The organism is Halalkalicoccus sp. CG83 (assembly GCF_037081715.1).
Classification (GTDB): Archaea; Halobacteriota; Halobacteria; order Halobacteriales; family Halalkalicoccaceae; genus Halalkalicoccus; species Halalkalicoccus ordinarius.
In genome coordinates this window covers 1824805-1877440 of record NZ_JAZDDH010000001.1, presented here as the reverse complement: position 1 = coordinate 1877440, position 52636 = coordinate 1824805, and the positions used below count along the sequence as shown (strand labels likewise).

The window sequence follows — 52636 nt, the reverse complement described above, 5'->3', positions numbered from 1 at the left end:
GGGATCGATCCGTTCGAGAGTCCGAACGCAACGTCGAAGCGTGCGGCCGTCGTCGGCCGTGTATGGAGACGACGCGACACTTCGTCGCCACCGTTTACGTCGTCAACGACGGCGCGACGCTGCTGCACGAACACCGAAAGCTGGGACTCTGGCTCCCACCGGGCGGCCACGTAGAGCGCGACGAGCTCCCCCACGAGGCCGCCCGACGGGAGGCTCGCGAGGAGACCGGCCTCGAGGTCGCGCTCTACGAGAGCCACGACGACGTGCACTCGCCGACGGTTCGCTCGCTCCCCGAGCCGGCACACCTCCTGCTCGAGGACATCGACCGTCTCGAGGATCGCGTCGCCCACCAGCACGTCGACTTCGTCTACTACGGCCGCGTGGACGATCGGGACCTCGACCCGGGCGACGGCGAACGGGCCGCCGAGGCCTGGGAGTGGGTCACCCCCGAGGAACTCGAGGAGGATCGATTCGACTCCGACGTGCGGCGACTGGGCCGCGAGGCGATCTCCCTGCTCGGCTAGCTCACTCGAGGAGCGACTCGACGTACCGCGTGACGTGGTCGTCCATCCGGCGTTTGTAGCCCGCCCGTCGGGCGAGACGGTCGAGCTCGCGGGCGATCAGGCTGCCGTACTGGAGTGCCTTCTTCTCGCGGGTCGCGACGGCGTCGGGGACGAACTCGCGGGCGGCCCGCCGGAGGATCCGCTTTCGCTCCTCGCCGGTCGCGAGCATGGGGCCGTCGAGGCGGAGCGCCTCGCGGACGACGCGGTCGTCGAGCAGCGGCGCGACGGGCTCGACGCCGGCTGCGCGGATCGCGAGCACGTCGCGTTCGAGCCCGTCGGGAAGCGAGCCGATCGACTCGCGGACCGCCCCGCGGACGGTGTCGGCCTCGACGCGGTGATCGAGGCGGGCGACCTTCTCGTAGCCCCCGAACAGCTCGTCGGCGCCCTGGCCGACGGCGAGGCGGTCGTAGTCGTCCCCGGCGGCGCGTTCGGCGACGAGGTACAACGAGAGCCCGATCCCGACGTCCATCGCGTTCGTCCGCCCGGTCGCGCGGGCCACGGCGGGGACCGCTCGCTCGACGTCAGCGTGGGTACACTCGACGACGTGGAGCTCCCGGCCCATCATCCGGGCGCTCTCGCGGGCGGCCGCGAGGTCGTGGCTCCCCTCGAAGCCGACGGCGTACAGCGGTGCGTCCAGGGCGCTCGCGACGATCGACGAATCGACGCCGCCGGAGAAGGCAACGGCGAGACCGTCGTCGGCGACGGCCGCGAGGCTCGCATCGAGGGCGTCGACCACCGCCGCCGTCGCCTGGCTCTCGTCGTCGAACGCCGGCGGGTCCGGGAGCGACCACTCCCGTCGGGTGCCGTCCGCGTCGCGGAGGTGGCCAGCCGGGAAGGAGACGGGATCGGCGAGTTCGGTCGGCGAGAACGCCCACTCCGACGAACCGCGCTCGACGAACAGCGGGTAGCGCCCGAGGACGTCGCGGACGAGCCGACCGTCGTGAAGCCGGCCGGCGAACCCTCGAGTGCCGGGAAGCGGTTCGCGGTGCTCGATCGCCCGTTCGACGACTGCGGCGTCGGCTCCCTGAATCATCCGAAGAGGGCGTCCAGTCGGCTTCGAACGCGGCGTTTCACGCCGCCGCCGGCCTGCCGGAAGCTGATCCGCCAGGGGGTGCGCACGCCCTCGACGCTCGTCCGGCCCTCCCGGATCCCCGCGAGGATCGCCTCGGCGCTTCGTTCGCCGCGGGTGTCGACCTTCGTTACGGCCTGTCCGACCATCTCGCCGATGTGGGCGTCGCTGCCCGCCGTCATCGGCAGGCCCCGCGAGCGGGCAAACGCCTTCGCCTTCCGGTTCGCTCGGCCCGTGAGCAGCCGCGAGTTGTACACCTCGATCGCGTCGGCACGGGCGAGCTCGTCGCGGGAGACCTTCGCGCCCACGCCGCTGCGGGAGGACTGGAAGGGGTGGGGGACGACCGCGATTCCGCCCCGTTCGCGGATCGCCGCGAGCGTCTCCACGTAGGAGAGCCCCGGCGGAACTCGCTCGTCGATGCCGATGCCGAGTACGTGGCCCGCCTCGCTCGTGATCTCGACGCCGGGGATCCCTACGAGCCCGTACTCGGGGGCGAGTTCGACCGCGCGGAGCGAGGCGTCGATCACGTCGTGGTCGGTGATCGCGAGCGCGTCGAGCCCGACCGCGCTCGCCTGCTCGAGCAGGAGCTCGACGGGGTCGCGGCCGTCGTGCGAGAGGTTCGAATGGGTGTGGAGCTCGACCGAAAGCACGCCCGTCCGTTCTCGGAGGGGGGGCAAAAGCGCCTCGGATCGACCGTCCCGGGACCGGTGGACCCGCGCTGGCGTGTCGTTCCGGGGCCGAACTACGTGGGATCGATGGTGTTCACGGGTCGGCTCTCGTCGGCGTCACTCCGATCGCGGGGTTCGTGGCGTTCGATCCTCCACGCCGGGCGTCGGCGGAACCGTCCGCTTGTGGGCCGATTCGGCGTGGCGGTTCGCCGTCTCCTCGGCGAGTTCGAGGTCGACGCCGAGATCGTCCGCGACGACCTCCGGGGACCGGCCCCGATCCACGAGCCCGACCAGGATCCGATCGAGCAGGTCGTACGACGCACCCAGGTCGTCGGCGTCGGTCTGTCCGGCCCAGAACCCTGCAGTGGGCTCCTTCGCGATGATTCGCTGGGGGAGACCCACCCGCGGCGCGAGCGCGCGGACCTCCGTCTTGTAGAGGTCGCCCAGCGGGTAGAGGTCCGCCCCGCCGTCGCCGTATTTGGTGAAGTAGCCGAGCAGCAGCTCCGAGCGGTTGGCGGTCCCGAGGACGAGCGACGACTCGGCGTTCGCCGCGTAGTACGCACAGCTCATCCGCAGCCGTGCGATCGCGTTCCCGGTCGTGGTCCGGTCCTCCACGACACCGAGCTCCGACTCGATCGCCTCCTCGAACCGATCGAGCAGCGGCTTGAGCTGGACTTCCTCGTACCTGATCCCCAGGCCGGTGGCGATCGTCCGGGCGTCGATCGTTCCGACCGACTCGGTCTTCAGACAGGGCAACCCCAGCGCGAGGACCCGACTTCGGGGAAGCGCCTCCGCGGCGACCGCCGCGGTCACCGTCGAGTCGATCCCCCCGCTCATCGGGACGACGACGCCGGTCGCGCCCGACTCCTCGACTCGCTGGCGGACGAACGAGACGACCTCCGCACGGACCCTCGCCACCGCCGCCGGCGTGGTCAGCAGCAGCCCCTCCTCGGGACGTACTCGTGATCCGTCGTCCGTCGCCTCGCTACCGTACTCGCGGTGTTCGACTCTACCGTTCATTTTTCACGAATAGATTAGAACATATGAATCGCTATAAGCTTAGTCCTTAGTCTTATAATGAGTCTTAGTCACTATATCGGAACGAACTCACGAAATATCGTTCGAAGGCATCCGGGGACGACGGCACGATCGTGCACATGGAAAGTCCCATTACGTCCCCATTTCAACAGGCATCTGAATGAGCCTCTCCGATTCGGATCGCGATATCGTCACGGGCGAGCTGGGCCGCGAGCCCACGCCCGCGGAGGCTGTCCTCTTCGAGAACCTCTGGAGCGAACACTGCGCGTATCGTTCCTCACGGCCGCTCCTGGGGGCGTTCGAGAGCGAGGGCGAGCAGGTCGTGATCGGCCCGGGTGACGACGCCGCGGTCGTCGCCCTCGACGACGAGACCTACGTCACGCTCGGCATCGAGAGCCACAACCACCCCTCCTACGTCGATCCCTACGACGGCGCGGCAACGGGGATCGGAGGGATCGTGCGCGACACCCTCTCGATGGGCGCCTACCCCATCGCACTGACCGACTCGCTCTACTTCGGCGGGTTCGATCGCGAGCACTCGAAGTACCTCCTCGAGGGAGTCGTCGAGGGGATCTCCGACTACGGCAACGCGATCGGCGTTCCCACCGTCGGGGGAAGCCTCGCCTTCCACCCGGGCTACGAGGGAAATCCGCTGGTGAACGTCGCCTGCGTCGGCCTCGTCTCGGAGGACCGGCTCGTTACCGCCGAGGCCCAAGAGCCGGGCAACACGCTGGTGCTCGTCGGCAACGCCACTGGAAGGGATGGCCTCGGCGGCGCCTCGTTCGCGAGCGAGGACCTCGCGGAGGACGCCGAGACCGAGGACCGCCCCGCCGTCCAGGTGGGCGACCCCTACGCCGAGAAGCTGCTGATCGAGGCCAACGAGGCGTTGATCGACGAGGGGCTGATCGAGTCCGCCCGCGACCTGGGCGCGGCGGGACTCGGCGGCGCCTCGAGCGAACTGGTCGCGAAGGGCGGCCTGGGCGCCGAGATCGATCTCGAGCGCGTCCACCAGCGCGAGCCGAACATGAACGCGATCGAGATCCTGCTCGCCGAGTCCCAGGAGCGCATGTGCTACGAGGTCCGCCCGGAGAACGTCGACCGCGTCGCGGAGATCGCCGATCGGTTCGAGCTCGGCTGTTCGGTCATCGGCGAGGTCACCGAGGGGAGCTACACCTGTCGGTTCGAGGGCGAGCGCGTCGTCGACGTCTCGCCGACGCTCCTCGCCGACGGCGCACCGATGAACGACCTCGCGTACGAGGAGCCCGAACCGCCGGAGCGTGACCTGCCCGACGTCGATCCCGAGGAGGCGTTTCGGGAGATCGTCGGAAGCCCGAATACGGCGAGCAAGGAGTGGGTCTACCGCCAGTACGACCACGAGGTCGGCGCCAGAACCGCGGTGAGACCGGGCGACGACGCCGCGGTGCTCGCGATCCGCGAGGCGAGCGCCGAGAGCGGGGGCGACCTGGGACTCGCGATCTCGGCGGGCGCCGACCCCAACTGGACCGACGTCGCCCCTTACGAGGGCGCGCGGGCGATCGCCCTCGAGAACGCGACCAACCTCGCGGCCAAGGGCGCGACGCCGCTCGCGTCGGTCGACTGTCTCAACGGCGGCAACCCCGAGAAACCCGACGTCTACGGCGGTTTTCGCGGGATCGTCGAGGGACTCGCGGAGACGTGTGCCGCGCTCGACGTTCCCGTGGTCGGCGGCAACGTCTCGCTGTACAACGACTCGGTCGCGGGACCGATCCCACCGACGCCGACGCTCGCGATGGTCGGCGTTCGAGAGGGATACACCGCGCCGCCCGCCGCGTTCACGGGCGAGGGAAGCGTGCTCGTCGTCGGCGATCGAACGCTCGACGGCGAAAGCGAGCCCCGTCTCGGCGGCTCGGAGTACCTCGCGCGCTTCGGGGGGAGCGATCGGTTCCCGGCCGTTCCGGACGACCCCGGCGCGTTCGTCTCGGCGCTCGCCGACGCCGCGAACCACGAGAGCACCCGCGCGGTCCACGACGTCAGCCACGGCGGGCTCGCCGTGACGCTCGCCGAGATGATCTCTCAAGGGACCGGCGCGGCCGTCTCGATGCCCGAGGCGCCACCCGCGACCCTCTTCTCCGAGGGGACCGGCCGGGCGGTGCTCGAGACGACCGATCCCGATGCGGTTCGGGAGCGGTTCGACGGCGTCGCACCCGTACTCGATATCGGTGAATCGACCGCTGACGGCACGCTCTCGATCGAGATCGGCGACGATCGCCTCGCCTCCGACGCGAGCGAGATCGCCGATCTGCGAAGCGTCCTCGAACGCGAACTCGACTGAGGGGGCTACGCGGTCGCGTTCGCGATAAAAAAGGGATGCCCGGTCGCCGGCGTTCTTCGACGCCGATCAGCCCTCGATCTCGATCGAGCGACCGCGCTGGGTCGCGCCCCTCGCGATCGGGAGCGTCACCTCGAGCACGCCGTTACGGTAGGTCGCGTCGATCTCCCCGTCCTCGATCTGCTTGGGTAGGCGGAACGTGCGGTGGTAGGTTCGCTTTCGGTCGCGCGCTTCGTCGACGTGCTCGGCGGCGACGCGCAATCGGCCGTCGTCCCACGTCAGGTCGATCTCCTCCCGATCGAAGCCGGGCATCTCGATCGAGAGGACGAACGCCTCGTCTTCCTCGTAGAGCTCTACGTCGTCCGAACTGCCGAACAGCCGTGATGGAAGGCTCGCTGACTGGCTCCACGTGTTCGCAGGGTTCGTGGGCAGTGCCATCGCCATCACCCGGTCGGTACTATTGCGCTCGAAAAACAAAAATCTCCCGGTGAGTTGCTCTATAATCCTGCGATCGAAACAAATACGGGTATGAGTGGATCGTCCGGTCGTTCTCAGAGCTTGCTCAGTTCACGTGCCTCCTCGGCGGACTCGCGCACCGACTCCATCGTCGCCTTCGAACCCGTCGCACTCACGGCGGCGTTGACCGCCCCCTCGACCAGCGGGGCGTCCGCGATGACCGCCTCGCTCGCGCTCTCCTCGATCGCCATCTCGGCGCTCATCACCGCGCTGCCCAGGTCGACGAGCACGACGACGCCCGCCCCGTCGTCCGCGGTCTCGATCGCCTCCATCACCCGCTCGACGCTCGTGCCGACCTCGCCGTCGTCGGTCCCGCCCGCGGGGACGATCGGTGCGTCGCTCGCCATCTCCGCGGCGACCTCGCACACCCCCTCGGCGAGGCGTTCGCTGTGCGAGACGACCACGAGCCCGATCATTCGCCGGCCCCGCTCTCGTCGACGCCGTCCTCGGGTTCGTCGCTCTCGCTCTCCTCGTCGGTCCCTGGGGTGCGGGCGCTCGCGTCGAGGTCGCCCTCGAGGTACTCGACTGCGACGTCGCGGATCTCCTCGAGAAGGTAGAGCGTGCTCGTCGCCCCCGGGTCGGGGTGTCCGACGGAGCGCCACCCCAGATACGACGCCCGGCCCTTGCTCGCGCGGATGGGCGTCGTGAACGCCACGCCGCGCTCGGCGGCATCGACGGCCCGCGCGAGCGCCGTCAGGGGATCGAGGTCGTCCACTTCGATCGCGCGCTTGTACGTGTGGACCGCCGGCGTGAGCGCGTCGACCATCGTCTTATCGCCCACGCTCGCCCCGCCGCGGTCCTTCACCTTCTCGAGGTACGCCTCCGCGAACGCGACCGAGGACTCGGCGGTGATCCCCTCCGCGAACTCGCTGCTTGCGTGAGCGAGCGACCCGCCGTAGAGTGGGCCCGACGCGCCGCCGACCTTCGAGACCAGCGCCATCCCGACGCCCTTGACGAACGCGTCGGGATCGGCGTCCCGCTCTACCTGTTCGAGGGCGGCCTGAAATCCTCTGTGGAGGTTCGCCCCGTGATCGGCGTCGCCGATCGCGGAGTCCAGGTCCGTGAGGTGGCCCTTCTCCCGTTCGATCCGATCGGCGACCGCCTCGAGCGTCGCCGAGAGCGCCTCGCGCTGGGTCTCCCGATCCACGCTACCTCTCACCCCGTTCTCGAACCGTCAGCGCGGGGGTGTCCGCGGGCGCCGCGAGCAGCTCTCGAAGTTCGTCATCGAGTTCGAGCACCGTGATCGAGCAGCCGGCCATGTCGAGCGAGGTCATGTAGTCGCCCACCCAGGCATCGTGGACCGCGAACCCGCGCTCGTCGAGCAGCTCCTGGAGTCGGCGGTTGACGACGTAGAGCTCCATCTGCGGGGTCGCACCCATCCCGTTGACGATCGTGACGAGCTCGCTTCCCTCCGCGAGCTCCAGGTCCTCGAGCACTCGCTCGGTCAGGTGCTCCGCTACGCTATCGGCGTCCATGACCTCCGTCCGCTCGACGCCGGGCTCGCCGTGGATCCCGATGCCGAGTTCGATCTCGTCGTCAGGGAGGTCGAACGTCGGCTCGCCCTTCTCGGGCGTGGTACAGGAGGTCAGCGCCATCCCCATCGTTCCGACCCGCTCTACGGTCTTCTCGGCGAGGCGTTTCACCTCCGCGAGGTCGTCGCCGCGGGCGGCGGCCGCGCCGGCGACCTTGTGGACGAGGATCGTCCCGCAGACGCCCCGGCGGCCCGAGGTATAAAGGGAGTCCTCGACGGCGACGTCGTCGTCGACGACGACGTGCTCGATCTCCGCGTCGCCCTCCATCTCCGCGAGCTCGATCGCGGTCTCGAAGTTCATCACGTCGCCCTCGTAGTTCTTCACGACACAGAGGACGCCCGCGCCGCCCTCGCAGGCGTCGATCATTCCCTGGAGCTGGTCGGCGGTGGGCGAGGTGAACACCTCACCCGCCGCCGCGCCGTCCAACATCCCCTCGCCGAGGTAGCCCGCGTGGGTCGGCTCGTGGCCGCTGCCGCCGCCCGAGACGATCCCCACCTTTCCCTCCATCGGCGCGTCGGCGCGAACGAGCACGTTCGTCCCCTCGAGCCGGCGTACGTAGTCGGGATGGGCCGCGACCATCCCCTCGAGCATCTCGTCGACGACCGCCTCCGGTTCGTTGATCAGCTTCTTCATGGTCACCCGTACCATACACCGATCACCGCATAAACGTTAGCTGAGCGAGACGCTGGTTCCGCGGTCGGCCTCCTCCGCACGGTCGACGAGGTGGTCGGCGGTCGCGGCGTCCAGCACGGCGGAGCCGACGCTACAGAGCACGACGATCCCGTCGCCGCGCTCGAACTCCCCCTCGAAGACGGCCGAGAGGGGGACGAGGTCGTCGGCGTCGAGGCCGCTCTCGCGCAGGTCGCCCGTATGAATCGCCTCCTCGGGGACGTCCGCGAGAACCGCCTCGGCCCGGTCGATCGTCTCGGCGTCGAGTTCGCGCATCTCCGGAGCGTAGGCACCGACCGCGACCACCAGCGCGCCGGACGCGAGCGCGCTCCCCGGGAAGACGGGTTCCTCGCTCGTGGTCGCCGTCAGAACGACGTCCGCACCGGCGACGGCCTCCTCCGGCGAATCGACCGCCTCCGCGGCGATCCCCCGATCCGCGAGGTCCGCCGCGCATCGGCGCTTGGAGTCGCTCGGCGAGTAGATCCGAACGGCATCGAGATCGCTCCCGGCAGCGATCGCGCGGACGCCCCAGCGTGCCTGTGTGCCCGCACCGATCACGCCGAGCGTGAGCGGGTCGTCCGCGAGGTCGCGGGCGGCGAGCCCGCCGATACAGCCCGTTCGCGCGCCCGTGACGCGCGTCCCGTCCAGATACGCCTCCGGGAGCCCCGTTCGGGCGTCGGTGACGGCGATCTGGGCGTTCACCGTCGCCAGTCCCCGCTCGGGGTTCCCGGGGTGGACGCTCGCGAGCTTCGTCGCGTAGCGCTCGGCCCCGTGAACGTAGGCGGGCATCGTCAGCCCGGTACCGAACGACTCGTCGGGATCGTCCCCTAACCCCGTACCGACGGGAAAGTGGGGGCGTTCGGGACGTTCGACCTCGTCGCGGCCCTGTTTGACGAAGGCGCCCTCGATCACCGGGAGCAGTTCGGAGAGATCGAGCAGCGCGTCGACGTCCGTATCGGAGAGGACTCGAACCATACTCTACCAGGGTCGCCCGGTGGCAAATCGTTAACCACACCGGTTCCGTGGTGCCACCATGCACGCGGTCGTGATCGGCGGCGGGATCATCGGACTCGCGAGCGCGTACGCACTTGTCGAACGCGACGTCCGCGTCACCGTCTGTGAGAAGGGGTCGCTCGGCGGCGGGAGCACCGGTCGGTCGGCGGGCGGCATCCGCGCGCAGTTCTCGACGCCCGTCAACGTCGACCTCTCGCTCGCGAGTCTCGAGGTCTGGGACGCCTTCGAGGAGCGATTCGGCGTCGACATCGCCCACAGGCGAGTGGGCTATCTCCTCCTCGCTCGCGAGGAACGAACGGCAAAACGACTGCGAGAGGACGTCGCCATGCAGAACGACCGGGGCGTTCCGAGCGAGTTCCTCGCGCCGGCGGAGGCGGCCGAGCGCTGTGACGGCCTCCGGACCGACCGGTTCGTCGGCGCGAGCTACTCGCCGACGGACGGCTTCGCCGACCCGAGCCTCGCGCTCCAGGGCTACGCGACGGCGACCCGGGAGGCCGGCGCCGAGGTCCGGACGAACACCGCCGTGACGGGGATCCGGCGCAAGGGCGATCGGGTAAGGGGCGTCGAAATCGAGGCCGAGGGCGGGGACGAGACGATCGACGCCGACTACGTCGTCAACGCCGCCGGGTCCTGGGCGCAGCGGGTCGCGCGTATGGCCGGCATGGAGCTACCGGTCGCGCCGAGACGCCGCCAGATGGCGGTCGTCGATCCCGAACTCTCGGTTCCGGAGTCGGATCCGTTCACGATCGACCTCGACACGGGCTCGTACTTCCGGCCGGAGCGCGAGGGGGTCGCGCTGGTCGGCGGGCACTGGGGCGAGGATCCCGACGCGGATCCCGATCGCTATCAGGAGGGAATGGACCTCGAACAGGCCGCGAACGCCACGGAACGCGCCGGCGAGTGGACCACGTATTTCGGCCCCGAGACGCGACTCCGTCGGGGGTGGGCCGGGCTCTACGCGGTGACGCCGGACAACCACCCGATCCTCGAGGAGACGGTTCCCGGCTTCGTCAACGCCGTCGGCTTCTCGGGCCACGGGTTCATGCACGCACCTGCCACTGGGGAACTGATCGCAGAACTCGTCTGTGACGGCGAGGCGTCGCTGGTCGATATCGAACCCCTGCGGAGCGATCGGTTCGGGAGCGAGGTGACGACCGAACGGAACGTCGTCTGAGCCGCCGGGAGTAGGACCAAGATCAAGACGGTCGGCCGCCTACGCGCTGACGATGGAAAGGACGTTCCGGCGTTCGAGTTCGAACGAGTCGAGACGCGCAGGTTTCGTGGGCGACGGGGGCGTCTGAATGGCGTTCGTGCTCGTCCTCCACGGCACGGGAGAGGGACGGACCGAACGGGTCGCCAGCTACGTCGCAAGCGTGATCCACGAGCACGGCCACGACGTGACGCTGCTTCACGCCGGCAGGATCCCGTCGGAGTTCTCGCTTGCGGCCTACGACGGCGTCGTCGTCGGCGCGTCGGTCCGCCTGGGCAGACACCAGCGCCACGTCCGCGAGTTCGCCGTCGAGAACAACGAGGTGCTCGGCGCGATGCCCTCGGCCTTCTTCTCGGTCAGCCTGTCGGCGGCGGGCGAGGAACACCGACGCGAACGGGCACGCGCGATCCTTGAGGGCTTCCTCGAGGAGGTCGGCTGGCAGCCCGAGGTGCGCGCCGTCGTACCCGGCAGGCGCGCCTACGGCCAGTACGGACCGCTGAGGCGGTTCGTCATGAGGCGGATCGCCGGATGGGCTGGCGGCGCCACCGACGGCTCACGGGAGTACGAGCACACCGACTGGGAGGGCGTCACGCGGTTCGCCGAGGCGTTCCTCGAACGGCTTGAGGGGTGACTCTGTAGTCGTGCCTGTCGTCGGTCGTCGTGACGCGGTCGCAATCCACATCTTCGGTGGTTGATATCGAGGAAACGTCGTTCCTCGAGGACTACCGCGACGAGGATTCGACGTACGACTCGATCCGGTCCATCGCCTCCTTCAGCGAGGAGAGCCCCGTCGCGTACGAGACCCGGAGGTGGCCGTCGCCCGCCTCGCCGAAGACGGAGCCGGGGACGAGGGCGACGCCCTCCGACTCGAGCAGTCCCTCGGCGAACGCCTCGTCGTCGCCCGGACACTCGGGGAAGACGTAGAAGGCGCCCTTGGCCTCGAAGCAGTCCATTCCCATGTCGTCGAAGCGGGAAAGGACGAACCGTCGGCGTCGGTTGAACGCGCGCTTCATCTCCTCGACCTCGTCGTCACACGACTCCAGCGCCTCTATCGCAGCGTGTTGGGCGGTGGTCGGCGCCGACAGCATCGAGTACTGGTGGATGCGGTTCATCGCGCCGATACCCTCGGAGGGACCGAGCGCGTAACCGAGCCGGAGACCGGTCATCGCGTACGCCTTCGAGAAGCCGTTGAAGACGATCGTCCGCTCGCGCATCCCCTCGAAGGTGGCGATCGAATCGTGTTCCTGATCGTAGGTCAGGTCGGCGTAGATCTCGTCCGAGAGGACGAGGAGGTCGTGTTCCCGGCAGAACTCCGCGACGGGCTTGAGGTCCTCCTCGTTCATGATCGCGCCCGTCGGGTTGTTCGGATAACAGAGGATCAGCAGGTCGGCCTCGGCCGCGCCGGCTTCTTCCAGGGCCTCGTACGTCAGCCGGAACTCCTCTTCCTCGCGTGTGGGAACGATCAGGGGCTCGCCGCCGGCGAAGTTCACGCCCGGCTGATAGGAGACGTAGGCCGGATCGACCAGCGCGACGGTATCTCCGGGGTTTACCAGCGCGCGTAGCGCCACGTCGATCCCCTCGCTGACGCCGGTCGTGACCAGGATCTCCTCGTCGGGATCGTAGTCGAAGCCGTAGCGCTTCTCCACGTGGCCGGCGATCTTCGTTCGGAGATCGCGCATACCACGGTTCGCAGTGTAGGAGGTCTTCCCCCGTTCTAAGGAGGCGATCGCGGCGTCGCGGGCGGCCCACGGTGCGGAGAAGTCGGGCTCGCCGACGCCCAGCGAGATGACGTCGTCGCGCTCCTCGGCGAGTTCGAAGAACTTCCGGATTCCCGAGGGCGGAACCCGCTCGACGCGGTCGGCCGGCCTCATGGCGAGACCGACAGCCGGTCGTCGTCGGAACCGTCGCGCAGCTCGATCCCCCCCTCCTTGTAGGTGTCCATCACGAAGTGAGTCACCGTCTGGGTCACCTCGGGGACGGGCGCGACCTTCTCGCTGACGAAATAGGAGATCTCTCGTACTGAATCGGCCTCGACGGTCATCAGGAAGTCGTAGTTACCGCTGACCAGCTGTAGTGACGTGACCTCGGGGAACTTCGCAATGCGGTCCGCGACCTCGCGGTAGCCCGTCTCCCGGTCGAGGGTGACGTTGAGCTCGACCGCCGCACGGGCGTGTTCCTCCTCGGTCCGGTCCCAGTCGACGATCGCCTGGTATCCCTGGACGATCCCTTCGGATTCGAGGTCGGCGATCGCCTCCTCGACCTCCGCCTCCGAGAGACCGGTCTGGCGGGCGAGGTCCGCCGTCTCGGCTCGGGCGTCCTGACACAGCACCTCGAGCAGCTCGCGTTCGGGATCCATACCCACGAAAGCCCGCGCCGGGAGGATAAGGTTTGCCTCCCGATGACGGTCCGTCATCGCAACGTCTACGCGCTCGCGGCGGGAACGATCGACATGAACTACCTACCGTGGGCGCTTCTCGCGTTGCTCGCCTACACGTTCGTCGCGCCGCTGATGAGCCTCGCGACGGCCGAGGTGCCGAGCGACGTCGCGGTCATCATCTCGAACAGCATGCTGGTGGTCGCCGCGGCGGCCGTCGTCGTGGTCTCGCACGAGCCCGTTCTCGAGTACCTCACTCATCCGGACGCTCCCTACATGTACGCCGCGGGGATCTGTCTGGCCGTCGGGATCCTCGCGTACTACCGGGCGCTCGCGCTCGGACCCGTCAGCGTCGTCGTCCCGATCTTCGGGATGTTCATCGTCACGAGCTCGCTGATCGGCTTCGCCGTCCTCGACGAGCCGTTGACGGCGCGGAAGGCCGCCGGCATCGCGTTCGCCGCGCTCGCGGTCTACCTGACGTCGGTGGAGTGAGCGACCCCCCGACATCACCTGGACACGTCGCGGTACACGTCCGCGCCCGAACGCACCGATACGGTTCAGCGGAGCTCCCGCTAGGAGCGGGCACGTACCGGTGAGCCGGCCGTCGGCGTCGTTCCCATCGGGGCGAGGCGACGGCCCTTTCGTGCCGATCACGTACCGACCGCCGGAAGACGACGCGACGACGCTCGGATCGGTCCGGGGAACGAGACGGCGTGACTCGAACCGAACGATCGGTGGATCGACGAACCGTCACCGGGCTGGGAGGGTTCGGACGGGCCCCGGAACGGTATCACACGGCGTGCGATCTCCTCACGGCGGCGTTCGGCGGCGAGCGATCGGGAATCTTATCATGCCGACGGCTCAATGTATCGTATGAGCTACGATACCGTCGTTTTCGATAACGACGGTGTCCTCGTCGGTCGAACGAGCTTCGACGTCCTCCGGAAGGCGACCCAGGAGACGTTCGCGCAGTTCGACGTAACCGACCCGGACGCCGACCACATCGACGACATGACCGTGGGTGCGACCCCCGAGCGAATCGACGCCGTCTGTAACGCGTACGACCTCGATCCCGAGGCGTTCTGGCGCGCCTGCGACCGTACCTCGTCGCTGGCCCAGCAGGAGGAGGCCCGCGCGGGCCGGAAGACGCCGTACGACGACGTGGACACGCTGGCGGACCTCGACGCCGCGAAGGGGATCGTCAGCTCGAACCAGCAGGAGACGGTCGACTTCCTCCTGAATCACTTCGACGTCTACGATCCGTTCGCCACCGCTTACGGTCGCGAGGCGACCATCGAGAGCCTCGACCTCCGAAAGCCGAACCCCCACTACCTCGAACGCGCGCTGTCCGATCTCGACGCCGACTCGGCGCTGTTCGTCGGCGACAACGAGTCCGACATCAGGGCCGCCGAGAACGCCGGCATCGACTCCGCGTTCATCCGCCGACCACACCGCCGCAACTGGGATCTGAACGTCTGGCCCACCTGGGAGATCGACGCGCTTGACGACCTCCACGCGATCTGTGGCGCCTGAGCCCGGTCACGGACGATCGTTCCCCCATGGCGAGCATCGGTGATCGGCTACGGCTTCGACCACGACGCGAGGGAACCGGCCTGCGCCTCCGATCAGTCGGCGCCTCCACCCAGTCGCTCCCAGGCGGTCTCGAACTCCGCGTCGTCCTCGGTCCGTTTCTCCCACTCCTCGAGGCCGCGCTCCTCCCGGGTGCCGGGGATCGTGTTGTCGAGCAGCAGTGCGACGAGCCCGCCAACGGCCATCCCGGTTCCGCCGATGACGTAGACGGTGTCGGCGACGAGCGGCGAGCCGAGCACGGGCGCGACCCCCGCGGCGAGTTCGCGGAACGCCTGGGCGCTGCCGACGTTCGCCATGTACTGGGGGATCGCCAGCCCCACGAACAGCGCGAAGCCGACGACGAAGACGTTTCTCTGACTATCCAGGTCGACGTGTCTCAGCGTACTGATCCCGACGGCGACGATCTGGCCGAACATGGCGACGAACAGCCCGCCGATGATCGGCTCCGGGATGGTGGCGACGAGCTGGCCGAAGTAGCCGACGAAGCCGGCCGCGAGCATGCAGAGCGCGCCGACCTGGACGACGTAGCGCGAGGCGACGCCCGTCAGCCCGATCGCGCCGATGTTCTCCGAGTAGGAGGTCGAGCCGCCGGTGCCCATCACCCCTGAAAAGACGTTCATCAGCCCCTCCATGCCGATGCCGTGGTTGATCCGGCGTTCGCTCGGCGCGCCCGAGCCGGTGAGTCGCGCGACCGCCTGGTAGTCGCCGAAGCTCTCGATGATGGAGGCGAGCACGCCCGCGACCATCCCGACCGCGAGGGCGAACTCGAAGCGGGGCAGCCCCCACTGGAAGGGGTAGATCGCCATCAGGGCGGGGGCGTCGGCAACGCTCGCCAGATCGACGTAACCCGGCGAGTCGGGCGTGTAGACGCCCCAGATCGAGAGCAGCGCCGCGAGCAGCCAGACGGTCGCCATCCCGAGGATCACCGGAAAGAGCTGAAACGCGCGGCTGCGGGCGTTGAGGTACTGTGAGAACAACACGATCAGCCCGACGGTGAGCCCCAGCAGCCACCAGTCCTGGTCGGCGGCGGTGATCTGGGGGGCGTCGAACAGCGCGAGGCCGATCAGCGCGATCGTGGGTGCGATCACCACCGGCGAGAGGAACCGCCGAAGCCGGCCGATCAGTCCGAGATAGCCGATGGCGACCTGGACGAGCGCGGCGGCGATGATCGCCCCCTGGAGGTGGACGAGCGCGGTCTGCCAGTCGGGCTGACCCGGCAGCGAGCCGACGACCGCGATGATGGCGAGCGCGGGCGCGAGCATCGAGAAGGGCGCGCCCTGGACGATCGGATAGCGGTTGCCGAGCGTGGTCTGGGCGAGCGTCGCCACACCGCTGACGACGAAGAAGGTGCCGACGAAGCGGGCGGTGACGTCCGCGGGCATCCCCATCGCGCCCGCGAGGATCAGCGGGACCGCGATGTTCGCGCCCACCATCGTGAGGTAGTGCTGGAGGCCGAGCAGGATCGACTCGGCCAGCGGCGGTCTGTCCTCGATGCCGTACTCGACGAACGCGGCCCGACCGCCGTCGCCCCGGGAATCGCTCATGGCAAACTGGCTCCCTCTCGCCCGTGGGCGCTCAAAGACCTGCTGATCTCGCCGCGCCCGTTCGCGCCAACACTTACAACGCCGGCGACGGAAGCGTCGTGTGATGCCCAAGGTAGACCTGGACGAAGAAACGATCGAGCGACTCGACGCGCTTCGGATCGACGACGAATCGTACGACGAACTGGTCAACGAGCTGATCAACATCTACGAGGCGGGCGAGATGAGCCTCCAGACGACCGGTGACGAGATCTAGCCGGCCGCCTGCTCGCGAACCGACGCCCACTTCCCCTGGTTCTCGAGGCGTTCCTGGAGCCTGTTCGCGTACTCCTCGACCAGCGATTCGGCCGCCAGTAGCTCCTCGTCGCTCCCGCCACCGCCGAGTCCGAGCGCGCTCCTGATCGAGTCGAGGACGCCGCCCCCGCCGCCCGATCCGGAGACCCCACCTGCACCGCCGGCGGCCCGTACCTGCGCGTCGATCTTCTCGAGTTCGGGCATGATCTGGGGAAGCTTGCTCGTGTCGGCGACGAGTCGCGCCTCCTCGCTCTCGGGGTCGCGGATCTCGAACTCGGTTGCGGTCATGATCAGTCCCCACTGTTGGCTCGAGAAGCGCGACTCGTTGACCCGCTCGGTGAACTCCCGATCGACGGCCATCCGGTCGGCGACCACCCGATCCATCCAGGGCTCTCTGCTCATGGCACGCGCTTCGGCCGGCGGTGGCATCAGGGTTTCCCACCGGTGGACGTCGACGACACGACTCTGCTCTCCGGGGATCTACTACATCACGGAGGTGTGGAGCGATAGCCCGGACGGAACTGACGGTAGAGGAGCGAAACGAGGAGATCGTGCGACGGTTCGTTCGCGAGATCGTGAACGGTGCAACGACGACCTCACGGAGGAGATCTTCGCCGAGGACCACGTTCGATACGACCCGACGGTCCGCGAGGAGAAGCGCGGATCCGAGGGGTTCAAGGGGACGCTCGAGACGTTCCGGACCGCGTTCCCGGGCGGCGAGATGACGCTGCACGAGGTGCTCCGTGACGGCGAGTACGTCGCCTTTCGGGCGACCGAGACCGGCACTCACGAGGGCGAGTTCACGGGGATCGAGCCCACCGGACGGGAGGTCCGGATGGAGGGGAACGTGATCCACCGTCTCGGAGACGGGACGGTCGCGGAGACCTGGGCGCAGTTCGACATGCTCGGCCTGTTCGAACAGATCGGCGCGATCGGGCTACCCCGATGGCGGCTCGTAGCGAAGCGAACGACCGAGAGACGTCTACGAGAGAGTACGACTAGTCGAGGGGGTCGGCGCCGTCGGGAGTTAGACCGCGCCGCCCTCGAGAGTGACGTCGGCGTGGAGGCTCTCCTTCAGCGCGTCGTGGACCTTACAGAGTTCGTTGGCCCGCTCGACTACCTGTTGAGCGGTCTCGTCGTCGACGTCGGCTTCGACCTCGACGTCGAACTCGACGGACGTGAGCTTCCCGTCGTCGTTCACCTCACCGGTGACGGTGTTCTCGATCGTGCCGAGGTCGTCGGCGCCGCGCTGCCGGCCGCCGACGCGGAGCGCAGGCACGTAACACGCGGCGTAGTCCGCGAGCAGCGTCTCGACGGTGTCGGGCGTCTCCTCCCCGCCGGCGTCGATCTCGAGTTCGAAATCGCGAACCGAGCTGACGGAGCTAGACCCCTCCTCACTGGTGGTGACTACTTCTTTTGCCATTGCGTATCAGTAGACGGATGCACGGGCTGTAAGTGTTTTTCACGAACGCCTATCGTCTCTCCTGGTCACGCTCGTCTCGATCTCCACGAGACGCCGGACTCTCGTCTCAGTAGCGGGAGCTCCGTGTGAAGCAGAACGCAGGGCCCGATGCGACACCGCTCATACGATCACCATCGGCGACGGTGATCGACCGGTATCTACGTCGAAAACGGGAAAATCGGCGTCGAAGACCGTTAGAACGCGCCGCTCTCGACGGTGACGTCGGCGTGGAGGCCGGACTCGAGCGCCGAGTGGACGTGACAGACCTCCTCGGCCTGGTCGACGATCTCGTCGACGTCGCCGTCGTCGATCTCCTCCTCGACGTAGATCGTGAAGCTGATCGACTCGACGTCGTCGTCGTCGTCGAGCGTGGCCTCGGACTCGATCTCGACCTGGCCGAGGTCCTCGTAGCCCTGCTGGTCCGCGGCGACGCGGAACGCGGGCAGGAAACAGGAGGCGTAGTTCGCGACGAGTACCTGGTTCGGGTCGGGGCCATCCTCGTTGGTGGCGTCGATGGTGAGCTCGAAGTCACCGATCTGGCTGCTGCTGGCGAAGCCTTCCTCGCTGACGGTGGTGGTGGTGATGTCGGTCATTGCGTTCGAACGGTCGGCCGCGAGCGTGGTAAAGGTGGTGTTAGCAGCCGAAGGGGCCGGGTATTGCCGTGTGAGCGACTATCAGGAACCCTCCCGGCGGGCGGATCGCGATGCTCCGATTCCGGGTCCCGTTCGGGACTAGTCGCCGAGCGTGAAGCTCTCGTCGCCCTCAAGGACGTGGACCTCGGCGTCGCTGCCGGTGTCCTCGACCTCGCTTACGAACTCCTCGGTGTCGATCTCGATCGGCGGGAACGTGTCGTAGTGCATCGGGAACGCGTGATCGACGTCGAGCCAGTCGACGGCGATCGCGGCCTGCCACGGACCCATGGTGAAGTGATCACCGACCGGCAGCGCCGCGGCGTCCGGTTCGAGATAGGCGCCGATCACCTCGCGCATCTCGGTCATCAACCCGGTGTCGCCGGCGTGATAGAAGCTGGTGGCGTCCCCATCTGACTGGGAGGGGGCAGCGTCGCCGACGACGAAGCCCGCGGGCATCCCCGCGGAGTACTCGTAGTCGGTCTCGATGCCGTTGGTGTGGTCGGCACGGTGCATCGTTACGTAGGCGTCGCTACACTCGACGGTGCCGCCGAGGTTCATCCCCATGCCGCCGACGGCGTCCTCGAAGCCGAGCTCCTCCTGTGCGTAGGCAGCGAGCTCGGGCACCGCGACCACGGTCGCGTCGGAGAACTCGCCGGCGTGACCGATGTGGTCGGCGTGGCCGTGGGTGAGTAGCACGTAGTCGGGCGTCTCGACGTCGCTCGGATCCAGGTCGGTCTTCGGGTTGTCGAAGAACGGGTCGATCAACAGGTCGGTGTCGCCGACGGTGACGTGCCACGTCGAGTGGCCGTGCCAGGTGAGTTCCATAATGCGGCTAGACCGTGACTCGACTGCGCCATAAAACATGCCGACGCGTTCGAGACGACTGCCGCGGACTCAACGCTTTTGGCCCCTCGCTCGGAGAGGCCGGTATGCACCGCGTTCGCTTTCGCGACCCCGCCGGCTCCGTCCGACGGGGCGAGTGGATGGACGGCGCGATCACGTTCGCCGACCGGCGCTACGACCCCGAGGAGGTCGACGTGCTCGCGCCGTCAGAGCCGACCAAGATCGTCTGTATCGGGCGCAACTACGCCGCCCACGCCGAGGAGCGCGACGAGGAGCTGCCCGACCGACCCCTCCTCTTTCTGAAACCGCCGAACGCCGTCGCGGGCCACGGCGACACCGTGACGCTCCCCGCCGATCGGTACGTCGAACACGAGGCAGAACTCGGCGTCGTGATCGGCGAGCAGTGTCGGAACGTGAGCGAGGACGACGCCGAGGCGGTCATCGCGGGCTACACCTGCTTCGACGACCTCTCGAACCGCGACGATCAGGACGAGGAGCAGAACTGGATCCGCGGGAAGGCGTTCGACAACGCCGCGCCGATGGGGCCCGTCCTGGCGACGCCCGACGAGGTGCCCGACGACGCCCGCATCCGATTGCGGGTGGACGGCGAGACGCGCCAGGACTCCTCGCTCGAGCACCTCATCTTCTCGATCCCCGAGCTGGTCGCGGAGATCACCCGCTACATGACCCTCGAGCCCGGCGACGTGATCGCCACCGGAACGCCGGAGGGCGTCGGCCCCGTCGACGACGGAAGCACGGTGGAGGTCGAGATCGAGGGCGTCGGAACGCTCGAACACGACGTGCGCCGGCCCTGACCGACGCCGGTAGCGATCCCTCGATCGAGACGCGTGTGATCACGCTTAATACATCCCGTCCACTCCACGCGACCATGCAGCCACGCGATCTCTCCTCGCACGCCGCCTACGAGGCCGGGCGGGGGATCGAGGAGGTCGCCCGTGAGCTGGGGCTCGACCCAGACTCGCTCGTGAAGCTCGCCTCCAACGAGAACCCGCTGGGGCCGAGTCCCGCGGCCGTCGAGGCGATCCGCGAGCACGCCGGGCGCGTCAACACGTATCCGAAGGCCTCGCACGCGGATCTCATCGCCGCGCTCGCCGAGCGGTGGAAGGTCACCCCGGAGCAGGTCTGGCTCGCGAACGGCGGCGACGGCGCGCTCGACTACCTCTCGCGGGCGACCCTCGAGCCGGGCGACCGGGTGCTGGTGCCCGAGCCCGGATTCGCCTACTACGGGATGAGCGCACGCTACCACCACGGCGAGGTGAGCACCTATCGGATCTCGAAGGACGAGTCGTTCGCCCAGACCGCCGAGGGCGTTCTCGAGCACTACGACGGCGAGCGGCTGGTCTACCTCACCAGCCCGCACAACCCGACGGGGTCGACGATCGAGCTCGGCGACGTTGAGGCGCTCGCCGATCGAACGGCCGAGGAGACGCTCGTCGTCGTCGACGAGGCCTACGGCGAGTTCGCGGACCGTCCGAGCGCAGTGGAGTTGGTCGAGGGCCGCGACGACGTCGCCGTCCTCCGAACCTTCTCGAAGGCCTACGGGCTCGCGGGGCTTCGACTGGGCTACGCGCTCGTTCCCGAGGCGTGGGCCGACGCCTACGCCCGGGTGAACACCCCGTTCGCCGCGAGCGAGATCGCCTGTCGGGCGGGGCTGGCCGCGCTCGACGACGACGACCACGTCCGCGAGTCGGTCGAGACCGCCCGGGAGGCCCGCGAGTACGTCTACGAACGACTCGACGCGCCGACCTGGGAGAGTGAGGGGAACTTCGTGCTCGCGGAGGTCGGCGACGCGACGGCGGTCGCCGACGAACTCCAGCGACGCGGGGTGATCGTCCGCGACTGTACGAGCTTCGGCCTCCCCGACTGCATCCGTATCACCTGTGGCACCGACGAGGAGACCCGCCGGGCGGTCGCCGAGTGCAACGAGATCCTGCGGGAGGCCGCCGGATGAGGGTCGCCGTCACCGGTACTCCGGGAACCGGAAAGACCGCCGCGACGGCACGTCTCGAGGGCGACTTCGAGATCACGCATCTCAACGAGGCCATCGAGCGCGAGGGGCTCTATACCGAGCGCGACGAGGAACGCGACAGCCTCGTCGTCGATCTCGACGCGATCGAGGCGTGGCTCGGCGACCGCGAGGGGATCGTCGAGTCACACCTCGCCCACCGATTCCCCGCGGATCGCGTGGTCGTCCTCCGCTGTCATCCGAACGAACTCGAACGGCGGCTGCGAGAGCGCGGCGAGAGCGAGGCGAAGGCGAGCGAGAACGCCGAGAGCGAGGCGCTCGACCTGATCCTCTCGGAGGCCGTCTCCGAACACGGCCGCGAGCGGGTCTACGAGATCGACACGACCGACCGGACGCCCGAGGGCGTCGCCCGCGAGATCGAGCGGGCCATCGCGGGCGAGCGCGATCCCAGCGCCGGGGAGGTGGACTTTCTCGACCGATGACGCTCGATCAGTTCCGCCCGCTCGCGAACCGAATGCTCGCGCCGTTCGTCGATGTGGCCGACCGAATCGGCCTGACTCCCAACGCGATCAGCGTGATCGCGTTCGCCATCGCCGTCTGTGCGGCCGGCGCGTTCTACCTCGCGGGCGAGACGGCGCTGTGGTACCTCGGCGGGGCGCTGCTCGTGCTCGCGAGCGGCTGGCTCGACCTGCTCGATGGCGCGCTCGCGCGCAGACAGCAGATCGCCTCGACGGGGGGCGACCTGCTCGATCACGTCCTCGACCGGTACGCTGACATCATCATCATCGGCGGACTGGCCGCCGGCATCGACGCGTACGCGCTCGGCTTCGTCGCCGTCACGGGCGTGCTGATGACGTCGTATCTGGGGACGCAGGCCCAGGCGGTGGGGCTCGATCGGGTCTACGGCGGGCTGCTCGGTCGGGCGGATCGCCTGGTCCTGGTGGGCGTCGTCGCCGCGATCACCGCGATGATCCCGCTCCCGATCGTCGGGCTGACGCTCGTGGGGTGGCTGCTCGTGTTCTTCGCCGTCGTGGGTCACTTCACCGCCCTCCAGCGGTTCTACGGGGCGATGGGCGCCCTTGGGTGAGCCTGTCGCACCATTTAAGCACCGTCGTCCGCAACGGGGGATATGGTTCAGTGTGAGATGTGTGGCACGGAGACCTCCACACCGAAGACCGTCAAGATCGAGGGCGCTGAACTCGACGTCTGCGACTCCTGTTCCGAGTTCGGCACCGAGGTCAGGACCCAGGAGTCCTCGGGGGGCTCGACGAAGTACTCGACGAGTTCCTCGTCGGGCTCGGGTTCCTCCGACGGGTCGTCCTCGGCCTCGTCCGGATCCGGCGGCGGCGGGCGACACCGGCGCAAGGACATGTTCGACGAGATGGAGGAGATCGCGCAGGACTACGACCAGCGCATCCGCAACGCCCGCGAGTCGGCCGGACAGAGCCAGGAGGAGCTCGCGAACGACCTCAACGAGAAGGCGAGCCTCATCCGCAAGCTCGAGCGCGGTGACACGCTGCCGAGCGACGCCGTCCAGAAGAAGCTCGAGCGAAAGCTCGGGATCACCCTCTCGGAGGGCGTCGACGCCGAGGACGCCGAGTGGGAGGGAGGCTCCTCGACGGGCAGCTACACGCTCGGCGACGTCGTCACCCGCAAGGACTCCTGAGCGGAACGATCGAGAAGGTATTTCTATCCGGGAGCCGCGTTCCGAGGTATGTTCGTTCTCGTAAACTGCAAGGCGTACCCGTGTGACCCGGTCGAGATCGCCGAGGCTGCGGGCGACGTGGCGGACGACTCCGGAGTACGGATCGCCGTCGCCCCCCAGACCGCCCGGCTGTCAGCGGTCGCCGAGACGGGCGTGGAGACGTGGGCTCAGCACGTCGACGGCGTCGAACACGGCAGCCACACCGGCAGCGCGCTCGCCGAGTCGCTCGCGGCGGCCGGCGCGGCCGGCACCATGATCAACCACTCGGAGAAGCGTCTGAAGCTCGCGGACATCGACAGCGGACTCGAGGCGGCGGAGCGCGTCGGTCTCGAGACGGTCGTCTGCGCGAACAATCCCGACCAGGTGGGCGCGGTCGCCGCGCTCGGTCCCGACGCGGTCGCGGTCGAGCCGCCCGAACTCATCGGCACCGGCACGCCAGTGAGCCAGGCCGACCCCGACGTCGTCAGCGACGCGGTTGCGGCCGCCGAGGCGGTCGACGAGGGCGTCGAGGTGCTCTGTGGCGCCGGAATCAGCACCGGCGAGGACCTGACCGCCGCCGCGGACCTCGGCGCCGAGGGCGTGCTGCTCGCGAGCGGCGTCGCGAAGGCCGACGACCCGCGGGCGGCGCTCGAGGACCTGGTCGAGCCGCTGTAGACCACGGTTTCCGTTCGGTGACGGTAGTGACGGCCGATACGAACGCGGACGGCCATCGTCGCTACGTGAGCGGGCCGGGGGCTCTCCTAGACGTGTGCCCGGACGGCCCGGGTGATCCCGTCGACGTCGTACTCCTCCTCGGACTTCTCGAAGACCACCTCGCCGTCGACGCGCACCTCGAAGATGCCGTGGTCGCCGGTGACGAGGGTGAGCTCGTCGATCCGCTCGCCGAACTGTGAGAGCAGCGCGTGCTGGACGGCCTCGGCGCGGTCGAGGAATCCACACGGGTGGCAGTACTCGATCTCGACTGTGGTCATGAGCGACGGTACGACCGCTCCCCCGATAAACCTCACGTGCACTCGAGACCTCCTCGGTCGAACGGGGTCGTGTCCGGTTCGGCCCTGCCCCTAGTCGTCTCAAGCGGTTGCGATCGCCTGCAGAACGGTTAATCACCATGACGGCGTGGCATACCACGCTGTACGGGAGCGCGGCCCAACCCCCATCGACCGTACGGCGCCCGGACGCGTGGATCGCACCGCTCCCGATCCGGTCTAGCCCGCGTCCCGTCCGAGAGTTCTCACCGCTCGGACGGCCGCTCTCCTCTCGTTTCCGGAAGCGAACGACGGCGTATCGCCGCGTTCTTCAGCCGTACGAGGACCGAGGGACACGTCTCACTCGAAGTCGGTGAGCGACGCCTGATCGCGAAGCCGGTCTCCGGACTCGACGTCCGTGATCGCGTTCGAGCGACTTTCCCGGTCGTCCGTCCCGCTCCACCCATCGAGGCTCGACTGCTGGACGCTCGCGAACTCGAGGTTCGAGACGCGCACGCCCACCTTTCGAACGCGCTCGCCGTCGAACTCCGCGAGCAGGTCGAGCGCCACCTCCTCGACCAGGTCGGGCTCCTCGATCGGGCCCGGAAGCGATCGCTCGCGGGTGTGTACCTCGAAGGGAGGCGTGACGACCTTGATTCCGATGGTCCGGTAGAGCGCGTCCTTCCTGTGGGCGCGCCCGGCGACCGCCTCCGCGAGCGTCCGCACCCGCGTCTCGATCTCGTCGAAGGCGTCGGTCGGATCGGCGAACGCCGACTCCCGCGAGAGGCTCTTGGGACGTCCCTTCGGGGTCACCGGTCTCTCGTCCTCCCCGCGAGCCCGTCGGTAGAGCTCGTCGCCGCGTTCGCCGAACGCCTCGACCAACGCTCGGCGGTCCCCGTTCGCGAGATCCGCCGCGACCTCGATCCCTCGGCTCCGGAGCTCGCGGGCGGTGACGGGGCCGACGCCGTGGAGCTCCTCGACGGGGACGGGCGCGAGAAAGTCCCGGACCGCGTCGGGGCGCACGACCACCAGCCCGTCGGGCTTCTCGGCGTCGCTCGCGATCTTGGCCGTGCTCATGTTCGGCGCGACGCCGATGCTCGCGGTCACGCCCACCTCGCGTTCGATGCGTTCCTTCAGCGCCCAGGCGAACGCCTCGACACCCTCCCAATCCGTTCGCTCGGTCACGTCGAGATACGCCTCGTCGATGCTCACCTCCCGAACCGTCTCGGCGTGTTCGTGGAGGATCGCGCGTACCTCCTCGCTCACCGACTCGTAGAACGACATGTCCACGGGTCGGTAGAACCCCGCGGCCTCGACGTCGAGGGCGGGATCGGTCGCGGCCTCGCGCTTTCGCGGCAGGCGTTCGAGGGCCTTCGAGATCGGCTGTGCGCTCTCGACGCCGTGAGCGCGCGCCTCGTAGCTCGCGGTCGCGACCGCGCCGACGCCCTCCCCGGGCTCGTAGCCCATCCCCACGACGAGGGGCTCGTCCTCGAGCGCGGGTTCGCGCAGGCGTTCGCAGGCGGCGTAGAAGCAGTCCATGTCCGCGTGGGCGACGATCCGGTCGCTCGCCTCCTCGGCGATCCCCGGTAACCGCGCTCCGCCCGTCATGAACGGTGGTGGGAGTGCCGTCGTGTTAACCCTCGCGGACCCGGTGCCGATCGTCCCCGAACCGGCCCGAACGCCGGGCGAATCACGATCACACTCGGCGACCGAAACGGCCGCGCATCCAGCCCAGACCGGTCCGCAGCGCCGACGGGTCGGCGACCTCCGCCATCTCCTCGTCGGTGAGCGAGAAGTCGAAAACGGCGATGTTCGCCGCGAGGTGCTCTCGACTGGAGGCCTTCGGGATCGCCGCGACCGGTTCCTGCTGGACGAGCCAGCGCAGCGCGACCTGCGCGGCCGTCTTTCCGTAGCGCTCGCCGATCGCCGCGAGACGCTCGTCGTCGACCAGCCCGCCGTGGACGAGCGGGCTGTACGCCGTGAGCACGATCCCCTCCTGCCGGCAGTACTCGAGCAGATCGCTCCGGTCGCGGTAGGGGTGGTACTGCACCTGATCGGCGAGGATCGGTACACGTGAGAGCTCACGAGCCTCCTCGAGGCGCGAGCGCGAGAAGTTGCTCACGCCGACGTGTCGAACCAGCCCTTCGTCGACGAGATCCGCCATCGCGCCCAGGGTCTCCTCGGTCGGAACGTGAAGGCTCGGCCAGTGCATCAACAGCAGGTCGACGTATTCCAGGCCGAGCCGGTCGAGGCTCTCTCGAGTCGATTCGACGGCGTCATCGTAGCGGTAGTTGCTCGGCCAGAGCTTCGTCGTCACGAAACACTCCTCGCGCGGGACGTCGGCGGTGGCGATCGCGCGGCCGACCTCGCGTTCGTTGCCGTAGTCCTGGGCGGTGTCGACGTGTCGATACCCCAATTCGAGCGCCCGGCCGACCGTCCGAACGCACTGGTCGTCGGTCAGGTTCCAGGTGCCGAGCCCGAGCGCGGGGATCTCCACGTCCTGCACGCGGACGTACTCCATACGCGGAGTAGGGGAGCTACGGTACTAGTCCCTGCCGACCGTGGGAGGACGAAGGCGAACGGGGTTCGCTGCTCCTCCGCGGGGAGAGCGTTCGGCGCGGCTACGAACTGACGAACGAGGTCTCGAAGCGGCGGTCGGAGACGCATACGCCATAAAGGGCGTGTATGCCGGAACGACGGTCCTACGCGGGCGGGCGGCGACGTCGCCAGCCGCTCGCCGCGACGCTGATCAACACGAGCGCGAGGAGTGCGACCCCGATCCAGCGTCCCGTCTCGGTGGTGAGGAGTTCGACCGCCGGACCGAGGAGGTCGACGCCGAACGCCTGGCCCAGCGCGAACAACAACAGGGCGAGTCCGAGAACCGCGAGCCCGATCCGGAGGATCGTCCGGGTCAGCAGGGCACCCGCGCTCCGTTCGGCGGCCGGTTCGCTCTCCCGTCTGTCGTCGGTCGTGTCGGACGTGGTGCGCTCCGACATGGTCGTGACTACACGGTTCGGTGACAATACTATGGGGAGGCTAATTAGAACGGTGGCTCCTCGCCGGGGAGATCGTGTTCGACCGCGGGGACGAGATACGGCTCGATCTCCGCGAACGCGCCTTGCGGCACGACGCGCTCGGAATCGAGAGACACGAGACCGACGTCCTCCAGTTTCGGCAGGTGGGCGTGCCGGAGCGACTTCTCGACGCGCTCGGAATCGAGAACACCTTCACGGCGGGCGACCGCCGCGGCTAGCGTCTCGACGCGTTCTCCTCCCCGATTCTCGAACAGGTGGTACAACGCATAGCGTCGCCGCCTCGCTCCGATCGCGTCGTAGGCGGCGTCCGGCGTCAGCGAACCGGTGGCGGGTGGATCCCACTCGACGACGTCGTTGAACACCGGCCGGAGAGTCCTCACCGTCCGTTCACTGACCGCCCTCGGATCGAGATAGAACCGACTGCCCGTCTCGGTGTCCGCCAGTCGACGGCCTAGGACGTGGAGAAATCGAAACGTCGTCTCGACATCGACGTGATCGAGCATGGCGGTCAGCGAGTGGAAGCCGAACACCGTCGGCGCGTCGTCGGTCGCCCAGTCCTGGAGATAGAGGCTGATCGTGATCCCCAGATCGGACGCGTCCGCCGGATCGCGAACGGCCGATAGGACGTCGGATCCCTCGGACGAGACCGAGTCGCCGGCGTCATCCCGGTCGGCGACGCCGACGCCGATGACGCCGAGGCGCGTCGGTATCTCGTCGATCCGGTCGCGCCAGGCGTCCCGGATCGCACCGGGACTCTCCCCGTAGACCACCAGCAGGACGTTCGACGACCCGAGGTCCTCCAGTCGTCGAGTGCCCTCCCAGAGGCCGTCGAGCGTCGTGCTCGCCGGGGAGAGTACGAGCGTGCTCGATCGGTCGACCGTCAGTTGGGACATCGGAGGGGAGCGAGGAGGGGCGGCCCCTCTACGTGACTCAGGTTAGTGTATGAAATGATAAACGTTCTGGTCGTTCCGATCGGTCGGCCCGTGACCTACGGGTAGGGGCCGTTCGCACCTCCGGATTGAACGGCCTCTAGAACGCCGGTCGAGGGGGACGTCGCGTTGACTGGATCGATCTACGAGACCTCGCTAGCGAGACGTCGTGACTGAAGAGACACATGTTTTTTATCCGCGCATGACGAACGGGAGCCAGATGAACACCGGACCGGTACCGGACGGGACGGTGGTCCCCCTCCAATCCCCGCTGCGACCCGACCCGATCCCCGACCTCCAGCAGGCGTACCTCTCATCGGTCGAAGTTCAGCTGTTCGTGACGGTGCTGCTGGTGGGGCTAGTCGTGCTGGGGCTGAAGTTCGGTCGGCGTCTCGAGGCGGTGCTGTCGGATCGGTACGGAAGGCAGATCGCCGAGGGGGGCCGTATCGCGTGGCTGCTCGTCGTCATCGTCGCCGCGGTCTACCTGTTCAGCGTGATCTGGCACGTCACGTTCATGCTCCTGGTAGTCCTCGAGACGCTGGCGTTCGACCGATGGACGGCGATCCAGCAGCTCGTCACGGTCTCGGTGGTCCTGATCGCCTACCTGTTAATGCGGTTCGTCAACCGGTCGATCGACAAGCTCGCGGAGGGATCCTCGATCACGGAACACCAGAGCGAGGTGGCCTACCACGTCGCGGACGTCGGAATCGCGGCCGTAGCCGCCACGGTCATCCTCACCATTTGGGGGGTCAACCTCACGAACATCTTCATCGGGGCGGGCGCGATCACCGCGATCATCGGTCTCGCGGCGCGAGAGACGTTCGCGGCCACGATCGCGGGGTTCGTCCTGCTGTTCTCGCGGCCGTTCCGCGTCGGCGACTGGATCGCCGTCGATGCGGGCGGCGACGAGGACCGAAGCGGCATCGTCACCGACGTGACCATCTTCAACACCAAGATCCAGACCTTCAGCGACGAGTACGTCCTGATCCCGAACGACGAGATCACGAGCAGCCAGCTCAAGAACCTCTCGCGAAACGACCAGCTCCGGGTCGACGTCGAGGTCGGGGTCGACTACACGGCCGACACCGAACACGCGCGCGACGTCATGGTCGAGGCCGTGGACGACCTCGAGTCGATACGGAGTTCCCCGAACCCGCAGGCAGTCGCGAAACGCTTCGACGACTCCTCGATCGTGCTCGAGCTCCGAGTCTGGATCGGCGATCCGACCATGCGCCGGAAGTGGAAGGCACGGACCGACGTGATCGAGGCGATCAAGGCGGCCTTCGACCGCGAGGGGATCACGATCCCCTACCCCCAGCGAGTGCATGCTCCGCGCGATAGCGAGGAGGGCTTTCGAATCGGCGGACCCCTCTCCGAGACTGCGGAGCTACCCGAGATCGACGACTGAACACTCGAGTAATACCACGCGATTATATACGCCGGGCGTGTAGTCCGGTCGATGAGCGTAGAATCGACGGACGAGGAACGGGTCGAGTCGTACGCGTCGCGGCTGGGGCCGACCTGGATCGCGGGAGCGATCGCCGCGGGGCCGGCGACGATGGCCAGCCTGCTCGCCGCCGGAGCAGGCTACGGCTATACGCTCCTCTGGGTCGTGGTGGGATCGGCGGTGCTCGGCACGGTCGGGCAGTATCTCGCCGCTCGGCTGGGGCTTCTCACCGAGGAGGGGATCGTGACCACCGTCGAACGCCACCTGGGTGAGGGCTGGGCCTGGGTGCTGGTGATCGACGTCGTGCTCGCCGCGGGTCTCGCCCAGCTGGTGATCATGAAGACGGTCGCGGACGTGAGCGCCGTCCTGACCGGGGTCGACGCTCGACTCTGGGGGGTCGTCTGGGCGGTGGTGCTCGCGGTCGGTCTCGCGAGCGGCGGCTATCGGATCGCGGAGCTCGGCGCGAAGCTGCTCGTCTCGCTGGTCGTGCTCGCGTTCGTCGCGACCGCGCTCGTCGTCCCCATCGACGCCGGTGCGGCCGCGAGCGGGCTCCTCCCCCGAATCCCCGCCGGGCTCGACGGCGCGCTCGTCGCCGCGGGCGTCCTCGGCGGCGCAGTCCACGTCACCCTGCTGACGATGCAGGGCTACACGATGCGTGCGCGAGGGTGGACCCGAGCGGACGCGGGGCTGGCCCGGTTCGACGTCGGAAGCTCGATGCTCGTCGCCTTCGGGGGCTACAGCCTCGCGATCTTCCTCGTCGCTGCGAGCGTACTCGAGGGGCCATCGATCACCGCGGTCGAGGCGGGACGCGCGCTCGAACCGACGGTCGGCACGTACGCGACGTGGCTGTTCCTGTTCGGACTGCTCGGCGCCGCGGTCTCGACGCTCGGGGGCAACACGGTCGTCCCGCCGTATCTCCTCGCCGACAAGCTCGACTGGGGGCGATCGATCGACGACCCGCGCTACCGCGTGCTGCTCGCCGGCGTCGCGCTCGCCTCCGCCGCCGGTGCCTTTCTCGGAGGGTCGTTCCTCTCGCTGCTCGTGTTGGTGCTCGCCTTCGGCCTCGTCGGGACGCCGTTCGCGATCGTTCTGATCCTCTATCTACTCAACGATCCGGCGATCGTCGACGAGACCGCCCCGCTTGCGGCGAACCTCGGGGGTCTCGTGCTGCTCGGCGTGGCGCTGGTCACCGCCAGCACGTTCGTCCGCGAACAGGCCGCCGTCGTCACCGATCCCCTCTCGGCGTTCGTCGTCGCCTTCGCCGCCGGGATCGGGTTGGCGACCGTCCTGCTCGCCGTGAAGTTCGTCCGCGCGGCCACGCGGATCGGCACGCCGACGGAGACGTGAGCGATCTCCCTCTCCGGGGGCGGGTGCTCCTGACCGGCCCCTCGAACGTCGGGAAGACCCGGCTGACCGCCCGGACGCTCGAGCGCTGGATCGGCGCCCACGACGCCGAAGGGGTCGTGATCCTCGACTTCGCCCCCGAGATCGAGCGCGACGGCGTCCTGCTAGGTGGACGTCTCTCGCGGTTCGTCGACATCCCCGAGACAGCGTGGATCGGCGCTCTCGACGCCCACGCACCCCGGGCGGAGGGCGAGACGCCCACGGAGGCGAGACGACTCGCCCGCGAGAACGCCGAGCGGGCGAGGGTGCTGATCGAGGAGGCGCCGGAGGCGGAGGCGGTCTTCGTCAACGACGCGACGATCCCCTTTCAGCACGAGGGGAGCGACGTGGAGGCGCTGCTCGCCGCCTGTGCGGACGCCGAACTCGTCGTCATGAACGCCTTCTCGGGCCAGGAACTGGGAACGAACGATCCGATCTCGCGCCGGGAGCGGAAGGCGAGGGAACGTCTAATCGAGTGGGCGGGGACCCACGAAACGCTACGGTAGTCCGTCTCGGGCTTCGAGCCCCGAAGACCAGCGGATCAGGGCCCTACGATACCGGTGTCCGACGCCGTTTCCGCCCGGATTCGAGTTCAGTGGAACGCCCTCTGTGAGGCCTCGATATCGTCACCGGCTCTACGGGTTCGGTAGCTCGTTGAAGTAGTCGATGGTCGGTAGAGGTGGGTTGATCGGCACGGAGACGGTATGCGGATAGCGCTCAGCCGACCTCTTCGAAGCCGTCGCTTCCGAACTGCCCCTCTCCAAACGTCATCCAGTTGATCGAGACGAACAGAACCAGCAAGAGCCCAGCCAGTACTGCAAACGCCATCGACCATCGTCGTTGGTCCGTCGGTCGGAGGGTGAAACGGTCGGCAGCCCATCTCGTCACGACCAGTCCCGAGCAGAACAGGGAGAGTCCGATAGCTACGATGTGAGCCCCACCCAACCTCGATTCAGCGAGGAGCAGCATCCCCGCTCCGACGACCATCGCCCCGACCAGCATCGTCAATACAGGCAGCATCCGAAACGAGTTTTCAGCCTCCGAAGCGGTGGTCTCAGTCACGTCGGTGTGTCTCGGTCGTCGGATGAAAAAAAGGTGGTGCAGATCTCGACTGATCGGTCCACTTGTCGTCTCGATCACCGAAGCGTTCCTCCGATCGGACGCGTTCCACAGGACGGAAACCGAGGTCTGTATCGAAACTCCCGATTCCTGTCCCGCGGCCGGATGCCCACAGGACACGTACGAGAGCCCGCTCGGCGGGATGAAGTGGTTCGAGACAGCCCGAGCCATCGAGAAGCGAAGAATCGAATCAGGGGGACATCGATGTACGCCTTCTCTCCGACACGATATCCGGAACGGATCGGCGATCGAGGAGTTCGATGGGGTTACTCCTGAGAACGGAGAAACGAGGGGAGGTCCCGATCAGTCGTCCGATTCCGCCATCGCGGGCTCGCCCGCGGTGCTCCGTTCCTCGCGCTCGAGGTTCTCGAGGTACTCGTCGGCATCGATCGCCGCCTTACAGCCCATGCCGCCGGCGGTGATCGCCTGCTGGTAGTGGTAGTCGACGACGTCGCCCGCTCCGAAGATCCCCGGAACGTCGGTCCGGGTCTGGCCGCCGCCGGTCCCGCCGCGGGTCTCCAGATAGCCCTCCTCGTCCATCTCCACGCCCGTGTCTTCGAGGTACTCCGTATTCGGGGTGTGGCCGATCGCGATGAAGAACGCGCCGACGTCGAGCTCGCGCTCCTCGGTTTCGGGGTCGTCGAGCCTCTCGGTGGGGTGGCCCTCGGGATGGGAGACCAGAGTGACGTTCTCGACGCCGAGGTCGGGGGTACCGTGGATCTCCGTCACCTCGGTGTTCCGGAGGATCTCGACGTTGCCCTCCTCGACCTCCTCCTCGATCCGGTCGATCCAGTAGTCCTCCGCCCGGAACTCCTCGCGGCGGTGGACCAGATACACCTTGGAGGCGAACTTCGTGAGGAAGGTCGCCTCCTCCATGGCGGCGTCGCCCCCGCCGACGACGACCATCTCCTCGTCGCGGAAGAACGCGCCGTCACAGGTCGCACAGGTCGAGACGCCGTAGCCCATCATCTCGTCCTCGCCGGGGACGCCGAGCGTTCGGGCGCTCGCCCCGCTGGCGACGATGAACGCGTCGGTCGTGTAGACGTCGCCGTTCTTCATGCGCACGCGATAGGGTCGCGAGGAGTCGTCGACCTCCTCGATGACGCCGTTGATCACGTCGGCGCCGAACTGCGTCGCCTGCTCCTTCATGTTGTTGATCAGGTCGGGCCCGCTGATCCCCTCGGGGAAGCCGGGGTAGTTCGCCACGTCGGTGGTCAAGGTGAGCTGGCCGCCCGGTTCGGTTCCCTCGACGACCAACGGTTCGTTGTTCGATCGCGCGGCGTAGATCGCCGCGGTCAGCCCGGAGATGCCGCTGCCGGCGATCATCAGCCGGCGGTGGCTCTCCTCGCCCTTGTTCTCCTCGGCCTCGATCCCCAGCAGGTCGTCGAGTTCGCCGGTCTCGTTCAGCGCGCTCGTCTCGTCCCAACCGCCGATCAGTTCGTCGTCGACGAACACCTCCGGGGCGGTCTGTCGGCCCTCGGCACGGTCGACCATCTCCTCGAACAACGCCTCGTCCTCCGAGACGTTGTACTCCTCGTACTCGACGCCCTTCGCGTCGAAGAGGTCCTTCGCCTTCTCGCAGTACGGACAGTCGTTCTTGGTGTAGATCTCCACCCGGGACTCAGTCATGTACGGTCGTTACGGGCGCGTGGTATTTACCTTGCGTCCTCCTCGTCATGATTGCCTCCTTCTCTCACGACTTCGTTTCCAGACTCTAGCCCGTCATCTACCGTCACTCGTCCCAGCGGGACCGTCTAGTCGATACAGAACGCTCCCGACAGCAGCGATAAGCACCTACATAAATAAACCTCAGATACGGGATGTGTCTGGTAGCGATCCCTCGTGACTCGTCTTCAGAGTAGACTCCTACAGGGGGGCGTCCATCTCGGAACGGTCGGCGTCGTCTGGGCCGTGCTGGCGGTCGTTCAGTGGCTCCTCATCGGTCCGCGGACGTTTCTGGATTACACGTATCTCATGCTTTCTACGGTCGCGTTTCTTCCCTTCTCGCTCCTGCTAACGAACTTCGTCTATCACTTCGCATACGCCGGCGAGACGCTCGATCGAAAGCGCCTCCTGGACGCCGGACCCAACGTCGCGGTTCTGTACACCACCTACAACGACGTCCTTCCGGGCTGTCTCGAGGAAACTGAACGGGCCGTCGAATACCCGGTCGACTACTGGATTCTCTCCGACAGCGACGATAGAACCGCCATAGACACGGAACGGAAGTTCGGCCGCTGGCGGCGATACACTCGCGAGAACGGCCGGGGAGGGAAGTGCGGTATCATCAACGATTGGCTCGCCGAACACGGCGACGAGTACGAGTACTTCATCACCCTGGACGCGGATACGATGCTCGCGCCGGGCAACGTAACCCGATTGGTTGAGCACGCCGAGCATCCGGAGAACGCGGACGTCGGTATCTTCCAGACGCTCAAGGAGGTCCATCCCGACCTCGCGACGACTCCCTTCGCCAGGATCATCGGCCGCGGCGTGAAGTGGTCGACCCGTATCTCGCCGCTGGTCACGAAGCTCGTCTACGGACAGAACACCTACTGGGGATCGGCGGGGCTGATCCGAAAGCGGGCGGTCCTCGACGTGGGAGGATACGACGAACACCTACTCTGCGAGGATTTCGTACTCACCACGAAGCTCGACAAGGCGGGATGGCAGACGATCGTCGTGGATCAGCGATCCTACGAGGGCTTTCCGCTCGACCTCCACGCACTCCGCGTTCGAACGGTACGCTGGGTACGAGCCAACCGACAGATGCTCCCGTTGCTGTTCTCGAGCGACGTCTCGATCGGTACCCGAATGAACTGCCTTACGCCGATCATGTTCTATACGGTCACGCCGATCCTGTTAGGACTGGTCGTTCTCGCTACGATCCTCCCCGCGTTCGGCGACGCCGCGGTCCCGAGCGCGGCGTTCGCGGCCCTCGTCTTCGCCTTCATCTTCTTCCATCGAGGCGTCGTCGCACGGCGGGAGCTACGGGCGTTTCTTGCGACCGCGACGCTCGAGACGCTGGTCGTACTCGGGATGAGTCTGCGGGTGACGGGCGCGCTACTGCTCGGCCGTTCCGTTTGGATCCCGTCGCGGAAGGTGTCCAGAGAGTTCGATTGGAGCGAGAGCCTCCAGCACACCTACCCTGAAGTGGGGTTCGGGCTGCTTCTGGCCGGCGCACTCATCGTGCGTCGTCACAACCCGGGCTTGATCCTCCTGATCGGGCTGTGGGCAGGATCGTTCCTCTCTGCGCCGTTCATCCTGCGCTACTCGTCGCTAGCGTCGGATACCCCCGTTCCAATGAAACTACCGCACGATCCCGAACGGGGAACGAAGATGGAGGCGGAGACACAACCCGTCGATACCCGTAACCGAACGTCGTGATCCTAAGGAGACGGGAGGGACGAACGGACGTGACTCGAAGCTCACGTTCCGGGGGGGATCAGTATCCGGTCGCCGGTCGGCCCCCAGAACTCCCGGAGCCCGGCGTCGACGCCGGCGTCGAAATCGGCGTCGATGGCCGTCCATCCCTCGGCTTCGTACAGCGAGACGAACTGGGTTGCGGCTTCGGCGAAATCGGTTCCGATGTGATCGCGGATGCTCCCCACGTCTTTGTGTGTCTGTGCGGCGACGCCGACCACTTCCTCCTCGACTCGTACCGGCCAGAGGTAGACGTGATAACAGAGTCCCTCGGTCAGCGGCCCGATCGGCTTGCGGTAGTTGGCAACCGGCGCGACGAGTCGGTCTCGAGCCGGATCCCATACGTCAGGCGGCTTGGCGTCGCTGTCCGGCCAGTAGGAGCCGGCCGCCGCGACGATCCGTGCCCAACCGGTTCGAATCCCGAGCAGTTCCTCGATCGATTCGATTCCGTACTCGGAGCCGGTCAGATCGAACCGCACGTTCACTGGCATCGTGACGTCATACCAGCCGGTCCTGTCGTTGTACGTCACCAGCGGATAGATCGTCTCGAGATCCCGGTCGGTGACGGCATCGGGCGCGATTCGTCGTTCTATAGCGCGATCGAGATCGGCGGGCCCGTCGTCCGGATCGGACTCGATATCGGATCCGGTTTCGGACGGACGGTTCCCCACGTACCGACCGGTGATCGTCCCCGCTGCGACCGCCGTTCCGGTAGCTGCGATCACGGCACGGCGCGTGTGTCTCTGCCGTGACATTCGGAACGGTTGGGCCTCTCCGTAGATAGCTGCATCGTCAGCTCGTTCGAGCGATCCAAGGTGAGGCGTCCGTCCCGATCGGCCGTACCGAACGTTGCGTCGTCTTTCGGGCGTCCACGCCGTACGGTCGAGCGAAGTCCTTACCGGCGAACGGACCGTTCCCATCCGTATGACCGCCGATCTCGAGGAGAAGACCGACCGGTACGAACGACTGCTCGCCGACGCCCTCGACGCGGCCGAACCCGCCGCCCCCAAGGAAACGCCGCTCGAGGAGGGCGCAACGGAGTGCCTCGAGATGGCTCGCTCCTACCTCGAGGACGGCCGTCATTTCCGGGAAACGGGCGATCTCGTCAACGCCCTCGCGTCGTTCTCCTACGGTCACGGCTGGCTCGACGCCGGCGCGCGCCTCGGGGTCCTCTCGGTACCTCGCGACGGTCACCTCTTCACAGTATGAGCCGGTGTCGATGGTCTTACGTACCGAGGCGCAAACATGACGCCTAATGGAGGCCGTCCTCTGGTACGTTCTCACCGGGACCCGCGGTGGGCCAAACCGGGTTCGTCTCCTGCAGGCGATCGACGAACGGCCGAGGAACGCGAACAAGCTCGCGGAGGAACTCGACGTCGACTACACCACGGTTCGACACCACCTGGACGTCCTTCTCGAGAACGGCATCGTGGAGAAGAGCGGCGACGAGTACGGAGCGATCTACCTCCCGACCGACCAGGTCCAGCACCACTGGAAGGTCGTCGAGACGATCATGGAACGGGTGGAGTGAGTATGGACAGATTTGGGAAAGTGTATATCCGGACGTGGACGAAAGGGGTGACATAGATGGAATACTGGACGGGAACCGTACAGCACTCCTCGTTCTCGGAGGGGCTCTTTGGAGTCGTAGCCGGCGGTGCCGTCCACCTCGTTCCCCTCCAGACCGAGGTCGGTCTCTGGCCGACCGTGGCTCGGATCTCCGCCGCGGTCAACGTGCTGTTGCTGCTCGGGCTCGGTTACGTCTGGGCGCGCAACTACTTCCAGTTCCGATCGAAACACACCCTCGGACTGTTCGTCTTCTCGCTGCTGTTGCTCGCCGAGAACGCCTGCGCGCTCTACTACTACCTCCTCGACCCGACGCTGTCGGCCTGGTTCGCCGCCGAGGTCCCCGGCATCGCCTGGCGTGCGATGATGCTGCTGCACGTCCTCGAGACCGTCGCCCTGGCGTTCCTCGCCTGGGTCACCTGGGACTGACGTCCTCGACGGATCCCGTGTTCCATTCGTCCGTTCTCGCCGTGTTCCGTCGATCGTCGACGCCGATCCGTTCCGACCCGATCGACCCCCGTCCGTCGTGTTGCCGGTGCGTACCCACGGCGTACATCCCGGCGAGATTCCGGAGAGAGTTCGGAAAACCCTCTTGCGTCCGTTCGTCGTCGATGAGTCCGTGTACGCGATGGCGCGGCACGCTCGCCGATCATGACGATTAAATACGACGAATTCGAGGCGGGAAGTGAATCGACGATCGGGAAACGAGCGGTCGGATCGGCCTCCAGACGACGGTTTCTGGTCGGTTCCGCGCTCGCGGGACTCGGTGCGCTCGGCCTCCCGTCTTCGGCCGCGGCCACGGACGAGGATGGTGGGACCGAGGATGCCGTTCCCGACGGGGACCGGTCGGACCGATCACCCGAACCCGAAGCAGGCGCCCGGATCGTTCACCTCTCACCGGACGCGCCGGTCGTCGACGTCTACGTCGACGACGAGCTCTGGTTCGAGGACGTCGAGCCGTTCGCAACCCAGACCGAGTATCTCGAGTACGCGCCGGGCACCTACACCGTCCGGTTCACACCGGCCGGCAGGGGCCCCGACGAGGCGGTCCTCGAGAACGACGTCACGTTCGAGGAGGGGCGATACACCGTCGCGGCCATCGGTGAGGTCTGTACGGTGAGCGACGAACCGCTTCGGATCACTACTCTGGAGGACGATGCGAGCCCAACGCGTCGGGATCACGCGCGTGTTCGAGGCGTGAACGCCGCGCCGGACGCGCCGAACGTCGACTTCACCGTCGACGGCGGGGAACGAACGCTTCTGGACGGACTCCCGTTCGGCGAGGCCGGTTCGGCCGAGGTGCCCGCTGATCGGGAGGTCATCGAGACGCGCGAAGACGACGGGGCGTTCGCCGAACGGTTCGCGATCGACCTCGAGGCGGGCCACGTCTACACCGTCTTCACGGTGGGCTACGTCGACGAGACGAACGCGCCCGAGGCTGCGGTCGACAACGCGTCGTTCGCCCTCGCGATCACCGAGGACGCAGCGCCCGGCGAGGAGTAGACCTTTCGCGGGATCTGCCGACCCAGCGGGGAGCAGTCGAGCACGGGATCTCCCCGTCCAGTTCACACGATGACCGCTCCCATCGATCGCCGAGCACGATCCTATTCCGTCGGTACCCGCATCGATGCCCCGGCCGGTTCTCGCCCTCTCGGCGGAACGGTGGATAGTCCTTTCAGGCTCTACAGACGCAGTCGACCGAGAGACGCCATCCGGGTTCGTTTCCGGTCGAATTATGGACGGAACCCGGAAAAACCTCTTTTAGTTGATATGCGACCGTCCATACGCGCTAACCGCGCAGCAATCATGGACGACAGAACCAAGACGAACGACGGTATGGCGGAACGAAGCGGCACCTCACGACGACGGTTCATGGCGGCCTCGGCGCTGGTCGGGGCGGGTGCGTTCGGACTGGGCGGACCGGTCGGATCGGTCGCGGCCGACGAGCACGGTGACGATGGAATGGAGGACGGGAACGGCGCTGACGGCGAGTTCGAGGACGACGTCGACATCCTCAACTACGCCCGCACCCTCGAGTTCCTCGAGGCCGAGTTCTACCAGCGTGGCCTGGACAACCTGGGCTGCTCCGGCCTGCTCGAGTCGGAGCTACTGGCCGAGTTCGGTACCGGCGACGCGATCCGTGCGCGCGTCTTCGAGGACCTCGAGGTCATCCGTGATCACGAGTTCACCCACGTCGAAGTGCTCGGCGATGTGATCACGGACCTTGGCGGCGAGCCGATCGACCAGCCGGAGTTCGACTTCGGGACGGCGGTCGAGGACCCCGACGAGTTCCTCGCCACCGCGGCGGTGCTCGAGGACACGGGCGTCGGCGCGTACGCCGGTGCGGCCCCCTCGATCCAGAACGCCGAACTGGTCCCCCCGGCGCTCAGTATCCACAGCGTCGAGGCGCGCCACGCGTCGTTCCTGCGCGTGCTCGGCGGCGAGATCGGGTTCCCCGACGCCTTCGATGAGGCGCTCGACCGGGCGACGGTCGAGGAGGCGGCGGGCCAGTTCATCGTCGACTAACCGTTCGACGCCATCGGCCCTCCACGACGGTTCTCTATGCCGATTTCCCCGAACGATCACTTCAGGTGCATGCGGAAGTTTTAAGTAGCTTTCGGTGTTACGTATTGTTAGGAAGCAACGGGTCCTCCGGTCATTTTCTCTCGCCGGAGCGCACTCCCGCGTTCACCATCCCACCATGACGAAAATCAACCAGCGAACCTACACTGACGAGTCGGCCACCGAAACCGAGGTAGACGAGGAGCAGACCGAGGAATCGGAGCTCACCTGCCCGGAGTGTGGCGGTCGACTGGAATCGGACAGCGAACACGGCGAGACCGTCTGTGCGGACTGCGGGCTCGTCGTCGAGGCCGACGAGATCGATCGCGGTCCTGAGTGGCGCGCCTTCGAGTCCTCGGAGCGCGATCAGAAGTCCCGCGTCGGCGCCCCGACGACGACGATGATGCACGACAAGGGACTCTCGACCAATATCGGCTGGCAGGACAAGGACGCCTACGGTAACTCCCTGTCGAACCGCCAGCGCCAGAAGATGCAGCGCCTCCGCACCTGGAACGAGCGCTTCCGCACGCGCAACTCCAAGGAGCGAAACCTCAAACAGGCGCTCGGCGAGATCGACCGCATGGCCTCGGCGCTGGGTCTCCCGAAGAACGTCCGCGAGACCGCCAGCGTGATCTACCGCCGGGCGCTCGAGGACGACCTCCTGCCCGGCCGCTCGATCGAGGGCGTCGCCACCGCGAGTCTCTACGCCGCCGCCCGCCAGGCGGGCACTCCGCGTAGCCTCGACGAGATCGAGCAGGTTTCCCGGATCGACCGGATGGAGCTGACCCGGACCTACCGATACGTGGTCCGGGAGCTCGGCCTCGAGGTCCAGCCCGCCGACCCCGAGAGCTACGTCCCGCGCTTCGCATCGGACCTCGAACTCTCGGACGAGGCCGAACACCGCGCGCGCCAACTGCTCCGCAACGCGAAGCAGTCGGGCATCCACTCGGGGAAGTCGCCAGTCGGACTGGCGGCCGCCGCGGTGTACGCCGCCGCGCTGCTCACCAACGAGAAGGTCACCCAGGCCGAGGTGAGCGACGTCGCGAACATCAGCGAGGTCACCATCAGAAACCGGTACAAGGAGCTGCTCCAGGCTGACGAGACGAACACGCCGGCGGGGACCGCGAGCGCGGAAGCCGCGGACTGAGACCGACGGTCGGAAGCGACGAACGGACGACCGGAGCCCTTTCATTTATAAGGAGTTGTATCAGTCCTGGTACGTATGATAACGGAACTCAAGATACTAATATAACCCTGCAACTGTAACTCTCGAGTGGTCATGAAAAAGCAGGAGCTCATCCACCTCCACGGCCTACTCGCAGAGGTATCGAACCACTACGAACAGAACGCGAACGGCGTCGATCTCGACGAGTACGAGTCGCTCGGCGTGCGACCGACGTCCATTCACAAATCGAAGACCGACCACAAGGCGGCCGTCTTCGCGCTCGCGAAGGGGATCACGGGCGACATCGACGAAACCGAAGAGGCGACTGGAACGGTCACGGCAGCACAGGCGGACTGAGGCCGACCCGTTCCCGTCCTTTTGACGGTTCCGTATCGAGCAGCGACGGCGACCGGCGGACGCCGCGTTCGAAGCCACCGCGTACGATCGATCACGAACGCGGAGCGCCAGTCGGCTCCGTTACTCGAGGAGGTCGTCGAACTCCGGGAGGACGTCGTCCTCGCCGTCGCCTGCGTCGGACTCGTCGCTTCCCTCGTTCGAGTCGTTAGACTCGTCCGTTCCGTTCCCCTCGTCGGAGTCATCGGTTTCGAGGACTTCGACCTCGAGAACCTCGAGCGGGATGTTCTCGAGACGCTGGCCGATCTCCTTTCGGGCGATCCGCGAGGCATGCTCCTCGCGCTCGACGTTGAAGACGGTCATCTCGAGCTCCAGTGCAACCAACGCCTCGTCGGCGACGATGAACGCCGGTTCGAGCTGTTCGCCGCTGGGAGAGGTCCGCTCACCCATCGAGATCTCGACGTAGTTGAGGTCCGGATTCAGCATGTCGCCGGTCTTCGAGATGGCGATCCGGACGGCCTCGTCCGGCGTGGAGACGTCGTACACCGGGACTGCGGCCTCGACGACGACTCTGCAATCCATGGTGTCATACATCACCAGCCAGCGGTATGAATGTTACCTCGGTCCCGAGATCGAAACTCGCAAGCGCGTTCCCTCCCGATCAGTGGACGATGGAACGCGGCGCGATCCCGATCGAGGAGTGCCCCGGCGGGATGGATCTCCGACTAACGCTCGAGAGCGGCCAGTCGTACTGCTGGCGGCGCGATGACGGGCTGATGTACGACGGCGACGACGGGGGCTGGTATCACACGGTCGTCGACGGGACTGACCCCCGATCGGCCGCCCCCGCCGGGAGCGGCGAGTTGATCCGGGTGCGCCAGCACGATGGCTCCCTCGAGTGGGAGTCGACGACGGACGCCGTCCCGCATCTCCGCCGACTGCTACGGCTCGACGACGACCTCGATGCGATAATCGAGGAAACGCCCGACGACCCGCTGATCGAGGAGGCCTATGCCACCCACCGGGGACTGCGCCTCGTCCGAGACCCGCCGTTTCCGTGTCTGATCTCGTTCATCTGTTCGGCCCAGATGCGCGTCGGGCGAATCCACGGAATGCAGGTGACGCTCTCGCGGGAGTTCGGCGACACGCTCGAGATCGACGACGAGACCTACCACGCCTTCCCGACGCCGGAACAACTCGCGGCCGCGAGCGTCGAGGAGCTCCGCGAGTGTTCGCTCGGCTATCGCGCGCCCTACGTCAGGGAGACGGCAGAGATGGTCGCGAGCGGCGAACGACCCGAGGACGCGCTGGGGAGCGCCTACGAGGACGCTCGCGACCGGCTCACGCGGTTCGTCGGCGTCGGCGAGAAGGTCGCCGACTGCGTGCTGCTGTTCTCGCTTGGCTACCTGGAGGCCGTCCCGCTGGACACCTGGATCCGGTCGGCGATCGAGGAGCACTACCCCGACTGCGATCGTGGCTCCTACCGGGAGACCTCGCGGGCGATCCGCGAACGGTTCGGCGAGCACGCGGGCTACGCCCAGACCTACGTCTTCCATTTTCTCAGAACGGGGGGCCGAGAGTCCGAAGCCCTCGAGGACACCTGATCAACGGTATCCGATATCGCGCTGCCACTCCGCTCGAAACGGGGTGGGGATGATCCTGGTCAGTCGTCTAGTCCGATAACCGAGTCCAGAATCGCACGGAGGACGAGCGGCTGGCCCCGCTCAGGCCACCGGCCCAACAATTATGCGGATAACTATCGAACCGGCGATGTGGACCAACTGAACCTCTCGCTCGCGCTCATCGGGGGACTGATTCTCCTGTTGAGTCTCAGCGCGGGGGTGTTGCGTCGGGACGTATACCGTCGTCTCCGAACCGATGGTTGCAGTTGGGTTCGGCGTACTGATCGGTCCGCTCGGACTCGGTCTGGTAGATCTCTCCCAGTGGGGGGATCCGCTCTCGATCATCGAGCAGGTCGCCCGACTGACCATCGCGATCGCAGTCACTTCGATCGCGCTTCGGCTCCCCCAGAACTACTTCCGCAAGCGGGCGAAGGCGATGGCGACGATCCTCGGACCCGGCATGATCGCGATGTGGCTCGTGAGCGGACTCGTGGTGTACGTGATCTTGGGGTTTCCCGTCTGGGTCGCGCTGCTGGTCGGCGCCATCGTCACCCCGACGGATCCGGTGCTCGCGAACACGATCGTGACCGGCGAAGCCGCGGAGGAGAACATCCCCGAGCGACTCAGGAACGTCCTCTCGGGCGAATCCGGGGCCAACGACGGCGGCGCGTATCCCCTCGTCTTCCTGGCGATCCTCATGCTCACCAGATCGACCGAGACCGCGCTGGTCGAGTGGCTCACGCGGACGCTACTCTGGGAGGTCGGCGCCGCGATCGCCCTCGGGCTCGTGGTCGGCGTGGCCATCGGACGGGCCGAACGGTTCGCGAGCTCCGAGCGCTTTCTCGAGAAGACGTCCGTACTGACCGTCACCGTCGCGCTCACGTTCGCCGCCCTCGGGTTTATCAAGCTGCTCGGCAGTGACGGAATCCTGGGCGTGTTCGTCGCCGGCCTCGCGTACAACTACGTCGCCGTCTCCAGCGACGAAGCCGAGGAACAGCAGATCCAGGAGGTGGTCAACCGACTGTTCACGTTTCCGGCGTTCGTCCTCTTCGGTATGATGATCCCGTGGTCAGCGTGGGTCGGCTTGGGCTGGCGAGGCGTCGCCGTCGTGGTCGCCGTTCTGTTGCTGCGCCGCCTGCCGATGCTGTTCGCGCTTCGGTGAGCCATCCCCCCGATCGACGGCCGCGGAGCGACGCTGTTCGTCGGCTGGTTCGGCCCGATCGGGGTCGCGGCGATCTTCTACGGGGCGCTGTCAGTGCGCCATACCGGCATGCAGACGGGATGGATCGTCGGGAGCCTCGTCGTCGCCGGATCGATCCTCGCACACGGGATGACGGCGTTCCCCGCGACGTTCCTGTACGATCGATTCGCCGACTGAGGGCGTCCTCATTCGACGGTCAAGTCGGTGATCTCGAAGGCCGCCGCGTCGGTATACTGTGGCCCTTCGGCACGGATCGTGATCTCGAACCCCTCGCCCGCAGATACGTCCGTAATGCCCCCCAACCCGGGGCCGATTTCGCTATCGATCTCGTCGTAGAAGATCACCGTGACGTCGACGGCATCGAGCGTCTCCGAGGCGAGGTTTCGCGCGGTGATCGTTGCGGTCGTCCCGATCGTGTCGGTGGTGCGGTCCATCCTGATGACCTGGACGTCGCGCTCTGAGTTCGCCGATTCGCCGTCGTCGATGGTCTCGGTCGCGTCCGCCGATCCGTTTTCCCCCTCCCGCGAGCCCGCTCCCGGTTCGCTGTCACCGCCGGTGAACCGCCCGACGCAGCCGGCGCCCGAAACGGCGAGCAGTCCGGTCGTGAGGAGGGGTCGTCGCTTCATCGTCCCACCTCGCTTCGCTCCGTATCAGCGATTTTGACGGCCCACGGACGGCGTCCTGAGATCGGTGTCGAACGCCCGACCATGATGAGTACCACTCTCCAACGCCTGAAGAGTATTACTGGTGTCAGAACCCCCCGAGGTCGGATCAGGATGGGTGACCGATCGACGATCTAACGCGGACGGCGGTTCTCGCATCGCGTATCGAACCGTGGCATGCCCGCGATCCACAGCAGGCCGATGGCCAGCAGGGTAACGCCGGTGAAGACCGACACCATCAGTCGGGGAGAGTTTGAGACGGTATCCGATTGGAACTGCCCGAGCGGGGTCCGTTCGTCGTAGTAGCGCTGGAGGGTGTTGTCGCCGGACTTGTTGATGAACGTGATCACCGGGACGATCACGCCGATCCCGCCGAGCCACTGCATGAGCGAACGCCACCACTGCAGCGTCGCCGGAAGGTCACTTTCGTAGCGGGTCATGGTCAAGGCCGCTGCCGGTGATGGCGCTCATCGACTCGAACCAGGCGTTGACCGGCGAGCGAAACGCGCGAAGCGTCGCATCACGGACCGATGGCGGGATCGTGAGGACCGCGGGATCGATGGCGACGGTCCAGGCGATGGTGAGAAACGGAAGCATGCCCGCCAGCGCGGTCACGAACCAGACGACCGCTGCGGACGTGAAGACCCCCGCTCGAGAGAGCTCCCCGGCGGTGTTACACCGCCACATCAACGCCTCTCCGACCCCGAAGACGACGAGGGCCGAACCGAGCGTACAGGGAATCGCGTAGTGCTCGTCCCACATCAGCGATACCACCAGTAGGTTCGCCATCACCGCGGCGAATCGCGTGAGTACCGAGCTAACGTTCTCTCCGACGTGGACGTACCATCTCTCACCCATTGGACGTTTTGCCCGACGTACCGTATTCCGGGCGTTCTACGAGACGCCGTTGATTACGAACTACCAGAATATGTCTTACACCACCTGCGGGCGGGCGCGGCCTCGGCCTGAGCCGAACCAAATCAGCGGACTACAACTGATATACGCGTGGGATGCCTGAAGCCCCCAATGGGCCAGTCACAGGACATCTACAACGCGTCCCGTCGGAGGGTCAAGCCACCGATCCATCGGCTGTTCGGCTGGGCGTTCGGCGGCTACGCGATGACCAGCAACACCGAGGAGGAGTACGTCGGAACGGTCCACCTGACCGAGGACGAGTTCGAGGACGTCCTCGCGGCGGCGGGGTTTCAGCGCAACCTGGTCTCCTCGTTGAAGGTGCGCGTCGACGGCAACGTTTCGAACGGCTCGTGGGCGCTCCGGGAGTCGCCGCTCGCCGACTGGCAGCTTCACGTGATCCTCCACAACGTCGACGAGAGCGTCGAGGTGTACGCCCACTGGGAGTACTCCTGGCTCACCCATCCGATCAAACACTACCGGGCGGTCGCGTGCGATCCGGAGGAGGGCGTGCGGATGACCCGCCGACTGCTGCGAAACTACGAGAGCGAGCGGTACCCCGACGGAATTCCCTTCGAGATCGAGTCGTTCTACTGGCGGACGCCGTGGTATCTCACGGTCGCCGACAGCCTCTCCGAGGATCTGACGAAGTGGATGAGCGGCATCAAGCGCCGGATCAGCGCGTTGGGGTCCTGAATTTCGGACGCCGAGCACGGCGGCACCAGCGTTTTTTGATCCGGCCCGAGAACGTCCGCCTATGAGCGACGCTGGCGATCGAACCCGCGCACACGCGTTCGTGACCGGACGGGTACAGGGTGTCTACTACCGCGCGAGCACCCGCGACGCCGCCCGCGAACGCGGCGTCGACGGCTGGGTTCGCAACCTCGAGGACGGCCGCGTCGAGGCCGTCTTCGAAGGGCCTCGAGAGGCAGTCGAATCGATGGTAGAGTGGTGTCACGAGGGCTCGCCGGCGGCCGAGGTCGAGGACGTCGAGGCCGAGTTCGGCGACCCCCAGGACGAGGACGGCTTCGAGATCAGGCGCTGATCGAGGGCGACGACGTCACTCGAGGAACCCGTCGAGCCACGGCGGCTCGTCGGTGTACTTCCACTCGGCCCACTCGGCCTTCTCGCCCGCGTAGTACGCCCGGTAGGCGGCCACCGGATCGTCGGATCGCCGGTAGCGCTCGGGCATCGCCTGCGGGCGGGGCGTCGGCTCCGCCGCGGGGAACGCGATCCGATCGGGGTCGATTCGCTCGATCACCGTCCAGCTCGCGTGATCCGCGTCCTTCCCGTAGCGTTCGACGAACTCCGCGTTGAGCGCCTTCGCGTGCTCGCGGAGCCGGAGCCAGTTCGCCCGCGACTCCGTAGCCCACCGTGTCACCGGGTGATCGACGTGGGTCGCCCGGTAGAGGAAGTCCGCCTCGTAGCCGTTCTCGCGGGCCGCCGTACAGAGCACCTGGGCCGCCTCGAGCAGCATCTTGTTCACGTGCTGGTCGCAGTGATACCGGGCGGCGAGACGAGGGTCCTCGTCGAGCCAGAAGACGTTCACGCGGGATCTATGGGCCGTGGCGGAATGAAAACGTCGTCCGCAATCTTCAACGGCCGCCCGGTCGAACCGCCTCCCATGATCACCACCGAGCGGATGGGAGCGGTCGACCGAAACGCCGAGGCGCTCGGCGTCCCCCGAAAGCAGCTGATGGAGTCGAGCGGCAACGCCGTCGCCCGCGCGGTGTGCGAGGAAGCGGACGAGGGCGATCGGGTGGCGATCGTCGCCGGGCGGGGGAACAACGGCGGCGACGCGTTCGTCGCCGCGCGCTTTCTCGACGAGTACGACCTCTCCGTCCACCTGCTGGGCAGGCCCGAATCGATCTCGACCGAGATCGCCCGCGAGAACTGGGAGGCGCTCCTCGAGGGAGGCTACGAGCCCGAGACGGTGGCCGATTCGACCGCGTTCTCGCTCTCCGATCCCGACGTGATCGTCGACGGGATGCTCGGCACCGGCATCAGCGGCGAGCTTCGCGAGCCCGAGGCGACCGCCGCGGGCGCGATCAACGACAGCGAGGCGACCGTCGTCTCGGTGGACGTCCCCTCCGGGGTGGATGCCGACACCGGCGACGTCCCGGAGAGCGCCGTCGAGGCCGACCGCGTCGTCACCTTCCACGACACCAAACCGGGACTCGCCGACCTCGACCTCGAAGTGACGGTCGCGGACATCGGCATTCCCGCCGCTGCGGAACGCTACGCCGGGCCGGGCGACCTCGCGCTGGGCGCGTCCGAACCCGACGCCGACGAGATCCGCGTGTTCGTCGTCGGCGGCGGACCCTACACCGGCGCGCCGGCGCTCTCCGCGCAGGCGGCGCTGCGCTCGGGTGCGGAGCTCTCGTTCGTCGCCTGTCCGGCCTCGATCAAGGACGTGCTCGCGGGCTACGCCGAGGACCTCATCGTCCAGGACTACGAGAGCGATCGGCTCACCGTCGACGAGGTCGACGACCTGATCGAGACGGCGACCGACTACGAGGACGTCGTCGTCCTCGGCCCCGGTCTGGGTACTGCCGACGAGACCCTCGAGGCCGCACGGGTCTTCCTCGAGGAGTTCGAGGGGCCGATGGTGGTCGACGCCGACGCCCTCTCGGTGGTCCCCGAGGTCGAGACCGACGCGACGCTGGTCTGTACGCCCAACAAGCGGGAACTGGCGGGGATGGGCGGGCCCGAGCTCGACGATCTGGAGGAAGGCGCGGAGGAGATTCGCGAGTTCGCCGCCGATCTCGGCCACGTCGTGATGGCGAAGGCGGAGGCGGACGTCGTCTCCGACGGCGAGCGCACCCGGATCTCGACGGCGGGCACCCCCGGGATGGCCGTCGGCGGCACCGGCGACACCCTCGCGGGGATCACCGCCGCGTTCGCGAAGGAGAACGACCCGTTCGACGCCGCCGTAGCGGCCTCCTACGCCAACGGGCGGGCGGCCGAGCTGATCGACGACCGCGAGGGCGGACTGCTGGCGTCTGACCTGCTCGACGTCCTCCCGCGGGCGATCTGGGGGGAACGATGAGCGACGAGCGCGACCTCACCCATGTCGACGAGTCGGGCGAGGCCCGCATGGTCGACGTGGGCGACAAACCCGATACGGCCCGTCGGGCGGTCGCTGCCGGCGAGCTTCACCTGAGTGAGGGGACGATCGCCGCGATCCGCGAGAACGACGTCGAGAAGGGTGACGTGCTCGCGACCGCCCGCGTGGGCGCGATTCAGGCCGTGAAACACACCTGGGAGACGATCCCGATGTGTCACCAGATTCCGATCACGAACGTCGACACCGAGTTCGAGGTAAGCGATGATCGGGTCCGCCTCGAGGTGGCCGTCGAGACGACCGGCAAGACCGGCTGCGAGATGGAGGCCCTGGAGGGCGTGACGACGGGGCTGAACGTCGTCTGGGACATGGTGAAGGCGGCGGAGAAGGACGGGGAAGGTCAGTATCCCGGAACGCACATCGACGGCGTCCGGGTGCTCGAGAAACGAAAGCGACCACTGGAATAGCACACCCGGGGCCATCGTCGTCGGAACCGCCGAACGGCATGCGCGAGACGGTGAACGAACGTACGAGGTGGGGTCGAGAGGGCCTCACGCCGTTGTCGGAGATGGCTTCCATCACGGGCCGACGATCGGTACTTGTGGGGTCCCCTGCAGCCCGAACGATCGAATCGACGGCCCGATGCGTGGGGAGCGGATTCAGGCGGATTCGGGCACCGACAGGTCGCTCGCCTTCGCTCGTGACTGCTCGACTACGTCCGGCCGGGCGGCGAACTCGACGAGCACGTGGTCCTCGTCGTAGGTCACCTCGTCGACGCGGGTGTTGTCGTGGAGCCACGAGACGAGGCTCATCGTCTCGTCAACCATCGGGAGCATCAGCCGCTCGCGTTCGAGCGGCGGGAGCTCCCGTGCGATCCGTTCCAACAGCGCCTCGACGTTCAGCCCCTCCTTACCGCTGACCGCGACGGGGTTCGGCGCGAGCGCCGAGAGTGCCTCGCGCTTCTCCTCGAGTTCCTCGTCGTCGATCGCGTCGATCTTGTTCAGGACGGTGACGATCGGCGCCTCGTTTCGCTCGTAGAGCGTATCGTGACAGGTGACGAGCTTCTCCCGGATCTGCTCGATCGGCTCGCTCGCGTCCACCACGAGGAGGACGAGATCCGCACGATAGACCTCGTCGAGCGTCGAGCGGAACGACTCGACGAGCCAGTGGGGAAGATCGCTGATGAACCCCACCGTGTCGGTGAGCAGGACGTCGCGCTCCATGTCGGCCCGGCGGGTCGTCGTGCCGAGCGTCGTGAACAGCCGGTCGCGCGACTCCGCGGTGGTGTCGAGGTCGGGGTGGAGTTCCTCGTTCTCGTCGACCGCGAGATCGGCGGCCAGCTGTCTGAGCAGCGTCGACTTGCCGGCGTTGGTGTAGCCCGCGAGCGCGACGAGATCGAACCCCGACTGGCGGCGTTCCTCCCGTCGGTGTTCCTCGGTCTTGGCGATGCTCTCGAGCTCGTCCTTGATACGGCTGATCTGGGCCTTGATGTCGCGCTCGCGCGACTCGTCGTACTCGCCGAGCCCCATGAATCCCGGGTGCTCCTCGCGCTTCGCGAGGCTCACCTTCGCGTCGACTCGTGGCAACTCGTAGCGAAGCTCGGCGAGCTCGACCTGGAGCTGTGCCTTCTTTGTCTGGGCGCGCTGGCCGAAGATGTCGAGGATCAGCGTGAATCGGTCGATCACCTCGACGTCCTCGGGGAGTTTGGTTCCGATGTTGTAGATCTGGTAGGGGCCCAGGCGGTTGTCGAAGACGACCGCCTCGGCGTCGGTTCGGGCGACGCGGTCCGCCAACTCCTCCACCTTCCCCTCTCCGAAGTGGTAGGCGGCGTCCTCGGTTCGTGTCTGTGTGACCTCGTCGACGACGGTGTAGCCGGCCGCACGGACCAGATCACGGATCTCCTCCGTGTCGGCGACCCCGTCGTCCACTCGTTTCGCGATGATCGTTCTCATAACAGGAGTTCTCTGGCTGCGTAGGCGGCGTGGTGGGCGACCTCGACGGTCTTTCGCTCGGCGATGCTCTCGACGTACTTGAAGCCGGACTCGAAGGCGGGATCGATTCCGATCGCGGGCTCCTCGTAGAACTCGCCGCGCTCGGCGACGACCGGGCCGGGCGGCACGATCGGCAGCGCCGAGACCGCGTCGACCGAGACCGACAGCGTGTTCTCGAGGGTGGGCTGGCCGTGAGCCGTCGCAAAGCCCATCCCTCCGACGTCCCGAAGCCGGTTCGAGTCGATCGTCGCCGCGACCGCGGCGGCTACCATGAGGTACTCGTCGGCCTCCTCGTGGCGACCGCTGATGTCGATGCCGACCACGTCAGCCGCGCCGGCGCTCCACCTCGGTTCGTCCGGTTTCGCCGCCTCGCTGTCGCATACGCGCGAATACGCACCCGGTCGACTTCAATCCCGCGCCCGGCCGGAGGGTAACGTCGTCGACGGGGACGCCGTCCGGGCCTTCGAGCCGACCGGCGGGCCGGCTCCGTACTCGGAAACGGCGGGCTGGCCGGCGCGGCTAGCGCGTGCCGAGGTCGTCCTCGTCCTCGACGATGCGGATCTCGCCGGTGCCGCTGGTGTGCTCGTTCACCAGGTCGTAGAACTCGTTCTGCATCCCCGCGGGGAACTCGAGTACGCCCACCCACGAGCCGTCGTTCTGCCACTCCTCGTCCTGCAGGTCGCCGAACTGACGGATCTGTGCCTGTGCGCTGCCCGCGTACTCCGCGGGTAGCTGCACCGCGACCACCACTTCGTCGAAACGGATGGGGATCACCGGTCTGAGGGCGTCGAGCGCGTCGTCGACCTGCGCCTCGACCGGCTCCATCGGATCGACTCGGAAGCCGGCCTCCTCGAGGGCGTTCTCGATGCGATCCGGCGGGTGGGGCGCGTTGTCCATCTGGGGGTTGACCGCGTTGCGCGCGATCCGGTTGATCAGCCGGCGGCGCTTCTGCTCCTGCATCTCGCGGCGCTGGTCGGCGGTGATCTGGATCTCCCCGCGCTTGATCACCTCGGGGATGATCTCCATCGGGTCCGTCGTGTCGAAGACCTTCTCGAGGTCGTTCTCGGCGGGACGGTCCCCGCGGGAGGCGTCCTCGAAGACGTCCTCGGCGGCGATCACCTCCTCAAGGTCGCCGTCGAACTCGTCGCGTTTGATCGCGAGTGCCGCGTCGGGATCGACGAGCACCTCGAACCGCGCGCCGTGTGACTCCAGGCGCGCCGTCACCGCCTCGTCAAGCGAAATCATACCCGACCATATCGGTCGGGCGATAAAAGGGCTTCTGGCGCTACTCGTCTCCCGCGTCCTCGTCCTCGTCCTCGTCCTCGTCGGCCAGCAGTTCGAACTCCGCGAGGTAGCTGTCGAGCTGGTCGTCCTCGATCGGGGTGAACTCCGCGCTCTCGGTGGGGATCGTCGCCATGCCGATGCTCTCGGGTCGGAGCTCGCCCTCGTTCGCCTCCGCAAGCGCGCGCAGCGCGAGCTCGACGCCGCCTTCGAGGTCCATTCCCTCGTCGTAGTTGTCCTCGAGGTAGTCCTCGATCTCCTTCCGGTCGGCGCCGACCGCGAGCGCCTTCCACTCGTAGGGCGTGCCGGAGGGGTCGGTCTCGTAGAGGCGGGGTTCGCCGTTCTCGATGCCGCCGATGATCAGCGCCACCCCGAAGGGTCGTGCGCCGCCGACCTGGGTGTACTGCTGGATGTGGTCGGTGACGTCCTTCGTGAGCGTCTCGATGCCGATCGGCTCGCCGTAGCGAAGCCGGTTGACCTGGGCGTTCCGGCGGGCGAAGTCGATCAGCTGGCGGGCGTCGGCGACGTGGCCCGCGCTCGCGATGCCGATGTGGTCGTCGGCCTTGTGGATCTTCTCGACGCTGGTGCGCTCCATCAGCGACGATCGGATGCGTTTGTCGACCGCCAGGACGACGCCGCCGGCGGTCCGGATTCCGATGCTCGCCGTGCCGCGTTTTACCGCTTCACGGGCGTACTCGACCTGATAGAGACGTCCGTCCGGGGAGAAGATGGTGATCCCGCGGTCGTACGCCTGCTGTTGTTGTCCCTGCATGATATCACACTGTAGTTACATCGAGGTCCGTCGCGCCGGTGTACGCATCGTCGGTCCGCACGTCGACGGCGCCGTCACGGACGACGGCGGGCCGCTCTGCGTTCTCGAACACGACTCGATTCTCGCCCGAAACTTCCGGTCGGCGTCCTAAATAGTTTTCTTCACAGG

At 67.2% G+C, this 52636-nt stretch carries 63 protein-coding genes and 1 pseudogene (1 of these 64 cut by a window edge); 31 read left to right on the top strand and 33 right to left on the bottom strand.

Annotated elements, in window-relative coordinates; genetic code table 11:
* The first annotated feature begins 62 nt into the window (after positions 1–62).
* Positions 63–524, top strand: a complete 462-nt coding sequence (locus V0Z78_RS09830; RefSeq protein WP_336344451.1) for an NUDIX domain-containing protein — start codon at positions 63–65, stop codon at positions 522–524.
* A 1-nt stretch (position 525) separates the two neighbouring features.
* Here the strand turns inward: V0Z78_RS09830 and V0Z78_RS09825 are convergent, their stop codons facing one another.
* The 3 genes from V0Z78_RS09825 to V0Z78_RS09815 form a co-directional block, all read right to left on the bottom strand.
* On the bottom strand, positions 526–1596 hold the full coding sequence (locus V0Z78_RS09825; protein ID WP_336344450.1) for an asparagine synthase C-terminal domain-containing protein: 1071 nt from the start codon (positions 1594–1596) through the stop codon (positions 526–528).
* Positions 1593–2282, bottom strand: coding sequence for a PHP domain-containing protein (locus V0Z78_RS09820; protein WP_336344449.1), 690 nt, complete (start codon positions 2280–2282; stop codon positions 1593–1595). The genes V0Z78_RS09825 and V0Z78_RS09820 overlap by 4 nt, the downstream gene beginning before the upstream one ends.
* Positions 2283–2417: 135 nt before the next feature.
* On the bottom strand, positions 2418–3320 hold the full coding sequence (locus V0Z78_RS09815; protein WP_336344448.1) for an NAD+ synthase: 903 nt from the start codon (positions 3318–3320) through the stop codon (positions 2418–2420).
* A gap of 178 nt (positions 3321–3498) precedes the next feature.
* On the opposite strand from V0Z78_RS09815, the gene purL reads away from it, so the two are divergent.
* A complete protein-coding gene (purL, locus tag V0Z78_RS09810; RefSeq protein ID WP_336344447.1) occupies positions 3499–5649 on the top strand; it encodes a phosphoribosylformylglycinamidine synthase subunit PurL in 2151 nt (716 codons plus the stop codon).
* Positions 5650–5715: 66 nt separating this feature from the next.
* Here purL and V0Z78_RS09805 read toward each other — a convergent pair whose 3' ends face one another.
* The 5 genes from V0Z78_RS09805 to V0Z78_RS09785 form a co-directional block, all read right to left on the bottom strand.
* A complete protein-coding gene (locus tag V0Z78_RS09805) occupies positions 5716–6084 on the bottom strand; it encodes an Hsp20/alpha crystallin family protein (RefSeq protein WP_409338735.1) in 369 nt (122 codons plus the stop codon).
* A gap of 113 nt (positions 6085–6197) precedes the next feature.
* Positions 6198–6578 carry a dihydroxyacetone kinase phosphoryl donor subunit DhaM gene (dhaM, locus tag V0Z78_RS09800; RefSeq protein WP_336344445.1) on the bottom strand — a complete coding sequence of 127 codons (381 nt, stop codon included), beginning with the start codon at positions 6576–6578 and terminating at the stop codon, positions 6198–6200.
* Positions 6575–7309 (bottom strand): dihydroxyacetone kinase subunit DhaL, encoded by a 735-nt coding sequence (dhaL, locus tag V0Z78_RS09795; RefSeq protein WP_336344444.1) that lies wholly within the window; start codon positions 7307–7309, stop codon positions 6575–6577. Before dhaL ends, dhaM begins: the two co-directional genes overlap by 4 nt.
* 1 nt (position 7310) lies before the next feature.
* Positions 7311–8327 carry a dihydroxyacetone kinase subunit DhaK gene (gene dhaK, locus V0Z78_RS09790; RefSeq protein WP_336344443.1) on the bottom strand — a complete coding sequence of 339 codons (1017 nt, stop codon included), beginning with the start codon at positions 8325–8327 and terminating at the stop codon, positions 7311–7313.
* Positions 8328–8363: 36 nt separating this feature from the next.
* The gene (locus V0Z78_RS09785) at positions 8364–9338 is read right to left on the bottom strand and encodes an ornithine cyclodeaminase family protein (RefSeq protein ID WP_336344442.1); all 975 of its coding nucleotides are present in this window, start codon (positions 9336–9338) and stop codon (positions 8364–8366) included.
* A 58-nt stretch (positions 9339–9396) separates the two neighbouring features.
* Here V0Z78_RS09785 and V0Z78_RS09780 point away from each other — a divergent pair, with 58 nt between their 5' ends.
* Both V0Z78_RS09780 and V0Z78_RS09775 read left to right on the top strand, forming a co-directional pair.
* The gene (locus V0Z78_RS09780; protein WP_336344441.1) at positions 9397–10551 is read left to right on the top strand and encodes an NAD(P)/FAD-dependent oxidoreductase; all 1155 of its coding nucleotides are present in this window, start codon (positions 9397–9399) and stop codon (positions 10549–10551) included.
* Between the two features lie 127 nt (positions 10552–10678).
* The gene (locus V0Z78_RS09775) at positions 10679–11218 is read left to right on the top strand and encodes a flavodoxin domain-containing protein (protein WP_336344440.1); all 540 of its coding nucleotides are present in this window, start codon (positions 10679–10681) and stop codon (positions 11216–11218) included.
* A 91-nt stretch (positions 11219–11309) separates the two neighbouring features.
* Here V0Z78_RS09775 and V0Z78_RS09770 read toward each other — a convergent pair whose 3' ends face one another.
* Entirely contained in the window at positions 11310–12458 is a 1149-nt protein-coding gene (locus tag V0Z78_RS09770; protein WP_336344439.1) for a pyridoxal phosphate-dependent aminotransferase, read from the bottom strand.
* Entirely contained in the window at positions 12455–12943 is a 489-nt protein-coding gene (locus V0Z78_RS09765; protein WP_336344438.1) for an Lrp/AsnC family transcriptional regulator, read from the bottom strand. Before V0Z78_RS09765 ends, V0Z78_RS09770 begins: the two co-directional genes overlap by 4 nt.
* 93 nt (positions 12944–13036) lie before the next feature.
* On the opposite strand from V0Z78_RS09765, the gene V0Z78_RS09760 reads away from it, so the two are divergent.
* Entirely contained in the window at positions 13037–13453 is a 417-nt protein-coding gene (locus V0Z78_RS09760; RefSeq protein WP_409338734.1) for an EamA family transporter, read from the top strand.
* 381 nt (positions 13454–13834) lie between these two features.
* Entirely contained in the window at positions 13835–14494 is a 660-nt protein-coding gene (locus V0Z78_RS09755; RefSeq protein WP_336344436.1) for an HAD family hydrolase, read from the top strand.
* Between the two features lie 92 nt (positions 14495–14586).
* On the opposite strand, the gene V0Z78_RS09750 is transcribed toward V0Z78_RS09755, so the two are convergent.
* Positions 14587–16095 carry a uracil-xanthine permease family protein gene (locus V0Z78_RS09750; protein ID WP_336344435.1) on the bottom strand — a complete coding sequence of 503 codons (1509 nt, stop codon included), beginning with the start codon at positions 16093–16095 and terminating at the stop codon, positions 14587–14589.
* Between the two features lie 103 nt (positions 16096–16198).
* Here V0Z78_RS09750 and V0Z78_RS09745 point away from each other — a divergent pair, with 103 nt between their 5' ends.
* Positions 16199–16348, top strand: a complete 150-nt coding sequence (locus V0Z78_RS09745; RefSeq protein WP_336344434.1) for a DUF7557 family protein — start codon at positions 16199–16201, stop codon at positions 16346–16348.
* Here V0Z78_RS09745 and V0Z78_RS09740 read toward each other — a convergent pair.
* The gene (locus V0Z78_RS09740; RefSeq protein ID WP_336344433.1) at positions 16345–16788 is read right to left on the bottom strand and encodes a DUF5799 family protein; all 444 of its coding nucleotides are present in this window, start codon (positions 16786–16788) and stop codon (positions 16345–16347) included. The two genes, V0Z78_RS09745 and V0Z78_RS09740, sit on opposite strands and share 4 nt — an antisense overlap.
* Between V0Z78_RS09740 and V0Z78_RS09735 the strand changes: the two are divergent.
* Positions 16673–17251, top strand: a pseudogene (locus V0Z78_RS09735) (ester cyclase); the annotation flags it as partial. The gene V0Z78_RS09740 and the pseudogene V0Z78_RS09735 overlap by 116 nt on opposite strands.
* 162 nt (positions 17252–17413) lie before the next feature.
* Here V0Z78_RS09735 and V0Z78_RS09730 read toward each other — a convergent pair.
* The 3 genes from V0Z78_RS09730 to V0Z78_RS09720 all read right to left on the bottom strand — a co-directional run bounded on the left by V0Z78_RS09730 (position 17414) and on the right by V0Z78_RS09720 (position 19305).
* Positions 17414–17809, bottom strand: a complete 396-nt coding sequence (locus V0Z78_RS09730; protein WP_336344432.1) for an OsmC family protein — start codon at positions 17807–17809, stop codon at positions 17414–17416.
* Between the two features lie 233 nt (positions 17810–18042).
* Positions 18043–18441, bottom strand: a complete 399-nt coding sequence (locus tag V0Z78_RS09725) for an OsmC family protein (protein ID WP_336344431.1) — start codon at positions 18439–18441, stop codon at positions 18043–18045.
* Positions 18442–18579: 138 nt separating this feature from the next.
* A complete protein-coding gene (locus V0Z78_RS09720; RefSeq protein ID WP_336344430.1) occupies positions 18580–19305 on the bottom strand; it encodes a metal-dependent hydrolase in 726 nt (241 codons plus the stop codon).
* Between the two features lie 104 nt (positions 19306–19409).
* On the opposite strand from V0Z78_RS09720, the gene V0Z78_RS09715 reads away from it, so the two are divergent.
* The 6 genes from V0Z78_RS09715 to tpiA all read left to right on the top strand — a co-directional run bounded on the left by V0Z78_RS09715 (position 19410) and on the right by tpiA (position 23669).
* Positions 19410–20138, top strand: a complete 729-nt coding sequence (locus V0Z78_RS09715) for a fumarylacetoacetate hydrolase family protein (protein ID WP_336344429.1) — start codon at positions 19410–19412, stop codon at positions 20136–20138.
* Positions 20139–20212: 74 nt separating this feature from the next.
* Positions 20213–21295, top strand: coding sequence for a histidinol-phosphate transaminase (hisC, locus tag V0Z78_RS09710; RefSeq protein WP_336344428.1), 1083 nt, complete (start codon positions 20213–20215; stop codon positions 21293–21295).
* Positions 21292–21792 (top strand): adenylate kinase family protein, encoded by a 501-nt coding sequence (locus V0Z78_RS09705; RefSeq protein ID WP_336344427.1) that lies wholly within the window; start codon positions 21292–21294, stop codon positions 21790–21792. The genes hisC and V0Z78_RS09705 overlap by 4 nt, the downstream gene beginning before the upstream one ends.
* Positions 21789–22397: a CDP-alcohol phosphatidyltransferase family protein gene (locus tag V0Z78_RS09700; protein WP_336344426.1), complete on the top strand. Its 609-nt coding sequence runs from the start codon at positions 21789–21791 to the stop codon at positions 22395–22397. Before V0Z78_RS09705 ends, V0Z78_RS09700 begins: the two co-directional genes overlap by 4 nt.
* Positions 22398–22439: 42 nt before the next feature.
* A complete protein-coding gene (locus V0Z78_RS09695) occupies positions 22440–22976 on the top strand; it encodes a multiprotein bridging factor aMBF1 (RefSeq protein ID WP_336344425.1) in 537 nt (178 codons plus the stop codon).
* A 48-nt stretch (positions 22977–23024) separates the two neighbouring features.
* Positions 23025–23669: a triose-phosphate isomerase gene (tpiA, locus tag V0Z78_RS09690; protein WP_336344424.1), complete on the top strand. Its 645-nt coding sequence runs from the start codon at positions 23025–23027 to the stop codon at positions 23667–23669.
* A gap of 86 nt (positions 23670–23755) precedes the next feature.
* Here the strand turns inward: tpiA and V0Z78_RS09685 are convergent, their stop codons facing one another.
* From V0Z78_RS09685 to V0Z78_RS09665, 5 genes are all read right to left on the bottom strand, one after another.
* Complete coding sequence (locus V0Z78_RS09685; protein ID WP_336344423.1) at positions 23756–23986, bottom strand: SelT/SelW/SelH family protein; 231 nt, start codon at positions 23984–23986, stop codon at positions 23756–23758.
* A 354-nt stretch (positions 23987–24340) separates the two neighbouring features.
* A complete protein-coding gene (gene dinB / locus V0Z78_RS09680; RefSeq protein WP_336344422.1) occupies positions 24341–25588 on the bottom strand; it encodes a DNA polymerase IV in 1248 nt (415 codons plus the stop codon).
* Positions 25589–25676: 88 nt separating this feature from the next.
* A complete protein-coding gene (locus V0Z78_RS09675; RefSeq protein ID WP_336344421.1) occupies positions 25677–26501 on the bottom strand; it encodes an aldo/keto reductase in 825 nt (274 codons plus the stop codon).
* Between the two features lie 181 nt (positions 26502–26682).
* The gene (locus tag V0Z78_RS09670) at positions 26683–26976 is read right to left on the bottom strand and encodes a hypothetical protein (RefSeq protein ID WP_336344420.1); all 294 of its coding nucleotides are present in this window, start codon (positions 26974–26976) and stop codon (positions 26683–26685) included.
* Between the two features lie 44 nt (positions 26977–27020).
* Positions 27021–27908 carry a DUF7504 family protein gene (locus V0Z78_RS09665; protein ID WP_336344419.1) on the bottom strand — a complete coding sequence of 296 codons (888 nt, stop codon included), beginning with the start codon at positions 27906–27908 and terminating at the stop codon, positions 27021–27023.
* 238 nt (positions 27909–28146) lie between these two features.
* Between V0Z78_RS09665 and V0Z78_RS09660 the strand changes: the two genes are divergently transcribed.
* The 3 genes from V0Z78_RS09660 to V0Z78_RS09650 are packed head-to-tail and all read left to right on the top strand — an operon-like array spanning position 28147 to position 31280.
* Entirely contained in the window at positions 28147–29352 is a 1206-nt protein-coding gene (locus V0Z78_RS09660) for a mechanosensitive ion channel family protein (protein ID WP_336344418.1), read from the top strand.
* A 51-nt stretch (positions 29353–29403) separates the two neighbouring features.
* Positions 29404–30738, top strand: a complete 1335-nt coding sequence (locus V0Z78_RS09655; protein WP_336344417.1) for an NRAMP family divalent metal transporter — start codon at positions 29404–29406, stop codon at positions 30736–30738.
* Positions 30735–31280 carry a hypothetical protein gene (locus V0Z78_RS09650; RefSeq protein ID WP_336344416.1) on the top strand — a complete coding sequence of 182 codons (546 nt, stop codon included), beginning with the start codon at positions 30735–30737 and terminating at the stop codon, positions 31278–31280. Before V0Z78_RS09655 ends, V0Z78_RS09650 begins: the two co-directional genes overlap by 4 nt.
* A gap of 211 nt (positions 31281–31491) precedes the next feature.
* Here V0Z78_RS09650 and V0Z78_RS09645 read toward each other — a convergent pair whose 3' ends face one another.
* Together V0Z78_RS09645 and grxC are read right to left on the bottom strand one after the other, a co-directional pair.
* Positions 31492–31836, bottom strand: coding sequence for a hypothetical protein (locus V0Z78_RS09645; RefSeq protein WP_336344415.1), 345 nt, complete (start codon positions 31834–31836; stop codon positions 31492–31494).
* Positions 31837–32196: 360 nt separating this feature from the next.
* Positions 32197–33522 (bottom strand): glutaredoxin 3, encoded by a 1326-nt coding sequence (grxC, locus tag V0Z78_RS09640; protein ID WP_336344414.1) that lies wholly within the window; start codon positions 33520–33522, stop codon positions 32197–32199.
* Between the two features lie 213 nt (positions 33523–33735).
* On the opposite strand from grxC, the gene V0Z78_RS09635 reads away from it, so the two are divergent.
* The gene (locus tag V0Z78_RS09635) at positions 33736–35280 is read left to right on the top strand and encodes a glycosyltransferase family 2 protein (protein ID WP_336344413.1); all 1545 of its coding nucleotides are present in this window, start codon (positions 33736–33738) and stop codon (positions 35278–35280) included.
* A gap of 41 nt (positions 35281–35321) precedes the next feature.
* On the opposite strand, the gene V0Z78_RS09630 is transcribed toward V0Z78_RS09635, so the two are convergent.
* Positions 35322–36071 carry a hypothetical protein gene (locus tag V0Z78_RS09630; RefSeq protein WP_336344412.1) on the bottom strand — a complete coding sequence of 250 codons (750 nt, stop codon included), beginning with the start codon at positions 36069–36071 and terminating at the stop codon, positions 35322–35324.
* 169 nt (positions 36072–36240) lie between these two features.
* Here V0Z78_RS09630 and V0Z78_RS09625 point away from each other — a divergent pair, with 169 nt between their 5' ends.
* From V0Z78_RS09625 to V0Z78_RS09595, 7 genes are all read left to right on the top strand, one after another.
* On the top strand, positions 36241–36525 hold the full coding sequence (locus V0Z78_RS09625; RefSeq protein WP_336344411.1) for a DUF357 domain-containing protein: 285 nt from the start codon (positions 36241–36243) through the stop codon (positions 36523–36525).
* A 46-nt stretch (positions 36526–36571) separates the two neighbouring features.
* Complete coding sequence (locus V0Z78_RS09620; protein ID WP_336344410.1) at positions 36572–36847, top strand: ArsR/SmtB family transcription factor; 276 nt, start codon at positions 36572–36574, stop codon at positions 36845–36847.
* Between the two features lie 176 nt (positions 36848–37023).
* A complete protein-coding gene (locus V0Z78_RS09615; protein ID WP_409338733.1) occupies positions 37024–37311 on the top strand; it encodes a hypothetical protein in 288 nt (95 codons plus the stop codon).
* A gap of 222 nt (positions 37312–37533) precedes the next feature.
* Positions 37534–38385 carry a DUF4397 domain-containing protein gene (locus V0Z78_RS09610; protein WP_336344408.1) on the top strand — a complete coding sequence of 284 codons (852 nt, stop codon included), beginning with the start codon at positions 37534–37536 and terminating at the stop codon, positions 38383–38385.
* Positions 38386–38718: 333 nt separating this feature from the next.
* Positions 38719–39408 (top strand): ferritin-like domain-containing protein, encoded by a 690-nt coding sequence (locus tag V0Z78_RS09605; RefSeq protein ID WP_336344407.1) that lies wholly within the window; start codon positions 38719–38721, stop codon positions 39406–39408.
* A 175-nt stretch (positions 39409–39583) separates the two neighbouring features.
* On the top strand, positions 39584–40591 hold the full coding sequence (locus V0Z78_RS09600; protein WP_336344406.1) for a transcription initiation factor IIB: 1008 nt from the start codon (positions 39584–39586) through the stop codon (positions 40589–40591).
* Between the two features lie 132 nt (positions 40592–40723).
* Positions 40724–40966: a UPF0058 family protein gene (locus tag V0Z78_RS09595; RefSeq protein WP_336344405.1), complete on the top strand. Its 243-nt coding sequence runs from the start codon at positions 40724–40726 to the stop codon at positions 40964–40966.
* Between the two features lie 120 nt (positions 40967–41086).
* On the opposite strand, the gene V0Z78_RS09590 is transcribed toward V0Z78_RS09595, so the two are convergent.
* Positions 41087–41545, bottom strand: coding sequence for a DUF555 domain-containing protein (locus V0Z78_RS09590; protein ID WP_336344404.1), 459 nt, complete (start codon positions 41543–41545; stop codon positions 41087–41089).
* Positions 41546–41634: 89 nt separating this feature from the next.
* Between V0Z78_RS09590 and V0Z78_RS09585 the strand changes: the two genes are divergently transcribed.
* Complete coding sequence (locus V0Z78_RS09585; RefSeq protein WP_336344403.1) at positions 41635–42567, top strand: DNA-3-methyladenine glycosylase family protein; 933 nt, start codon at positions 41635–41637, stop codon at positions 42565–42567.
* Positions 42568–42841: 274 nt separating this feature from the next.
* Positions 42842–43747 (top strand): cation:proton antiporter domain-containing protein, encoded by a 906-nt coding sequence (locus V0Z78_RS09580; protein WP_336344402.1) that lies wholly within the window; start codon positions 42842–42844, stop codon positions 43745–43747.
* Positions 43748–43971: 224 nt separating this feature from the next.
* On the opposite strand, the gene V0Z78_RS09575 is transcribed toward V0Z78_RS09580, so the two are convergent.
* From V0Z78_RS09575 to V0Z78_RS09565, 3 genes are all read right to left on the bottom strand, one after another.
* A complete protein-coding gene (locus V0Z78_RS09575) occupies positions 43972–44412 on the bottom strand; it encodes an FxLYD domain-containing protein (protein WP_336344401.1) in 441 nt (146 codons plus the stop codon).
* Positions 44413–44582: 170 nt separating this feature from the next.
* On the bottom strand, positions 44583–44888 hold the full coding sequence (locus V0Z78_RS09570; RefSeq protein ID WP_336344400.1) for a hypothetical protein: 306 nt from the start codon (positions 44886–44888) through the stop codon (positions 44583–44585).
* Positions 44869–45306, bottom strand: coding sequence for a hypothetical protein (locus V0Z78_RS09565; RefSeq protein ID WP_336344399.1), 438 nt, complete (start codon positions 45304–45306; stop codon positions 44869–44871). Before V0Z78_RS09565 ends, V0Z78_RS09570 begins: the two co-directional genes overlap by 20 nt.
* 168 nt (positions 45307–45474) lie before the next feature.
* Between V0Z78_RS09565 and V0Z78_RS09560 the strand changes: the two genes are divergently transcribed.
* Positions 45475–46056 carry a hypothetical protein gene (locus V0Z78_RS09560; RefSeq protein ID WP_336344398.1) on the top strand — a complete coding sequence of 194 codons (582 nt, stop codon included), beginning with the start codon at positions 45475–45477 and terminating at the stop codon, positions 46054–46056.
* A 61-nt stretch (positions 46057–46117) separates the two neighbouring features.
* Entirely contained in the window at positions 46118–46405 is a 288-nt protein-coding gene (locus V0Z78_RS09555) for an acylphosphatase (protein WP_336344397.1), read from the top strand.
* Positions 46406–46420: 15 nt separating this feature from the next.
* On the opposite strand, the gene V0Z78_RS09550 is transcribed toward V0Z78_RS09555, so the two are convergent.
* Entirely contained in the window at positions 46421–46909 is a 489-nt protein-coding gene (locus tag V0Z78_RS09550) for a hypothetical protein (RefSeq protein ID WP_336344396.1), read from the bottom strand.
* Between the two features lie 75 nt (positions 46910–46984).
* On the opposite strand from V0Z78_RS09550, the gene V0Z78_RS09545 reads away from it, so the two are divergent.
* Both V0Z78_RS09545 and moaC read left to right on the top strand, forming a co-directional pair.
* On the top strand, positions 46985–48409 hold the full coding sequence (locus V0Z78_RS09545; RefSeq protein ID WP_336344395.1) for an NAD(P)H-hydrate epimerase: 1425 nt from the start codon (positions 46985–46987) through the stop codon (positions 48407–48409).
* A complete protein-coding gene (gene moaC, locus V0Z78_RS09540) occupies positions 48406–48891 on the top strand; it encodes a cyclic pyranopterin monophosphate synthase MoaC (RefSeq protein ID WP_336344394.1) in 486 nt (161 codons plus the stop codon). Before V0Z78_RS09545 ends, moaC begins: the two co-directional genes overlap by 4 nt.
* Before the next feature lie 192 nt (positions 48892–49083).
* On the opposite strand, the gene hflX is transcribed toward moaC, so the two are convergent.
* The 5 genes from hflX to V0Z78_RS09515 form a co-directional block, all read right to left on the bottom strand.
* On the bottom strand, positions 49084–50376 hold the full coding sequence (hflX, locus tag V0Z78_RS09535) for a GTPase HflX (RefSeq protein ID WP_336344393.1): 1293 nt from the start codon (positions 50374–50376) through the stop codon (positions 49084–49086).
* The gene (locus tag V0Z78_RS09530; protein ID WP_409338732.1) at positions 50373–50729 is read right to left on the bottom strand and encodes a DUF2209 family protein; all 357 of its coding nucleotides are present in this window, start codon (positions 50727–50729) and stop codon (positions 50373–50375) included. Before V0Z78_RS09530 ends, hflX begins: the two co-directional genes overlap by 4 nt.
* 205 nt (positions 50730–50934) lie before the next feature.
* Entirely contained in the window at positions 50935–51660 is a 726-nt protein-coding gene (locus V0Z78_RS09525; RefSeq protein ID WP_336344391.1) for a ribosome assembly factor SBDS, read from the bottom strand.
* Positions 51661–51700: 40 nt separating this feature from the next.
* The gene (gene psmA, locus V0Z78_RS09520; RefSeq protein ID WP_336344390.1) at positions 51701–52468 is read right to left on the bottom strand and encodes an archaeal proteasome endopeptidase complex subunit alpha; all 768 of its coding nucleotides are present in this window, start codon (positions 52466–52468) and stop codon (positions 51701–51703) included.
* Between the two features lie 4 nt (positions 52469–52472).
* Positions 52473–52636 carry the end of an Rpp14/Pop5 family protein gene (locus V0Z78_RS09515; RefSeq protein WP_336344389.1) on the bottom strand. 322 nt of this gene lie beyond the right edge of the window, so only the last 164 of its 486 coding nucleotides appear in the window; the start codon falls outside the window, past its right edge; the stop codon is at positions 52473–52475.

What these genes read in the sequence shown, in the direction of transcription:
- V0Z78_RS09830 (WP_336344451.1), top strand. Translation starts at nt 63, where the DNA reads ATGGAGACGACGCGACACTTCGTCGCCACCGTTTACGTCGTCAACGAC.
- V0Z78_RS09825 (WP_336344450.1), bottom strand. Translation starts at nt 1,596, where the DNA reads ATGATTCAGGGAGCCGACGCCGCAGTCGTCGAACGGGCGATCGAGCAC.
- V0Z78_RS09815 (WP_336344448.1), bottom strand. Translation starts at nt 3,320, where the DNA reads ATGAACGGTAGAGTCGAACACCGCGAGTACGGTAGCGAGGCGACGGAC.
- purL (WP_336344447.1), top strand. Translation starts at nt 3,499, where the DNA reads ATGAGCCTCTCCGATTCGGATCGCGATATCGTCACGGGCGAGCTGGGC.
- V0Z78_RS09805 (WP_409338735.1), bottom strand. Translation starts at nt 6,084, where the DNA reads ATGGCACTGCCCACGAACCCTGCGAACACGTGGAGCCAGTCAGCGAGC.
- dhaM (WP_336344445.1), bottom strand. Translation starts at nt 6,578, where the DNA reads ATGATCGGGCTCGTGGTCGTCTCGCACAGCGAACGCCTCGCCGAGGGG.
- dhaK (WP_336344443.1), bottom strand. Translation starts at nt 8,327, where the DNA reads ATGAAGAAGCTGATCAACGAACCGGAGGCGGTCGTCGACGAGATGCTC.
- V0Z78_RS09785 (WP_336344442.1), bottom strand. Translation starts at nt 9,338, where the DNA reads ATGGTTCGAGTCCTCTCCGATACGGACGTCGACGCGCTGCTCGATCTC.
- V0Z78_RS09780 (WP_336344441.1), top strand. Translation starts at nt 9,397, where the DNA reads ATGCACGCGGTCGTGATCGGCGGCGGGATCATCGGACTCGCGAGCGCG.
- V0Z78_RS09775 (WP_336344440.1), top strand. Translation starts at nt 10,679, where the DNA reads ATGGCGTTCGTGCTCGTCCTCCACGGCACGGGAGAGGGACGGACCGAA.
- V0Z78_RS09770 (WP_336344439.1), bottom strand. Translation starts at nt 12,458, where the DNA reads ATGAGGCCGGCCGACCGCGTCGAGCGGGTTCCGCCCTCGGGAATCCGG.
- V0Z78_RS09765 (WP_336344438.1), bottom strand. Translation starts at nt 12,943, where the DNA reads ATGGATCCCGAACGCGAGCTGCTCGAGGTGCTGTGTCAGGACGCCCGA.
- V0Z78_RS09760 (WP_409338734.1), top strand. Translation starts at nt 13,037, where the DNA reads ATGAACTACCTACCGTGGGCGCTTCTCGCGTTGCTCGCCTACACGTTC.
- V0Z78_RS09755 (WP_336344436.1), top strand. Translation starts at nt 13,835, where the DNA reads ATGAGCTACGATACCGTCGTTTTCGATAACGACGGTGTCCTCGTCGGT.
- V0Z78_RS09750 (WP_336344435.1), bottom strand. Translation starts at nt 16,095, where the DNA reads ATGAGCGATTCCCGGGGCGACGGCGGTCGGGCCGCGTTCGTCGAGTAC.
- V0Z78_RS09745 (WP_336344434.1), top strand. Translation starts at nt 16,199, where the DNA reads ATGCCCAAGGTAGACCTGGACGAAGAAACGATCGAGCGACTCGACGCG.
- V0Z78_RS09740 (WP_336344433.1), bottom strand. Translation starts at nt 16,788, where the DNA reads ATGAGCAGAGAGCCCTGGATGGATCGGGTGGTCGCCGACCGGATGGCC.
- V0Z78_RS09730 (WP_336344432.1), bottom strand. Translation starts at nt 17,809, where the DNA reads ATGGCAAAAGAAGTAGTCACCACCAGTGAGGAGGGGTCTAGCTCCGTC.
- V0Z78_RS09725 (WP_336344431.1), bottom strand. Translation starts at nt 18,441, where the DNA reads ATGACCGACATCACCACCACCACCGTCAGCGAGGAAGGCTTCGCCAGC.
- V0Z78_RS09720 (WP_336344430.1), bottom strand. Translation starts at nt 19,305, where the DNA reads ATGGAACTCACCTGGCACGGCCACTCGACGTGGCACGTCACCGTCGGC.
- V0Z78_RS09715 (WP_336344429.1), top strand. Translation starts at nt 19,410, where the DNA reads ATGCACCGCGTTCGCTTTCGCGACCCCGCCGGCTCCGTCCGACGGGGC.
- hisC (WP_336344428.1), top strand. Translation starts at nt 20,213, where the DNA reads ATGCAGCCACGCGATCTCTCCTCGCACGCCGCCTACGAGGCCGGGCGG.
- V0Z78_RS09705 (WP_336344427.1), top strand. Translation starts at nt 21,292, where the DNA reads ATGAGGGTCGCCGTCACCGGTACTCCGGGAACCGGAAAGACCGCCGCG.
- V0Z78_RS09700 (WP_336344426.1), top strand. Translation starts at nt 21,789, where the DNA reads ATGACGCTCGATCAGTTCCGCCCGCTCGCGAACCGAATGCTCGCGCCG.
- V0Z78_RS09695 (WP_336344425.1), top strand. Translation starts at nt 22,440, where the DNA reads ATGGTTCAGTGTGAGATGTGTGGCACGGAGACCTCCACACCGAAGACC.
- tpiA (WP_336344424.1), top strand. Translation starts at nt 23,025, where the DNA reads ATGTTCGTTCTCGTAAACTGCAAGGCGTACCCGTGTGACCCGGTCGAG.
- V0Z78_RS09685 (WP_336344423.1), bottom strand. Translation starts at nt 23,986, where the DNA reads ATGACCACAGTCGAGATCGAGTACTGCCACCCGTGTGGATTCCTCGAC.
- dinB (WP_336344422.1), bottom strand. Translation starts at nt 25,588, where the DNA reads ATGACGGGCGGAGCGCGGTTACCGGGGATCGCCGAGGAGGCGAGCGAC.
- V0Z78_RS09675 (WP_336344421.1), bottom strand. Translation starts at nt 26,501, where the DNA reads ATGGAGTACGTCCGCGTGCAGGACGTGGAGATCCCCGCGCTCGGGCTC.
- V0Z78_RS09670 (WP_336344420.1), bottom strand. Translation starts at nt 26,976, where the DNA reads ATGTCGGAGCGCACCACGTCCGACACGACCGACGACAGACGGGAGAGC.
- V0Z78_RS09665 (WP_336344419.1), bottom strand. Translation starts at nt 27,908, where the DNA reads ATGTCCCAACTGACGGTCGACCGATCGAGCACGCTCGTACTCTCCCCG.
- V0Z78_RS09660 (WP_336344418.1), top strand. Translation starts at nt 28,147, where the DNA reads ATGACGAACGGGAGCCAGATGAACACCGGACCGGTACCGGACGGGACG.
- V0Z78_RS09655 (WP_336344417.1), top strand. Translation starts at nt 29,404, where the DNA reads ATGAGCGTAGAATCGACGGACGAGGAACGGGTCGAGTCGTACGCGTCG.
- grxC (WP_336344414.1), bottom strand. Translation starts at nt 33,522, where the DNA reads ATGACTGAGTCCCGGGTGGAGATCTACACCAAGAACGACTGTCCGTAC.
- V0Z78_RS09630 (WP_336344412.1), bottom strand. Translation starts at nt 36,071, where the DNA reads ATGTCACGGCAGAGACACACGCGCCGTGCCGTGATCGCAGCTACCGGA.
- V0Z78_RS09625 (WP_336344411.1), top strand. Translation starts at nt 36,241, where the DNA reads ATGACCGCCGATCTCGAGGAGAAGACCGACCGGTACGAACGACTGCTC.
- V0Z78_RS09620 (WP_336344410.1), top strand. Translation starts at nt 36,572, where the DNA reads ATGGAGGCCGTCCTCTGGTACGTTCTCACCGGGACCCGCGGTGGGCCA.
- V0Z78_RS09610 (WP_336344408.1), top strand. Translation starts at nt 37,534, where the DNA reads ATGACGATTAAATACGACGAATTCGAGGCGGGAAGTGAATCGACGATC.
- V0Z78_RS09605 (WP_336344407.1), top strand. Translation starts at nt 38,719, where the DNA reads ATGGCGGAACGAAGCGGCACCTCACGACGACGGTTCATGGCGGCCTCG.
- V0Z78_RS09600 (WP_336344406.1), top strand. Translation starts at nt 39,584, where the DNA reads ATGACGAAAATCAACCAGCGAACCTACACTGACGAGTCGGCCACCGAA.
- V0Z78_RS09595 (WP_336344405.1), top strand. Translation starts at nt 40,724, where the DNA reads ATGAAAAAGCAGGAGCTCATCCACCTCCACGGCCTACTCGCAGAGGTA.
- V0Z78_RS09590 (WP_336344404.1), bottom strand. Translation starts at nt 41,545, where the DNA reads ATGGATTGCAGAGTCGTCGTCGAGGCCGCAGTCCCGGTGTACGACGTC.
- V0Z78_RS09585 (WP_336344403.1), top strand. Translation starts at nt 41,635, where the DNA reads ATGGAACGCGGCGCGATCCCGATCGAGGAGTGCCCCGGCGGGATGGAT.
- V0Z78_RS09580 (WP_336344402.1), top strand. Translation starts at nt 42,842, where the DNA reads ATGGTTGCAGTTGGGTTCGGCGTACTGATCGGTCCGCTCGGACTCGGT.
- V0Z78_RS09575 (WP_336344401.1), bottom strand. Translation starts at nt 44,412, where the DNA reads ATGAAGCGACGACCCCTCCTCACGACCGGACTGCTCGCCGTTTCGGGC.
- V0Z78_RS09570 (WP_336344400.1), bottom strand. Translation starts at nt 44,888, where the DNA reads ATGACCCGCTACGAAAGTGACCTTCCGGCGACGCTGCAGTGGTGGCGT.
- V0Z78_RS09565 (WP_336344399.1), bottom strand. Translation starts at nt 45,306, where the DNA reads ATGGGTGAGAGATGGTACGTCCACGTCGGAGAGAACGTTAGCTCGGTA.
- V0Z78_RS09560 (WP_336344398.1), top strand. Translation starts at nt 45,475, where the DNA reads ATGGGCCAGTCACAGGACATCTACAACGCGTCCCGTCGGAGGGTCAAG.
- V0Z78_RS09555 (WP_336344397.1), top strand. Translation starts at nt 46,118, where the DNA reads ATGAGCGACGCTGGCGATCGAACCCGCGCACACGCGTTCGTGACCGGA.
- V0Z78_RS09545 (WP_336344395.1), top strand. Translation starts at nt 46,985, where the DNA reads ATGATCACCACCGAGCGGATGGGAGCGGTCGACCGAAACGCCGAGGCG.
- moaC (WP_336344394.1), top strand. Translation starts at nt 48,406, where the DNA reads ATGAGCGACGAGCGCGACCTCACCCATGTCGACGAGTCGGGCGAGGCC.
- hflX (WP_336344393.1), bottom strand. Translation starts at nt 50,376, where the DNA reads ATGAGAACGATCATCGCGAAACGAGTGGACGACGGGGTCGCCGACACG.
- V0Z78_RS09525 (WP_336344391.1), bottom strand. Translation starts at nt 51,660, where the DNA reads ATGATTTCGCTTGACGAGGCGGTGACGGCGCGCCTGGAGTCACACGGC.
- psmA (WP_336344390.1), bottom strand. Translation starts at nt 52,468, where the DNA reads ATGCAGGGACAACAACAGCAGGCGTACGACCGCGGGATCACCATCTTC.